The 57,458-nt window shown below is 66.7% G+C and carries 51 protein-coding genes (1 of these 51 running past the window's edge); 32 read left to right on the plus strand and 19 right to left on the minus strand.

The features are described 5' to 3' along the window. From VHB27_RS08525 to VHB27_RS08535, 3 genes are all read right to left on the minus strand, one after another. Positions 1-530 (minus strand): hypothetical protein (locus tag VHB27_RS08525; protein WP_325599242.1); only part of this gene is annotated, 530 nt, incomplete at its 3' end. A 19-nt stretch (positions 531-549) separates the two neighbouring features. Continuing rightward, positions 550-1,836 carry a hydantoinase/carbamoylase family amidase gene (locus VHB27_RS08530; protein ID WP_325599244.1) on the minus strand — a complete coding sequence of 429 codons (1,287 nt, stop codon included), beginning with the start codon at positions 1,834-1,836 and terminating at the stop codon, positions 550-552. Positions 1,837-2,122: 286 nt separating this feature from the next. Further along, entirely contained in the window at positions 2,123-2,875 is a 753-nt protein-coding gene (locus VHB27_RS08535) for a cyclic nucleotide-binding domain-containing protein (RefSeq protein WP_325599246.1), read from the minus strand. Positions 2,876-3,018: 143 nt separating this feature from the next. Here VHB27_RS08535 and VHB27_RS08540 point away from each other — a divergent pair, with 143 nt between their 5' ends. Next, a complete protein-coding gene (locus VHB27_RS08540; protein ID WP_325599248.1) occupies positions 3,019-3,993 on the plus strand; it encodes an NADPH:quinone oxidoreductase family protein in 975 nt (324 codons plus the stop codon). A 4-nt stretch (positions 3,994-3,997) separates the two neighbouring features. Here VHB27_RS08540 and VHB27_RS08545 read toward each other — a convergent pair whose 3' ends face one another. Then, entirely contained in the window at positions 3,998-4,747 is a 750-nt protein-coding gene (locus VHB27_RS08545) for an SDR family NAD(P)-dependent oxidoreductase (RefSeq protein WP_325599250.1), read from the minus strand. Between the two features lie 173 nt (positions 4,748-4,920). Here VHB27_RS08545 and VHB27_RS08550 point away from each other — a divergent pair, with 173 nt between their 5' ends. The 8 genes from VHB27_RS08550 to VHB27_RS08585 all read left to right on the plus strand — a co-directional run bounded on the left by VHB27_RS08550 (position 4,921) and on the right by VHB27_RS08585 (position 11,702). After that, positions 4,921-6,354 carry an aspartate ammonia-lyase gene (locus VHB27_RS08550; protein ID WP_325599252.1) on the plus strand — a complete coding sequence of 478 codons (1,434 nt, stop codon included), beginning with the start codon at positions 4,921-4,923 and terminating at the stop codon, positions 6,352-6,354. 231 nt (positions 6,355-6,585) lie between these two features. Further along, on the plus strand, positions 6,586-6,894 hold the full coding sequence (locus VHB27_RS08555; RefSeq protein WP_325599254.1) for a hypothetical protein: 309 nt from the start codon (positions 6,586-6,588) through the stop codon (positions 6,892-6,894). Positions 6,895-7,128: 234 nt separating this feature from the next. Continuing rightward, entirely contained in the window at positions 7,129-7,806 is a 678-nt protein-coding gene (locus VHB27_RS08560) for an outer membrane protein (protein ID WP_325599258.1), read from the plus strand. 83 nt (positions 7,807-7,889) lie between these two features. Continuing rightward, positions 7,890-8,336, plus strand: a complete 447-nt coding sequence (locus VHB27_RS08565) for a Zn-ribbon domain-containing OB-fold protein (protein WP_325599260.1) — start codon at positions 7,890-7,892, stop codon at positions 8,334-8,336. Between the two features lie 5 nt (positions 8,337-8,341). Then, positions 8,342-9,484 (plus strand): thiolase C-terminal domain-containing protein, encoded by a 1,143-nt coding sequence (locus tag VHB27_RS08570; RefSeq protein WP_325599262.1) that lies wholly within the window; start codon positions 8,342-8,344, stop codon positions 9,482-9,484. 166 nt (positions 9,485-9,650) lie between these two features. Next, positions 9,651-10,841, plus strand: coding sequence for a CaiB/BaiF CoA transferase family protein (locus tag VHB27_RS08575; protein ID WP_325599264.1), 1,191 nt, complete (start codon positions 9,651-9,653; stop codon positions 10,839-10,841). Between the two features lie 34 nt (positions 10,842-10,875). Continuing rightward, positions 10,876-11,241 (plus strand): hypothetical protein, encoded by a 366-nt coding sequence (locus VHB27_RS08580; protein ID WP_325599266.1) that lies wholly within the window; start codon positions 10,876-10,878, stop codon positions 11,239-11,241. A 185-nt stretch (positions 11,242-11,426) separates the two neighbouring features. Next, positions 11,427-11,702: a BrnA antitoxin family protein gene (locus tag VHB27_RS08585; RefSeq protein ID WP_325599268.1), complete on the plus strand. Its 276-nt coding sequence runs from the start codon at positions 11,427-11,429 to the stop codon at positions 11,700-11,702. Between the two features lie 65 nt (positions 11,703-11,767). Here the strand turns inward: VHB27_RS08585 and VHB27_RS08590 are convergent, their stop codons facing one another. Further along, the gene (locus VHB27_RS08590) at positions 11,768-12,817 is read right to left on the minus strand and encodes a WD40/YVTN/BNR-like repeat-containing protein (protein ID WP_325599270.1); all 1,050 of its coding nucleotides are present in this window, start codon (positions 12,815-12,817) and stop codon (positions 11,768-11,770) included. 130 nt (positions 12,818-12,947) lie between these two features. Between VHB27_RS08590 and VHB27_RS08595 the strand changes: the two genes are divergently transcribed. The 4 genes from VHB27_RS08595 to VHB27_RS08610 all read left to right on the plus strand — a co-directional run bounded on the left by VHB27_RS08595 (position 12,948) and on the right by VHB27_RS08610 (position 20,215). After that, complete coding sequence (locus VHB27_RS08595) at positions 12,948-13,997, plus strand: Ldh family oxidoreductase (protein ID WP_325599272.1); 1,050 nt, start codon at positions 12,948-12,950, stop codon at positions 13,995-13,997. A 1-nt stretch (position 13,998) separates the two neighbouring features. Beyond that, positions 13,999-16,254, plus strand: coding sequence for a xanthine dehydrogenase family protein molybdopterin-binding subunit (locus VHB27_RS08600; RefSeq protein ID WP_325599274.1), 2,256 nt, complete (start codon positions 13,999-14,001; stop codon positions 16,252-16,254). Then, a complete protein-coding gene (locus tag VHB27_RS08605; protein ID WP_325599276.1) occupies positions 16,251-17,930 on the plus strand; it encodes a thiamine pyrophosphate-requiring protein in 1,680 nt (559 codons plus the stop codon). Before VHB27_RS08600 ends, VHB27_RS08605 begins: the two co-directional genes overlap by 4 nt. Before the next feature lie 98 nt (positions 17,931-18,028). After that, positions 18,029-20,215, plus strand: coding sequence for a molybdopterin-containing oxidoreductase family protein (locus VHB27_RS08610; RefSeq protein ID WP_325599278.1), 2,187 nt, complete (start codon positions 18,029-18,031; stop codon positions 20,213-20,215). On the opposite strand, the gene VHB27_RS08615 is transcribed toward VHB27_RS08610, so the two are convergent. Continuing rightward, positions 20,191-20,727: a hypothetical protein gene (locus tag VHB27_RS08615; RefSeq protein WP_325599280.1), complete on the minus strand. Its 537-nt coding sequence runs from the start codon at positions 20,725-20,727 to the stop codon at positions 20,191-20,193. The genes VHB27_RS08610 and VHB27_RS08615 overlap by 25 nt on opposite strands. A gap of 141 nt (positions 20,728-20,868) precedes the next feature. On the opposite strand from VHB27_RS08615, the gene VHB27_RS08620 reads away from it, so the two are divergent. Then, a complete protein-coding gene (locus tag VHB27_RS08620; RefSeq protein WP_325599282.1) occupies positions 20,869-21,726 on the plus strand; it encodes a D-amino-acid transaminase in 858 nt (285 codons plus the stop codon). A 26-nt stretch (positions 21,727-21,752) separates the two neighbouring features. Here VHB27_RS08620 and VHB27_RS08625 read toward each other — a convergent pair whose 3' ends face one another. Next, positions 21,753-22,427, minus strand: a complete 675-nt coding sequence (locus VHB27_RS08625; RefSeq protein ID WP_325599284.1) for a GntR family transcriptional regulator — start codon at positions 22,425-22,427, stop codon at positions 21,753-21,755. A gap of 97 nt (positions 22,428-22,524) precedes the next feature. Between VHB27_RS08625 and leuC the strand changes: the two genes are divergently transcribed. Further along, positions 22,525-23,961, plus strand: coding sequence for a 3-isopropylmalate dehydratase large subunit (leuC, locus tag VHB27_RS08630; RefSeq protein ID WP_325599286.1), 1,437 nt, complete (start codon positions 22,525-22,527; stop codon positions 23,959-23,961). Positions 23,962-23,987: 26 nt separating this feature from the next. Beyond that, complete coding sequence (locus VHB27_RS08635) at positions 23,988-24,578, plus strand: 3-isopropylmalate dehydratase small subunit (RefSeq protein WP_325599288.1); 591 nt, start codon at positions 23,988-23,990, stop codon at positions 24,576-24,578. 49 nt (positions 24,579-24,627) lie between these two features. Here VHB27_RS08635 and VHB27_RS08640 read toward each other — a convergent pair whose 3' ends face one another. Further along, positions 24,628-25,152, minus strand: a complete 525-nt coding sequence (locus VHB27_RS08640) for a c-type cytochrome (protein WP_325599290.1) — start codon at positions 25,150-25,152, stop codon at positions 24,628-24,630. Between the two features lie 236 nt (positions 25,153-25,388). Here VHB27_RS08640 and VHB27_RS08645 point away from each other — a divergent pair, with 236 nt between their 5' ends. From VHB27_RS08645 to VHB27_RS08660, 4 genes are all read left to right on the plus strand, one after another. Beyond that, positions 25,389-26,462 carry an LLM class flavin-dependent oxidoreductase gene (locus tag VHB27_RS08645; RefSeq protein ID WP_325599292.1) on the plus strand — a complete coding sequence of 358 codons (1,074 nt, stop codon included), beginning with the start codon at positions 25,389-25,391 and terminating at the stop codon, positions 26,460-26,462. 202 nt (positions 26,463-26,664) lie between these two features. Further along, complete coding sequence (locus VHB27_RS08650) at positions 26,665-27,894, plus strand: YcaO-like family protein (RefSeq protein WP_325599294.1); 1,230 nt, start codon at positions 26,665-26,667, stop codon at positions 27,892-27,894. Between the two features lie 126 nt (positions 27,895-28,020). Continuing rightward, positions 28,021-29,769 (plus strand): hypothetical protein, encoded by a 1,749-nt coding sequence (locus VHB27_RS08655; protein WP_325599296.1) that lies wholly within the window; start codon positions 28,021-28,023, stop codon positions 29,767-29,769. 43 nt (positions 29,770-29,812) lie between these two features. Then, the gene (locus tag VHB27_RS08660; protein ID WP_325599298.1) at positions 29,813-30,262 is read left to right on the plus strand and encodes a hypothetical protein; all 450 of its coding nucleotides are present in this window, start codon (positions 29,813-29,815) and stop codon (positions 30,260-30,262) included. Between the two features lie 220 nt (positions 30,263-30,482). On the opposite strand, the gene VHB27_RS08665 is transcribed toward VHB27_RS08660, so the two are convergent. Beyond that, positions 30,483-32,489: a BTAD domain-containing putative transcriptional regulator gene (locus VHB27_RS08665; RefSeq protein WP_325599300.1), complete on the minus strand. Its 2,007-nt coding sequence runs from the start codon at positions 32,487-32,489 to the stop codon at positions 30,483-30,485. Between the two features lie 90 nt (positions 32,490-32,579). Here VHB27_RS08665 and VHB27_RS08670 point away from each other — a divergent pair, with 90 nt between their 5' ends. Next, on the plus strand, positions 32,580-33,287 hold the full coding sequence (locus VHB27_RS08670) for a hypothetical protein (RefSeq protein WP_325599302.1): 708 nt from the start codon (positions 32,580-32,582) through the stop codon (positions 33,285-33,287). Positions 33,288-33,299: 12 nt separating this feature from the next. Here the strand turns inward: VHB27_RS08670 and VHB27_RS08675 are convergent, their stop codons facing one another. From VHB27_RS08675 to VHB27_RS08685, 3 genes are read right to left on the minus strand one after another with little or no spacing between them, the layout of a single operon-like run. Then, positions 33,300-34,424 carry an enolase C-terminal domain-like protein gene (locus VHB27_RS08675; protein WP_325599304.1) on the minus strand — a complete coding sequence of 375 codons (1,125 nt, stop codon included), beginning with the start codon at positions 34,422-34,424 and terminating at the stop codon, positions 33,300-33,302. Continuing rightward, entirely contained in the window at positions 34,421-35,641 is a 1,221-nt protein-coding gene (locus tag VHB27_RS08680) for a multidrug efflux MFS transporter (protein WP_325599306.1), read from the minus strand. Before VHB27_RS08680 ends, VHB27_RS08675 begins: the two co-directional genes overlap by 4 nt. Then, positions 35,638-36,705 carry an LLM class flavin-dependent oxidoreductase gene (locus VHB27_RS08685; RefSeq protein WP_325599308.1) on the minus strand — a complete coding sequence of 356 codons (1,068 nt, stop codon included), beginning with the start codon at positions 36,703-36,705 and terminating at the stop codon, positions 35,638-35,640. Before VHB27_RS08685 ends, VHB27_RS08680 begins: the two co-directional genes overlap by 4 nt. A gap of 152 nt (positions 36,706-36,857) precedes the next feature. On the opposite strand from VHB27_RS08685, the gene VHB27_RS08690 reads away from it, so the two are divergent. The 3 genes from VHB27_RS08690 to VHB27_RS08700 all read left to right on the plus strand — a co-directional run bounded on the left by VHB27_RS08690 (position 36,858) and on the right by VHB27_RS08700 (position 41,266). Further along, positions 36,858-37,925: a threonine aldolase family protein gene (locus tag VHB27_RS08690; protein ID WP_325599310.1), complete on the plus strand. Its 1,068-nt coding sequence runs from the start codon at positions 36,858-36,860 to the stop codon at positions 37,923-37,925. Between the two features lie 86 nt (positions 37,926-38,011). After that, complete coding sequence (locus VHB27_RS08695) at positions 38,012-39,961, plus strand: hypothetical protein (RefSeq protein WP_325599312.1); 1,950 nt, start codon at positions 38,012-38,014, stop codon at positions 39,959-39,961. 114 nt (positions 39,962-40,075) lie between these two features. Beyond that, on the plus strand, positions 40,076-41,266 hold the full coding sequence (locus VHB27_RS08700; RefSeq protein ID WP_325599314.1) for a CaiB/BaiF CoA transferase family protein: 1,191 nt from the start codon (positions 40,076-40,078) through the stop codon (positions 41,264-41,266). Here VHB27_RS08700 and VHB27_RS08705 read toward each other — a convergent pair. Continuing rightward, on the minus strand, positions 41,261-44,728 hold the full coding sequence (locus VHB27_RS08705; protein ID WP_325599316.1) for an AAA family ATPase: 3,468 nt from the start codon (positions 44,726-44,728) through the stop codon (positions 41,261-41,263). The genes VHB27_RS08700 and VHB27_RS08705 overlap by 6 nt on opposite strands. Then, positions 44,725-45,972 (minus strand): metallophosphoesterase family protein, encoded by a 1,248-nt coding sequence (locus VHB27_RS08710; RefSeq protein WP_325599318.1) that lies wholly within the window; start codon positions 45,970-45,972, stop codon positions 44,725-44,727. Before VHB27_RS08710 ends, VHB27_RS08705 begins: the two co-directional genes overlap by 4 nt. Before the next feature lie 254 nt (positions 45,973-46,226). Here VHB27_RS08710 and VHB27_RS08715 point away from each other — a divergent pair, with 254 nt between their 5' ends. The 6 genes from VHB27_RS08715 to zwf all read left to right on the plus strand — a co-directional run bounded on the left by VHB27_RS08715 (position 46,227) and on the right by zwf (position 51,877). Beyond that, positions 46,227-47,276, plus strand: a complete 1,050-nt coding sequence (locus VHB27_RS08715; protein ID WP_325599320.1) for a D-cysteine desulfhydrase family protein — start codon at positions 46,227-46,229, stop codon at positions 47,274-47,276. A 417-nt stretch (positions 47,277-47,693) separates the two neighbouring features. Then, on the plus strand, positions 47,694-47,933 hold the full coding sequence (locus tag VHB27_RS08720; protein WP_325599322.1) for a FitA-like ribbon-helix-helix domain-containing protein: 240 nt from the start codon (positions 47,694-47,696) through the stop codon (positions 47,931-47,933). Next, positions 47,930-48,364 (plus strand): type II toxin-antitoxin system VapC family toxin, encoded by a 435-nt coding sequence (locus tag VHB27_RS08725; protein WP_325599324.1) that lies wholly within the window; start codon positions 47,930-47,932, stop codon positions 48,362-48,364. The genes VHB27_RS08720 and VHB27_RS08725 overlap by 4 nt, the downstream gene beginning before the upstream one ends. Before the next feature lie 49 nt (positions 48,365-48,413). After that, positions 48,414-49,259: a tRNA glutamyl-Q(34) synthetase GluQRS gene (gene gluQRS, locus VHB27_RS08730; RefSeq protein ID WP_325599326.1), complete on the plus strand. Its 846-nt coding sequence runs from the start codon at positions 48,414-48,416 to the stop codon at positions 49,257-49,259. A gap of 97 nt (positions 49,260-49,356) precedes the next feature. Beyond that, positions 49,357-50,151, plus strand: coding sequence for an enoyl-CoA hydratase-related protein (locus tag VHB27_RS08735; RefSeq protein ID WP_325599328.1), 795 nt, complete (start codon positions 49,357-49,359; stop codon positions 50,149-50,151). A 181-nt stretch (positions 50,152-50,332) separates the two neighbouring features. Beyond that, positions 50,333-51,877, plus strand: coding sequence for a glucose-6-phosphate dehydrogenase (gene zwf, locus VHB27_RS08740; protein WP_325599330.1), 1,545 nt, complete (start codon positions 50,333-50,335; stop codon positions 51,875-51,877). 46 nt (positions 51,878-51,923) lie between these two features. Here zwf and VHB27_RS08745 read toward each other — a convergent pair whose 3' ends face one another. From VHB27_RS08745 to VHB27_RS08760, 4 genes are all read right to left on the minus strand, one after another. After that, the gene (locus VHB27_RS08745; protein WP_325599332.1) at positions 51,924-52,418 is read right to left on the minus strand and encodes a hypothetical protein; all 495 of its coding nucleotides are present in this window, start codon (positions 52,416-52,418) and stop codon (positions 51,924-51,926) included. A gap of 13 nt (positions 52,419-52,431) precedes the next feature. Then, positions 52,432-52,866 carry a DUF6197 family protein gene (locus VHB27_RS08750; protein ID WP_325599334.1) on the minus strand — a complete coding sequence of 145 codons (435 nt, stop codon included), beginning with the start codon at positions 52,864-52,866 and terminating at the stop codon, positions 52,432-52,434. Between the two features lie 162 nt (positions 52,867-53,028). Then, the gene (locus VHB27_RS08755) at positions 53,029-54,699 is read right to left on the minus strand and encodes a stimulus-sensing domain-containing protein (protein WP_325599337.1); all 1,671 of its coding nucleotides are present in this window, start codon (positions 54,697-54,699) and stop codon (positions 53,029-53,031) included. After that, positions 54,700-55,401: a response regulator transcription factor gene (locus VHB27_RS08760; RefSeq protein WP_325599339.1), complete on the minus strand. Its 702-nt coding sequence runs from the start codon at positions 55,399-55,401 to the stop codon at positions 54,700-54,702. A gap of 113 nt (positions 55,402-55,514) precedes the next feature. Here VHB27_RS08760 and VHB27_RS08765 point away from each other — a divergent pair, with 113 nt between their 5' ends. Together VHB27_RS08765 and VHB27_RS08770 are read left to right on the plus strand one after the other, a co-directional pair. Then, positions 55,515-56,225, plus strand: a complete 711-nt coding sequence (locus VHB27_RS08765; RefSeq protein ID WP_325599341.1) for a HugZ family protein — start codon at positions 55,515-55,517, stop codon at positions 56,223-56,225. Between the two features lie 129 nt (positions 56,226-56,354). After that, on the plus strand, positions 56,355-57,089 hold the full coding sequence (locus VHB27_RS08770) for a DUF2272 domain-containing protein (protein ID WP_325599343.1): 735 nt from the start codon (positions 56,355-56,357) through the stop codon (positions 57,087-57,089). A 28-nt stretch (positions 57,090-57,117) separates the two neighbouring features. Here VHB27_RS08770 and VHB27_RS08775 read toward each other — a convergent pair whose 3' ends face one another. After that, positions 57,118-57,458, minus strand: the 3' portion of a protein-coding gene (locus tag VHB27_RS08775; protein WP_325599345.1) for a glutathione S-transferase family protein. Its footprint extends 238 nt past the window's final position; the window shows 341 of its 579 coding nt (coding positions 239-579); its start codon lies beyond the right edge, outside the window — the gene reads right to left on this strand; the stop codon is at positions 57,118-57,120.

The raw sequence follows: 57,458 nt of genomic DNA on the forward strand, positions 1-57,458 counted from the left end.
TGCTCCAGCGCTGCGAGTTGGTCGGTCCGGGCGGTGGCCTTCAAAAGGTTCATGAGGCCGAGAAGGCCTTGCAGAGGCGTGCGGATCTCCTCGCTGATATTGTCCAGCACTTCGCTCTTGATCCGTTCGGCTTCTTCGGCCCGGCTTGTCTCCGCCGCGAGGCGGTCCTGGATCAGCCGTGCGTAATCGATGAACAGCGCGGTGGCGATGATGGCGCCGATCGAGAGCACCCGGTTGCCGACCATGTCCGGCAGGTCGGGGCTGATGAAGGGAAGGAACGCGCCCAGGACGACGGCCAATATGGCGGTGCCGGCCAGGATCCAGGTGGCCCGGCGGGATCGGTAGAACACCGCCGTCCCGACCAGCGGCGTATAGAAGATGCCGAACGCGATCAGGTTGTCGCGCATGATGTCGAAGACGAACGCCAGCGCGCAGCCGACATAGATCAACGGGACCAGCCAGCGGGATGCGCGCGCCACGCCCGGCGGCAACATGGCACGCGCGGTGCGTGTGTCGAACTCGTTCACCATGGGTCGGCCATGATCGCGTTCAGGTCCATTCCTCTGCGACCCACTGCGCCATGACGACCGTCCCGTCCAGGAAATCATCGATCGTCATCGCCTCCCGAGGGTTATGGCTGCCATTGGCGTTGCGTACGAAGATCATGCCCATGGGAATCCCGGCCGCGGCGAAGGCCGCCGCATCGTGAGAGGCCGGACTGCCGATATGCAGAAACCGGATGCCTTGCGCCGCGGCCGCCGTCTCCAGCGCCGCCTTGACCCCGGGATCCACCGGTCCCACCGCCGCTCGCGCCGTCGGTCCCAGGTGGAACTGCACGCCCCGCTCCTGTTCGATCCGCTTGACGATGGCACCGACCTTGGCTTCGAGTTCCGCCAGCACGCCAGGATCATAGGCTCGAACGTCGAGGCTGAAATGGAACGCGCCCGGCACGATGGTCAGCCCGTGCGCAGCCGGATCGGTGTGGAAGCGGCCCAGCGTACAGGCCATCGGGATCCCGCGCGCGTCGTAGTCTGCCCAAAGCCCGTCCAACGCCATGGCGAAGGCCGCCCCGGCCATCGCGGCGTCGCGGCGGAACCGCCGGGGCAGGCCGACATGCTCGTGATCGCCCTCGATCCACGCATCGGTATAGCGGAAGTTGCCGGGGATACCGGTGCAGATCGCGACCGGCCGACCGGCCTCGACCAGGCTGGGCGCCTGTTCGATGTGGAGTTCCAGATAGGCGGCGATCCGTGCGGGGTCGAAATGCCGCTTGCGGTCGCGCAGCGCCGCGGGGTCGCCGCCGCACTCGGCGATATGCTCTGCCAGGGTCCGCCCGGTGTCGACGCGCCGCGCCTCCAGCGCGCCGTCCGGCAGCGTGCCCAGGCTGGACCGGCTGCCGACATAGGAAACCTGGAACCAGACGCTCTCCTCCGCGCGGATGCCCATCACCACGATGTCGCAGCGCGGCGCCAGGTCCAGCGATTGCAGCGCCCCCACGACCGCAAGGCCGGCGAGCACGCCCGCCGCGCCGTCATAGTTCCCGCCATGGGGCACGGAATCCAAATGCGAGCCGATCACCAGCACGGGCGCGGAACGGTCCCGGCCCGGCAAGGTCATATACAGGTTGGCGGCGGCGTCGTGGCCGATCTCCAGCCCCATGGCGGCGGCGAAGCGGGTGACGGTCGCATGGCCCCGCTGCTCACCGGGCCCGTAAGGATCGCGGGAGACGCCGGGATCGTCGCGGCCATCGGCGCGGAGTTGCTCGAACAGGGCATCCATCGCGTCGCGTTGGGCCCGAACGGCCTTGGCGATGGCTCCGTTGTCTCGTGCAACCATGCAAACCCCTTTTTCGATCCGGCGCGTGGGACGCACCGCCGCTGCGGCCGGAAATGCCGTGTTACGCCTTGAGAACTATACTGAAACCATGGCGACGGAAAGGCCAACGTAACATGTCGTGAATGGCCGAACAGCGCCCTGGCGATCATCCTGTGGCGCTGATGCGCGACTACGAGCGGTGGCAGCCTGCGCCACCCGCCGCGCCGTGTTCCGAACAATCTGCTCCGGGGCTAATGCGCGCATGCGCCGCCGTCACGGCGCGATGCCAAGCAGCGTGGCTTTGTCGCTAGGCCGGCACTTCCTCGATCGGCTCGTCCGGCTCCGAATACGCTCGCAGCTTGGCAATGTCGTGGAGGATCACCCTCGCGCCGTGGGTTTCGACGCCGAAGCTGCGCAGGGCGGCAAAGGCGCGGGACAGGTTCTCTTGCCGGCAGCCCAGGCGTGCGGCCAGCAGACGCTTGTCGAACGGCAGGCGCAGCGCGGTCGTGTTGCCCTGGGTCTGCTGCGACAGCTCCAGCAGGTAGCAACCCAGCCGCTGCGCCGTCGTCCTCAGCTTCAGATCGCACACCTGACGCACCAGCGCCCGGAACTCGGTCGCCTGCGCGCGCAGCAGGGCGGTGACCAGCGACGTTTCCTGCGCGACGAGCGCCATCAGCCCCGCCGTGTCGATGGCCAGCAACTCGCACGGCGTGATCGCCTGGGCGCTGAGTTGGCGCGGCAGCCCGGCCAGGACATTGGCGAGGCCCAGCGGGTCGCCGGTCCGGATGACCTCAACCACCGCCGTAGTGCCGTTCGGGGCCGTGCTGAAGCCCGACAACTGGCCTTCGATAATGATATAGAACGGATTGGACGGCTCACCTTGCCGGCAGACGATCGTGCCTTCCGGCACGTAGTGCAGCACGCTGATCTGCGCCAGCTTGTCCAGCACCGCCTGGCCGAGGTCGCGCAGCAACGGCACCGCACGCAGCGCAGTCAGCCGCTTCGCGAGGTCCGACGACTCGTCCTGTGCCGGCTTCCGGATACCCGTTGACGTGGACATGATCGTTGCCGCCTTTACCTTGCCGTGGTCTGCATCGATGTTTTATCCGGTTGAATTGACCTGAATCAAGTGCGTCGGGCCGGCCATGCGGCGCCCGATTCAAATTTGCAATAAGCTCACGGAAAGCCTTGGAGTCTCCGCTGATGAAAGCCATGGTTTGCGAACGGTTCGGAGGGACGGAGACCCTGGCCCTGCGCGACGTGCCGGACCCGTCTCCGCCCGGAGCCGACGAGATCCAGGTGCGACTCGGCGCGCGCGGCGTGCAATACGTCGACGTCCTGATGCTGGCGGGGAAATACCAGTTCCGACCGGAACCGCCGTTCATTCCGGGCAACGAGGCCGCGGGCCATGTCGTCGCACTGGGTGCGGACGTCACCGGCTTCGCCGTCGGCGACGCGGTGATGGTCCGACTGACGCTGGGCGCCTGCGCGGAGCTGGCGAACGCCAAGGCGGCGCTCTGCGATCGCGTGCCGTCGACCTTGTCGCTGGCACAGGCCGGCGTGTTCCGCGGCGCCTATGCCACGGCCTATCACGCCCTGCTGCAGCGCGGGCGGCTGGCGGCCGGAGAGACGGTGCTGGTCCACGGCGCGGCCGGCGGCATCGGCATCGCGGCGATCCAGGTGGCGAAGACGTTTGGCGCCACGGTGATCGCGACCGCCGGCAGTGCGGAAAAGCGCGCTGCCTGCCTGGAGGAAGGCGCGGACCACGCGATCGACTATCGCGCCGGCTTCACCGACCAGGTCAAGGCGCTCACCGGCGGCCGGGGCGTCGACATCGTCTACGATCCGATCGGCGACAAGGTGGCCGAGGAATCGCTGCGCTGCCTCGCCTGGGGCGGGCGGCTGCTGATCCTGGGCTTCCTGGGCGGCGGCCCGACGAACATCCGCAGCAACTACCTGCTGATCAAGGGGATCGACGCGGTCGGCGTGCGGATCGGCGGCCTGAACGAAGCCAACCCGGCGTTGGCGATCGCCAACACCAAGGCCCTCCTGGCACTGGCGGAACAGGGCAAGCTGCGCCCCCGGATATCCCACACCTTCCGGCTGGACCAGGCGGCCGAGGCGCTCCAGGCCGTGATCGACCGAACGGTGATCGGCAAGGCGGTGCTGGTGGGGTGAAGGGTCAGCCCATGTAGCTCCCGCCATTGATGTGGTACACCTGCCCCGTGATCCAGGCGGCAGCGTCCGAAGCGAGAAAGACCCCCAGCCCCGCGATATCTTCCGGCGTCCCCATCCGGCCCAGCGGCGTCGCGCGCGCCATGTCCTGGATTTCCTCTTCGGTGTTCCCGTAGCGCGGCTGCGCGGTATCGGTCAGTCCGGGCGCGATCGCGTTGACGCGGATGCGGTATTGCGCCAGCGCCAGCGCCATCGACCGGGTCAGCCCGACCACCCCGGCCTTGGTCGCGGAGTAATGCACCCCCAGCGGCGCCCCCGCCATCGAGCGGGAGGACAGGTTGATGATCGCGCCCTGGATGTTGCGCTCGATCATGGCCCAGGCGGCGGCCTGGGCACAGAAATTGGTGCCCTTGAGGTTGACCCCGATCACGAAGTCCCACTCGGCTTCCGACATTTCCAGGAACGGGACGCGCGGAAAGACGCCGGCGTTGTTCACCAGCACGTCCAGCCGGTCCTTCCAGGCCACGACCTGGTCGACCATGCCGCGCGCCTGATCGACCTTGCTGACATCGGCCGGAACCAGCAGTGCCTCGGCGCCCTGCGCGCGCACGGCGTCGGCGACCTGCTGCGCGGCAGCCTCATCGTCCAGCCAGTTGATCGCCACGTCGGCACCCGCCGCCGCGAACGCCACCGCCATCGCCGCGCCGATCCCCTGCTGTGCCCCCGTCACCAGCACAACGCGCCTGCTATCCGCCATCCGCCTCGCCTCCGTTGAGAACGGGGGACGCTAGGCGCGCCGGCTTCGCGCCCGCAAGAGGCCGACGGTTGCATGTGCCGCGAATGTCAGGACGCTGGCAAATAAGCGGGTGCCGCTGCACGATGCGCGACCAGGGTCCGGGGCAACGGACCGCAAGGCGGTGGAGGCTTCTGATGACGACGCAGCCGGGAACGCGGCGGGAGCATGACCTGCTGGGCGAGGACGATGTTCCAGCCTCGGTCTATTGGGGAATCCACACCCAGCGGGCGGTACGGAACTTCCCGATCACCGGCGTCCCGGTCGGGCACTTCCCGCAACTGGTCCGGGCGCTGGCGCTGGTGAAGCTGGCCGCGGCGCGGGCGAACCGGCGGCTGGGCGACCTCGATCCCGTCAAGGCCGACGCGATCGAGCGGGCCTGCCTGCTGATCGCCGAGGACGGGCGGTTCCGCGACCAGTTCGTGGTCGACGCGGTCCAGGGCGGCGCCGGCACCTCGACCAACATGAACGCCAACGAGGTGATCGCGAACGTCGCGCTGGAACTGATGGGCGAGCCGCGCGGGACTTACACGAAGCTGCACCCGAACGACGACGTGAACATGGCGCAATCGACCAACGACGCCTATCCGACGGCGCTGCGCCTGGCGGTGATCTTCGCCAGCGAACCGTTGGGCCAGGCGCTGGACGACCTGGCGTTCGCGTTCAAGGCCAAGGGCGTCGAGTTCGCCGACGTGCTGAAGATGGGCCGCACGCAGTTGCAGGACGCGGTGCCGATGACCGTCGGCCAGGAATTCGACGCCTTCCACGTCACGCTGAAAGAGGATGTCGCCCGGCTGCGCGAGATCGTCGGCCTGTTCCGCGAGATCAGCCTGGGCGCCACCGCGATCGGCACCGGCATCAATGCCGATCCCCGCTACTCCAGCCTGGTGGTGGAAGAACTTGCGCGCGCGTCCCGCATCTCCCTGGTCCCCGCGACGAACCTGATCGAGGCGACGTCGGACATGGGGGCGTTCGTCCTGTTCATGGGACTGCTGAAACGGACGGCGATGAAGCTGTCGAAGATCAGCAACGACCTGCGGCTGCTGTCGTCCGGTCCGCGGACCGGCATCGGGGAGCTGAAGCTGCCGCCGGTGCAGGCCGGGTCGTCGATCATGCCGGGCAAGGTGAATCCGGTGATCCCCGAGGTGGTCAACCAGGTCGCCTTCCTGGTGATGGGCCACGACATCACGGTGACGCTGTGCGCCGAAGGCGGACAGTTGCAGTTGAACGCGTTCGAGCCGACGATCGGCTATTGCGTCCTGAACGCGCTGCGCATGTTGACGGCGGCGGTGGAGACGCTGCGGGTACGCTGCATCGAGGGGATCGAAGTCGACCGCGAACGCTGCGAGAGCCTGGTGCGCGGCAGCATCGGCCTCGTCACCGCCCTGGTCCCCGCGCTCGGCTACGAGAACGCCTCCCGCGTCGCGCGGCGAGCCCTGGCCGAGAAGCGGACCGTGGCGGAAGTGGTGCTGGATGAGGGACTGCTGACGCCGGTGCAGTTGGACGAATTGCTGCAGTTGGAGGCGATGACACGGCCTCACCGCGCGAAGGTGGTCATGGCGCGGCCCTGATTCGGCGATCACGGCGGGGGCAGCCGCCGCCGCAATTCGATAAATGACAAAATACGACGCTGCATCGTGTCGAATTCGAGTCATCCTCCCGGATTTAACTAAAAAATGAGTATTGTGAGATATGATATCTAATTTTTCGTTCACAATTTATGTGATGTGTACATTCCAATCGCCCAATTCTGTCGGTTGTGTTACTAAACAAATCGTCACGTGTTTCGAGGTTACGGTTCGATGTGGGCTTTGGTCGTATTCCCGATCATCATCGCTACGATGATCGTTGTGCCTCTTTCGTCGGACGGGGGGCACGGCGGCCGGTACGACCCCGGTACTTACGGCTCCAGCCCCTATAGCTCCGGCCCCGGGTCACCGCAGACGTTCACCCCGCCCCCACAAATCGCCTACAACGCACCTCCGCCGTCGCAGACGAATTCCGGCCATCCGGCGCCGGCGCCGCTGCTGGCGGCCGGGATACCGGCCTTCGGACTCCTGGGCGGAGGCACGGCCCTCCACTGGCTGCGCAAGGTCCGGCGCAAGGCCTGACGCCGCGGGCAGCCCGTTGCCTGGGGGTGCCTTCGATCCTTCCTGTCATGGCCTGCCGAAATCGCCCGGACGGCTTGCAAAAAATTAATGATCGGTCATCGGCGAGGCCTTCGCGGCCTCGCCCCTCCGGTATCCTCGCAAAAACCGCAGGAGCCACGCGAAAGCATTCGATTGCTACGCTTGACGACAAATGTAACCGCTTCGATAAGGGTACCATAACGATCAGGTATCATCATGCGTTTTACTTTGGCGGCAATGACCGCCGCGACAGGCATTGTCGCGGCGGCAGGACAGGCTCATGCCCAATCGGGGTGGTATATCAGCGGCAGCGCGGGTGCGTTGTTCACCACGGACACGACCGCACCCGGTACGATCTACAGCAGCTCGGGCCTTCACGCGTCCGACACGACGACATCCAGCTATAATCCCGGCTTCACCCTCGGGGCCGCGATCGGCCACCGCCTTCCGCTGGGTTTCCGTGCGGAGCTGGAATTGGGCTATCTGCACAATTCGCTCGACACCCGGACCCTGCACACCGCGGGAACCGTCTTCTCCGCCCTGAACGGAACGAAACTGACGTCGCCCGACGGGGGTGATCGCAATCGTTTCACGGTAACGGCAAACCTGTTCTATGATCTTCCGGTCAGTTTTGCCGGCGTCACGCCGTATGTCGGGGCTGGTGTCGGATATTACCATCTCGACGTCGGCGACGCGCATTTCGCCACGCCGATCCTGTTCACGGCCAAGGGCTACGACACCTCCAACGCCGTGATCCTGGCCGAAGTCGGCGTGACGGCCGCCATCGCGCCCGGGCTTTCGGTCGTGCCCGCCTATCGCTACGAGCACTATTTCGGATCGGAGGCCGACGAGGACTCCCACCAGATCAAGATCGGACTTCGCTACGACTTCTGACCCGAATTCGTGCCGCCTGCATCGCTTGCCGCCTCCCCGGTCCCGGCATAACGTGACCCGGAGGTTCATGGAGGAAGCAACCGATGGCAACGCCCCCCGCGCCCGCCGTTCCGTCCGCCGGGCGCGCCCTGCCGCAGCCGACGCCGGAGACGCAGCATTTCTGGGACGGCGCCAAGGCTGAAAAGCTGCTGCTGCAGCGCTGCGACGATTGCGGCAAGGTCTACTTTCCGCCACGGCCGTTCTGTCCCGCCTGCGCCTCCCGCAGCGTCGCCGTGATCGAGGCCTCGGGCAAGGCCAAGCTTTATAGTTACGTCATCCACCATCGTCCGGTGCCGGGCTTCACCCCGCCCTATGCGATCGCCGTCGTGGAGCTGGCGGAAGGGCCGCGCATGATGACCAACATCGTCGGCTGCCCGCAGACGCCCGAGGCGCTGGTGCTGGACATGGAGCTGGAGGTGGTGTTCGAGCCGCAGACCGACGCCATCACCCTGCCCTTCTTCCGTCCCGCTTCTTCCCTGGCGAAAGGCTGACCGCGATGCCGCACAACACCGTGGCCGTCGTCGGAGCGGCTGAAACGACCGACCTGGGCGTGATCACCAACCTGTCGCAGATCGGCCTGCACGCCGACGCGGCGGTGAACGCGATGAAGGATTGCGGGCTGAAGCCAAAGGACATCGACGGCATCGCCTGCGCCAACGAAACGCCGGTGCAGTTGGCGCAATATTTGGGCATCACGCCGACCTGGATCGACGGGACCGCGGTCGGCGGCTGCAGCTTCATGATCCATGTCCGCCATGCCGCGGCGGCGATCGAGGCCGGGCTCGCCAAGACCATCCTGATCACCCATGGCGAGAGCGGGAAATCCCGCATCGGCAATCCGCCGCGCCCGGTGCATCCCCAATCGCTGAACGGCCAGTTCGAACAGCCTTTCGGCCCGATGGGCCCGCCGTCGCTGTTCACCATCCCGGTGCTGCGCTACATGAAGACCTACGGCGTGACGGTCGAGCAGATCGCCCAGGTCTGCGTCGTGCAGCGCGAATGGGCGGGGAAGAACCCGCGCGCGACGTTCCGCAATCCGATCACCACCGACGACGTGCTGAACAGCCGGATGATCGCCTATCCGTTCCGGCTGCTGATGTGCTGCCTGGTGACCGACGGCGGCGGCGCGCTGATCCTGACCTCGGCGGAACGGGCCAAGGATTTCCCGACCAAGCCGGTCTATATCCTGGGCACGGGCGAGAGTGCGGAGACCCCTCTGGTGTCGCAGATGGAGGACTTCACGACCAGCCGCGCATTCAGGGTCGCCGGGCCGACGGCATTCAAGGAGGCGGGGATCACCCACAAGGACGTCGATCACCTGATGATCTACGACGCCTTCGCGCATCTGCCGATCTATGGGCTGGAGGATCTGGGCTTCCTGCCGCGCGGCGAAGCTGCCGCGTTCATCGCCGCGCGCAACACGGCGCCGGGCGGATCGCTGCCGCTGAACACCAATGGCGGCGGGCTGTCGTATATGCATTCGGGCATGTACGGGATGTACGCCTTGCAGGAAAGCGTGAGGCAGATGCGGGGGATCGCGCCGGCGCAGGTGAAGGGCGCGAAGATCTCGGTCTGCCACGGCGTCGGCGGCATGTTCGCCGCGTCGGGCACGATCATCTTCAGCAACCAGGCGCCTTGATGGGCGCCGAATCTACCCTCGTCCCAAGGCGAGGGAGCGGGCCGAGCGCCTCCACCCTGTCATGGCCGGCCTTGTGCCGGCCAGCCACGCCTTGCGATGCCGGTAAAGCTGGGAATGGCTGGCCCCTGCCAGGCGTGGATGCACAGTCTCCGGTCAGGCCAGCCCCATGACCCTCTTCGCCGGCCTGAAAGTCATCGACTGCGCCAGTTGGATCGCCGGCCCCTGCGCCGCCACGATCCTGTCCGACTTCGGCGCCGACGTCATCAAGATCGAGCCGCCCGGCGCGGGCGATCCCTGGCGGGCCGTCCAGGCCATCCCCGGCCTGAGCGGCGACTATTACTGGCAGCTCACGTCCCGCAACAAGCGCAGCCTGGCGCTGGACCTGAAGCAGCGCGAAGGCCAGGCCGTGCTGCACCGGCTCTGCACCCAGGCGGATGTTTTCATCACCAACTTCCCGATCCCGGTCCGCGACCGCCTGCGCATGGCGCCCGCCGACCTGCTGCCGCTGAATCCGCGGCTGATCTATGCCTCGTTCACCGCCTATGGCGAAGCGGGTGAGGAAGCCGCCAAGACCGGTTTCGACTCCACCGCCTATTGGGCCCGTACCGGCCTGATGGACATGGTCCGCGCGGATGCGGAGACGACGCCGCAGCGTTCGATGCCCGGCATGGGCGACCATCCCAGCGGCACCGCGCTCTATGCCGCCATCGTCTCGGCCCTGTATCGCCGCGAGAAAACCGGCCAGGGCGGCGTCGTGAAGACGTCGCTGCTGCAGAACGGCCTGTGGGCCAACGCCTGCGCCGTGCAGGTGCGGCTGTTCGGGACGCCCGTGCCGCTGCGTCCCCGGCGCGAGGACGCGCCGAACGCGCTGGCGAACCATTACCGCTCCCGCGACGGCCGTTGGTTCATCATGGCGCTGTTCAACGAGCAGCGGCAGTTGAAGTCGTTTCTTGACGCGATCGGCCGCCACGACCTGTCCGACGATCCCCGCTTCGCGACCCCCGCCGCCCGGAAGGAGAATGCCCGAGCGCTGGTCCGCGTCCTGGACGAGGTGTTCGCTACTCGCGACCTGGCCGAATGGCGCACCATCCTGGATGGGGTGGGCGTGACCTTCGGCATCGTCGGCACGGTGGAGGAAGCCGCCACCGACCGGCAGATGCGCGACTGCGGCGCCCTGGTCCCCTTTGCCGATGGCGCGCAGGAGACGGTCAGCAGCCCCTTCCACATCGACGGCGTCGACAAGGTCGCGCCCCAGCGCGCCCCGGCGCTCGGACAGCATAGCGCGGCGCTGCTGGCCGAGGCTGGCTACACGCCGGCAGACATCGAGCATCTGCGCGGCCTGGGCGTGGTGGCCTGATGGGCGTGGTGGCCTGATGGGCGTGGTGGCCTGATTGGCCTCGGCCGCGACCTGGGTCATCACGCTGGCGGTCATCGCCGGCACGCTGCTGGCCTTCTGGCACCTGCGCGCGGCAGAGGGCATCCGGCGACCGCCCGCGTGGGCCGGCATGGCGCACGGCCTGGCCGGCGCCGTCGGCCTGGGACTGCTGCTGCTGGCGCTGCGGGGGCCGGCGCGCGGCGCGGCAGAGGGAACCGGCTCCTTCGGCCGGATCGCCGCCTGGTTGTTCGGAGGCGCACTGGCCGTCGGCCTGGCAGTCTGGGCGCGGCGGCGTCGGGGGCCGATGCTGACGGTCCTGCTGCACACGGCGCTGGCGGTGACCGGGTGGGTGGTGCTGCTGGCGTGGGCGGTGCTGGGCTAAGGCCCTTCCCCGTCTCCAAAATCTGTATCTACATATTTGTCCATATATCGTGTGACGGTGGCATGCCTTCGGCATGGCGGGTGGTATCGGGCTGATCCTGGTGATGCATACCTATCCCACGGAAGAGCGCATCCGCATCGTCAGTGCGCGGAAGGCGACCGGAACGGAACGCAGGGCATACGAAGATGGCGCCCCTTGAGACCCAGCGGCAACGGCTGCGAAAGCCGGCCGAAATGCCCGACGAGGCAATCGACACAACAGACGTTCCGGAAGTGTCCGGCTGGTCCGGCGCCGTTCGCCGCGGCCTGTATCGTCCCCGGAAGGAGGCGATCACGATCCGGCTGGATGCGGATGTGCTTGCCTGGTTTCGCAGTCACACGCAGGACGGCAAGGGCTACCAGAGCGAAATCAACCGCGTCCTGCGAAAGCACGTCGCCGAAACGGAAAAACAACGGGCGTAAAGAGGACCAGGCAGGACCCGGCCCCCATGTGCTTCCGGCCCCGTCTGCTTCGGGCCCGCCCGCTTCTACCCGACCGCCAACGAATAGATATCCTTCACCCCCGCCGGCAGCGGCAGCGATTGCCAGGTGTCGCCGCCATCCTCGGTGCCGAACACCTCCCCGTCGTAGCGGGCGCCCAGATAGACCTGCTTGGGATCTTTCGGATGCAGCGTGACGGACATGATGGTCCCGTGCACCTGCACCTTGTCGAAGCGCCTCCAGCTCTGTCCCTTGTCGGTGCTGCGGTACAGCCCGCCATCCTTGCTCGCCGCCGCGACGCTCAGCGCCGCGTAGAGCGTGTCGCCGTCCTGCGGCGATACCTTGATGTCGCGGCCATATGTCGTCGGGGCGAACCGGCCGACTTCCATGTCCTGCCACGTCGCGCCGGCGTCGGACGTCTCGAACAGGCCCATCCGGACCGCGACGATGACCTTGTCGGGATCGGAGGGGCTGATGGCGATGGCGTGGCCGTCGAGCATGCCCTCGTTATAGGTGTTGCTGACGATCTTGCTCTTCAGATGCGGCATCTCCGCCAGGCGCAGCAGGTCGGTGCTGCAATCCGTCCAGTGTTCGCCGCCGTCATCGGTGCGCATCACGCCGTTGACCTCCAGCGCCGCGAAGATCGTGCCCGGCTTCTTGGGGTGCTGCGCCATCCGCATGACGCGGCAGGCGAACGGCATCACCGCGCGGTCGGGCATGCCCGGATCGGGCAGGCGCCGCCACGTTTCGCCCATGTCCTCGCTGCGGTAGACCGCGATCGGCGACCCGCCGGCATAGATCAGCCTGGGATCCTGCGCATCGACCAGGAACGACCAGACCTGCATCCCCTTGTCGGGGAAATCGGTGCGATGGAACGACTTGCCGCGATCGGTGCTGCGATACACCCCGTCCGAGGTACCCGCGAGCACGACGTTCGGATCGGTCGGATGCACGTTGACGGCGAAGCTCTCGACGTCCTGCACCACATGGTCCCACCGGTCCGACCCCGCCTGCCGCGCGAACACGCCCACCGTCCCTTTCTGGTCCGCTCGGCCCACATAGCCGGCGACACCGGCGTAGAGATTCGACGTTGCCATGACTTTCCTCCTGCCCTGTCTCCGGACGCTACGCCGAATCCGGCGTTCTGGCCAACTGCCGGGGGCTGGGTTAGCCTCGGCCCGAGGGAACCCCAAAGTAGACCCCCGAAGGCAGACTAAGGAGAAGCCGATGCCCGTCGTGTCAGCCGAAAAACTCATGGAGATCGCCGAAAGCCTGCTGGTCGCGGCCGGCGCATCAGCCGAGGAGGCGAAAGTCATCGCCAAATACAATATCGGCGCGAACCTGGTGGGCCATGACAGCCACGGGATCATCCTGATCCCCACCTATATCGACCGCATCAAGGTCGGCCATATCGTGCCCCAGGCGCCCTGGACCGTCACGCAGGAGACCGACACCACCACCGTCGTCGACGGCAACTGGGGCTTCGGCTACTACGTCAGCGACCGCGCGATGCGCTACACGATCGAGAAGGCGAAGAAGCAGAACGTCGCCGCCTGCACCGTGTTCCGCCAGAGCCATATCGGGCGCCTCGCCAGCTACCCGCTGCTGGCCGCGGCCGAAGGCATGATCGCCATGATCACCGCGGACTCCGGCCGCAGCCCCAAGCACGTCGCACCGTTCGGCGGCGCCAAGGCGCGGCTGGGCACCAACCCGATCTGCTTCGCCGTGCCGTCCAACCTGGAAGGCCCGTTGGTGTTCGACATGGCGACCTCGGCCGCCGCCGCCGGCAAGATCAACGTCGCCACCGCCCGCGGCGAGCAGGTGCCGTCCGGCTGGTTGATCGATTCCGAGGGTCGGCCGTCGACCGACCCGAAAGTGCTGAAATCCGGCGGCGCGCTGCTGCCGCTGGGCGGGTCGGAAGGCTACAAGGGCACCGGCCTCGCTGCGATCGTGGAGATCTTCTCCGGCCTGCTGACCGGCCTCGGTTTCGGCATCGAACCGACCGGGCGGCATAATGACGGCTGCTTCATGGCGGTGTTCAAGGTCTCGGCCTTCCGCGACCTGCACACGTTCAAGCAGGAGGTGACGGATTTCGCCAACTACCTGAAAGCGACGCCGCCGGCGCAAGGCTTCAAGGAAGTATTCTATCCGGGCGAGGTCGAGTTCCGGAAGGAAAAGGACCGCCGCGCCAACGGCATCCCGGTGGAAGACGCGACATGGGCCAAGCTGAAGGACCTCGCCGACGGCTTCGGCCTGACCGCCAAGCTCGGTTTCTGACTTGGGGCTGATCGGGCAGCCCCTGCGGCGGCTGGAGGACGCCCGGTTCCTCACCGGACACGGGACGTATGTCGAGGACGTGAACCTCCCAGGCCAGGCCTGGGGGGTCTTCATCCGGTCGCCGCACGCGCACGCCACGATCGATGCGATCGATACGACCGGGGCGACCGCGATTCCGGGCGTGGTCGGTATCTACACCTATCCCGACATCGCCGGCCTGGGCCACCTGCCCTGCGCGACTTCGGTCGCGACCGATGCGCCGATGCATGTGCCGCCGCGGCCGGCGCTGGCAAACGGACGGGTGCGCCACGTCGGCGACCCGGTCGCCTTCATCATCGCCGAAACCCCGCAAGCCGCTCGGAATGCTTCCGAAATGATCTTGGTCAGCTACACGGCGCTTCCCTGCGTCGTGGATGCTGTCTCGGCCCTGGCGGCGGACGCGCCTGCGATCTGGGACTTCGGCAACGAATCCTACCGCTTCCGCAAGGGCGATGCGGAGGCGGTGCGGGACGCCTTCGCCGCCGCGGCACATGTCGTCGCGGTCGACATCGTCAACAACCGCCTGGTCATCGCGCCGCTGGAAAACCGCGCGGCGATCGGGTCATGGAATGACGGACGGTATGAGCTGGCGGTGTCGGCCGCCAGCGTCCATGCCATCCGCGACCAGCTCGCCGATTCGATCTTCGGTTGCCCGCGCGACGACGTGCGGGTCTGGGCGCCCGATGTCGGCGGCGGCTTCGGGATCAAAAACTGCCTCTATCCCGAGTACGTCATGCTGCTCTGGGCCGCCCGCGCGCTGGGTCGCCCGGTCAAATGGATCGAGGACCGCACCGAAGACTTCCTCGCCGCCGCCCAAGGCCGCGACAACATCACCCATGCACGGCTGGCGCTCGATGCGAACGGGACGTTCCTGGGGTTGGATGTGGAGACCAAGGCCGGCCTCGGCGCCTATATGTCCGGCGGCGGCCCCGGCAGTTCCACCAACGCGCCGGCCGCGGCAATGGGGGGCGGCTACGTCATCCCGGCCATCCACATGGACGTGCGCGCAGCGTTCACCAACCAGGCGCCGATCGACGCCTATCGCGGCGCCGGCAAGCCCGAGGCGAATTACATCATCGAACGCCTGATCGACGCCGCTGCCGCACAATGTGGTTTCGACCGGATCGAGCTGCGCCGGCGCAACCTGATCGGGACCTTCCCGTATCGCAAGGCGCTGGGCACGCTGGTCGATTGCGGCCGCTTCGCGCTGAACATCGACGACGTGCTGGCGCAGGCCGATGCCGCCGGCTTCGCCGCCCGTCGCGCGGCATCGGAAGCGCGCGGCCTGCTTCGTGGGCTGGGGCTGGCCTGCTTCCTGGAAACCGCCCGCGGCGCGCCGAACGAAGGCGCGGAGATCAAGTTCCATCCCGGCGGCACGATCTCGCTCCATCTCGGCACGCAGAGCAACGGGATGGGACACGAAACCAGCTACAAGCAGATCGCCGCCGACCTGTTTGGCCTGCCGCTGGAAACGTTCACCTATGTCCAGGCGGACACGGCGACGGTCCGCGAAGGCAACGGCCATGGCGGCGCGCGCTCCATGCACCAAGGCGGATCGGCCCTGCACAAAGCCGCAACGACGGTGCTGGAGAAGGCCCGTCCCATCGCCGCCACTTTGTTGCAGGCGCAACCGGATGAGCTGGCCTATGCCGACGGCGTCTTCTCCTGCGACGGTCGTTCGGTCGACCTGCTGGCGGTGGCGAAGGAAGCCTCGCTGGATACCTATGTCTGGAACCTGCTCGACATCATCACCATCCCCAATGGCTGCCACATCGCGGAGGTGGAGGTCGACCCCGAGACCGGCCTGGTGATGCTCGTCCGCTATTCCGCCGTGGACGATTACGGCACGCTGATCAACCCGCTGCTGACCCAGGGGCAGGTGCAAGGGGGCCTGGCCCAGGGCATCGGGCAGGCGCTGACGGAACAGACGGTCTATGACCCGGTGTCGGGGCAGATGCTGACGGCATCGTTCATGGATTACCAGGTTCCCCGGGCCATCGACCTGCCGGACCTGGACGTGACGCTGACCGGGGTGCCGACCGCCGGCAATCCGCTGGGGGTCAAAGGCGCCGGGCAGGCCGGTGCCATCGGCGCGCCCCCCACCATCGTCAGCGCGGTGCTGGACGCGCTGCGCCCGCTGGGCGTCACCCATATCGACATGCCCGCGACCCCCGAACGCGTGTGGCGGGCGATCGAAAGCGCGAGGAGCCGACCATGAGCCGCATCGCCGCCGAATATTACCTGGAAGCCCTGGCCGAACACGGGATCGAATACCTGTTCGCCAATCCAGGCACCGACTTCGCCCCCATCGTGGAGGCCTATGCCCGGATCAACCGCACCAACACCCGGCTGCCGCGGCCACTGGTGGTACCGCATGAAAACGCCGCCGTCGCCATGGCGCATGGCTATACGGTGTCGACCGGCCGGCCGCAGGCGGTGATGCTGCACACCAATGTCGGGACGGCGAATGCGATCAACATGCTGATCAACGCCTCACGCGACCGGGTGCCCATGCTGCTGACCAGCGGCCGCACGCCGTTCACCGAGACCGGCGCCGAAGGCTCGCGCAGCGTGCATATCCACTGGTCGCAGGAAATGTTCGACCAGGCCGGCATGCTGCGCGAGGTCGTCAAATGGGACTATGAGATGAAGCGCGGCGACCAGGCCGCCACCACGGTGGATCGCGCGATGGAGATCGCGATGATGTCCCCGCAGGGTCCCGTCTACTTGAGCCTGCCACGCGAGGTACTGGGCGAAAGGCTGAGCACGCCGGCGGAATCCGCCCTCGGCCACAGGGCGAGGCCGAAGCCGCCGGTGGCGCCGGCGGAGGATGTCGAGACGCTGGCCAACTGGATCGCGGCGGCGAAGCAGCCCTTGATCATCACGGGACATCTCGGGCGCGATCCGCGCGACGCCGTCGTGCTGGCGCGTCTGGCGGAGCGGTACGCGCTGCCGGTGGTTCCCTATCAGACGCGCTACTTTGCCATTGGCGGCGATCATCCGATGTTCTTCGGTGGCGCGCCCGGCCCGCTGCTGCAGCATGCCGACCTGGTGATCGTGTTCGACACCGACGTGCCGTGGTTGCCGTCGAAACAATCTCCGCCTGCGGGCGCCCGCGTCGTCCAGATCGGCGAAGACCCCCTCTTCGCCAGGTTGCCGATGCGCAGCTTCCCCTCCGACCTGACGATCCGAGCGACGTGCCTCTCGGTGCTGGAGGGGCTGGAGAAGGCGTTGGAGGGACGCGCGATGCCGCACCTGGCAGGGCGCCGGGCCGCGCTGGCCGAAGAGTCCCGGGCGCTGCACGCCAAGTGGGCGACGGAGGCGGAGGCCGCCGGCAAGACCGAGACGATCACCCTGCCCTGGCTGAACCGCTGCCTGCGCGACGTGATCGACTCCGATACGAAGATGGTCAGCGAATACTCGTTCCTGCAGGAATACTGCCCGCTGCCTGGCCCGGGCAGCCTGTACGCGGTGTCGTTGGCGGGGGGTCTGGGCTGGGGATTGGGGGCGTCGCTGGGGATCAAGCTGGCGCACCCGGACAGCCTGGTGGTCTCGGTGCTGGGGGACGGGGCGTACATGTTCGCCAACCCGACGGCCTGCCATGCGACAGCCCAGGCGCAGAACCTGCCGACGCTGACCGTGATCTACAACAACGCACTGTACAACGCGGTGCGACGGGCGACGCTGGACATGTATGCGCACGGCGCGGCGGCCGAAGCGGATGGGCGGTTCATGGCGGAGTTGCCGACGCCGGCATTCGAGAAACTGATGGCGGCGCATGACGGGTACGGGGAACGGGTCGACCGGCCCGCCGACCTGCCCGCGGCGCTGGAACGGGCAACGGTGGCCGTCCGGGCCGGACGGCAAGCGGTGGTGAACGTCATATGTCGGTAGTCACCGAACGTCGTATGTCGGCCGGCACCGAAGTATCGAGGGCTTGCCCCGCCGCACCGACCCGGTCCATGCTTTCGGCAACCAGTCTGGGCGGATCCATGAGCGCAACGATCTACGAAGCTCCGCGCATCGCCGCGAAGCCGGGGGAGACTGTCGTTACCTCCACCTGCGGCCATAATTGCGGGGGCCGCTGCGTCGTCAACGCGCATGTCCGCGACGGGAAGATCGTCCATATCTCCACCGACCAGCGGCGCTGGAACCCGGATCTGCCGCCGCTGACCGCCTGCGCGCGCGGCGTCGGGCAGATCGAGCGCACTTACCACCCCGACCGGCTGCAATATCCGATGCGCCGCACCGGACCTCGGGGGTCCGGGCAGTTCGAGCGGATCTCCTGGGACGAGGCGCTCGACACCGTCGCTCGCGAGATGCTGCGGGTCCGGGAGAGATACGGCAACGGCGCGATATTGGACGCGTCGCGGACCGGCAGCACGTCGATGCTGCACGGCCGCCCCGCGGCGCAGCGGTTCCTGTACATGTTCGGCGGCTGCACCGACCTGTGGTCCAACATGTCGGCCGAGGCGGAGGTGTTCTCGGTCCGCATCACCTATGGTACCAACGACTACAAGTCGGCCGGGCGGGAGCCGACGGATTTCGCCAACTCGAAACTGATCCTGATGTGGGGCTGGAGCCCCGGCGACGGCACGTTCGGCACCGGCACGATGGCGTATCTGCGGCACGCCAAGAAGCAGGGGGCGCGCATCATCTGCATCGACCCGCGCCAGACGGCGACCAGCAAGGCGTTGGCAGACGAGCACGTTTTCATCCGCCCCTCGACCGACGCGGCGGCGCTGATCGCGATGACCCATGTCATCGTGTCGGAGAACCTGCACGACCAGGCCTATTGCGATCGCTTCGTGCACGGCTTCGACGAGGGCGCGGTGCCGGCGGGCGCGTCCTACCGGTCGTATCTGATGGGACTTTCGGACGGTCAACCGAAGACGCCGGAATGGGCCGCGTCGATCACCGGCATTCCGGCCGAGACGATCCGGCGGCTGGCGATCGAGTTCGCCCGCGCCAAGCCCGCGGCGCTGCAATGCGGCTACGCCCCGGGCCGCACCGCGTATGGCGAGCAGTTCCACCGCGCGGCCTATGCGATGGCCGCGATCACCGGCAATGTCGGCATCGTCGGCGGCAGTTCGGGCGTGAGCAACGGCGCGACCGGGCGCGGTCAGATGAAGAGCCTGCCGACGGGCGGCAATCCGATCACGTCGAAGGTGGCCTCGCCGCTGCTGGCGGACCTGCTGGCGCGCGGCAAGGCTGGCGGATATCCGGCGGACATCAAGATGATCTATTCGGCCGGCGGCGACCTGTTCAACCAGTGTCCCAACGCGGCGAAGATGGCGGCGTCGCTGGATGGGGTGGAGTTCATCGTCGGCCAGGACCATTTCCTGACGCCCACCGTGCGGCACGCCGATATCGTGCTGCCGGCGACGACCTTCTGGGAACGGAACGACGTCCATGTTCCCTGGGCCGGGGCCGGCCATTATGCGATCTACATGAAGCAGGCCATTGCGCCGATGTACGAATGCCGCAACGACATCGACATCTTCGACGAATTGTCGCGCCGCATCGGCATCAACGGCTACAACACGAAGACCGAGGCGCAGTGGCTGCGCGACCTGTCCACGCCAGCGATCGACGATTTCGAGTCGTTCTCGGAACAGGGCGTCGCGCGTTTCCCCGCGCCGGCCGACGCGGTGGCGTTCGCCAATCAGATCCGCGACGGCGTCCCGTTCAAGACGCCCAGCGGAAAGATCGAAGTGTATTCCGAGGTTCTGGCGTCGAACCCGAACCCGTACGGGCTGGGCGTCATCCCGCCCATCCCGACCTGGTTCGCGCCGACGGACGATGCGCAGCGCTTTCCGCTGAGCCTTTGCACGCCCAAGTCACGGGCCCGCACGCATAGTATCCACGGCAACCAGCCGCATCTGTCCCGCGTCGATCCGGATACGGTCTGGATGCATCCGATGGATGCCGCGGCGCGCGGGCTGGCGGACGGACAGCCGGTCAAGGTGTTCAACGATATCGGCGCGACGGTGCTGCCGGTGCAGGTCACCGATCGTATCCTGCCCGGCGTCGTTTCGATCAAGGAAGGGGCGTGGTTCGCGCCGGGGGCGGACGGGGCCGATCGGTCCGGCTGCGCGAACGCGCTGACGACGGACCGGGCCGCCCCGTGCGGGGCGACGACCTACAACACCAATCAGGTCGAGGTCGTCGCGGCCTGACCTGGCCGCCCCTTGCGTCCGGCAACGCGCTGGTCGCGCTGGCGCTGCTTGAAGGCTTCGGGCCAGGCCAGGCCGTGAGCCTGCGCATAGGCCGCGACCCTCCTGCTTTCCTCGATAAGGGCCGAGATGGCCGCAATGCCGCGGGGTTCCGGTTCCAGCCGCGGCTCCGGACGGCCAGCCGCTCGGGCCGCGCGCAGTTGCTCCAAGCGGCTTTCCGCCTTGTCGGCTTCCTGGCAGAGCATGATGGCGCCGCTGCGCAGGCGCAGCACGCGCGGTATCGGCATCTCACGGTTCGCCGCCTGGGCAAGCGCCTCGCCGGACTGGAGATTGTAGATGACGACCCGAGCGGCGAGACGCAGTTCGGCTTCGGTCCGCGGATTATAGCTTTTGAGCATGGCGACGGCGTCCTGCCGGGCGGCGTCGACGTCCCCTTCTGCCCCGCCGCGCAGGAGCATGGCGAGTTGGTGCAGGATGCCCATCAGCACGGCTTGGGGGAGATGGTCGAAGGTCATAGATCGCTCGTTCGGTTGCTGTCGTTTCTCTTATAGGCTTTTATACCTTCGTGTCAAGAATTTTTCCTAGCACAACGGCCATGGCCATCACGGCGGCAATTCCGCTAGAAAGGCCCGGTTGTCGCGGAGAGCCAGAGCCTCATGAGCCGTATCGTCTATGTCAATGGTGCTTACTTACCGGAAGAGCAGGCGACCGTCTCCATCTTCGATCGCGGCTTCATATTCGGCGACGGGGTGTATGAAGCGACGTCCGTCATCGACGGTGTCCTGGTCGATGTGGAGGCCCATCTGGCGCGGCTGGAGCGGTCGTGCCGCGAGATCAAGCTGTCCCTGCCCTGGTCGCGCCCCGAACTGGTCGCGATCCATCGCGAACTGATCAAGCGGAACGGGTTGAACGAAGGCAGCGTGTATCTACAGGTGACACGCGGCGCGGCGGACCGGGAGTTCCCGTTCCCGAAACAGGCGGCCTCGACCCTGGTGATGTTCACCCAGGCTCGGCGGCTGCTGGATGCGCCGGCGGCGAAGACCGGCATCAAGGTGGTCAGTGCGCCGGACCTGCGCTGGGCGCGGCGGGACATCAAGAGCGTGAACCTGCTGGCGTCGGTACTGGCCAAGCAGTTCGCGTCCGAGAACGGCGCGCAGGAAGCGTGGATGCTGGAAGATGGCGTGGTGACCGAGGGCGGATCCTCGACAGCGTGGATCGTCAAGGACCGGACGCTGATTTCCCGGCCGCTGTCGGAAAAGGTCCTGCCGGGCATCACGCGGCAGGCGGTGCTGGCGTTCGTGGCCGAAAGCGGGTTCACCTTCGAACAGCGGGCGTTCACGCTGCAAGAGGCATTGGCGGCGGACGAGGCGTTCATCACCTCGGCCACGAATTTCGTCATGCCGGTCGTGGAGATCGACGGACAGCCGATCGGCAAGGGCGTGCCGGGGGAGACCGTGGGACGGCTGCGGGCGTTGTATATCCAGTTCGCGCGGAAGGGCGGCGCGCTGGGGTAGCCGTTCCCCAGCCCCTACCCAGCCCCCTACCCCCTGCGCCCCTCGATCACGGCCAGCCCCCGCGCGCGCAAGCCGCGGCGGTCGTCGCTGAGCGAACGTAACAGGCGGTCCCGTGTGTCGCGGATGTGCTCCGCAGCCTCCCGCGCCGCGTCGTCGGCCTGGTGGCGGCGAATGTAGCCCAGGATGCGCCGGTGTTCGGCCCAGGCTTGTTCGCGCGATGGCTCCGTCCAGACCTCCAGCCAGCGGGCGCGTGACAAGCGGGTCATCACGCCTTCGATGCCCTTGACGATGAACGGGTTGCCCGACAACCGCGCGATCTCGACGTGGAAATCGGTGCCGACGCGGTGCCATTCCTCGCGCGGGGCGCCGGACTGACAGGCGTCCAGCATTTCCTCGATCGCGGCCAGGTCAGCCTCCCCGGCGCGCGAGCAGGCCAGGCGGACCGCCGTCGCCTCCAAGGGTTCCCGGAACTCGGCCAGCGCTTCCAACTCGCCCAGGTCGATGGGCGCCACCATCCAGTTGCGGTTGTCGCGGCGGACAAGATCCTCGCTTTCCAGCCGCGCCAGGGCGGCGCGGATGGGGGTCCGCGAGCCTTCGAACTGGCTTTCCAGCCAGCGTTCGGTGAGGCGTTCGCCGGGAATGAGGTCGAGCGAGAGGATCATTTCCCGCAAGCGATCGTGGATCTGCAGCATCTGGGACATGGCGTTGAAGGTGATGGAACCCGATTTTGGCCCTGGACTCAATATCCCAATATGGTATCCCATTACAGGATAAATTGGGATACCAAGAGAGGATGCCATGGGGCAGACGTTGTACGAAAAGGTCTTCGACCGGCACATCGTGCGGGAGGTAACGGCCGGGCAGTACCAGCTCGCGGCCGATCTCCATTTCCTCAACGAAGTCTCCAGTCCCCAAGCGTTCGAGGCGCTGCGCGAACGGGGGCTGCGCGTGCGTCACCCGGGCCGGACTTTCGGCAGTGCCGACCATTCGATCTCGACCGGCGGGGACCCGCTGGATTTCGTCGATCCGATGGCGGCCGAACAGGTCGAGGCGATGGGCCGCAACATGGCCGCGTTCGGCCTGACCTATTTCGATCCATCCCGGGGCGAGCATGGGATCGTGCACGTGGTCGCACCCGAGCGGGGGCTGACCCAGCCGGGGATGGTGATCGTATGCGGGGATAGCCATACCTCCACGCACGGCGCGTTCGGGGCGATCGCCTTCGGCATCGGCACCTCGCAAGTGCGCGACGTGCTGGCGAGCCAGACGCTGCTGATGGAAAAGCTGAAGGTGCGGCGGGTCGAGATCACCGGCCGGCTGGCCCCCGGCGTCTACGCCAAGGACGTCGCGCTTCACGTCATCCATGTCCTGGGCGCCAAAGGCGGCGTCGGCTTCGCCTATGAGTTCGGCGGCGCGGTGGTGGACGGGTTTTCGATGGAAGAGCGCATGACGCTCTGCAACCTCGCCATCGAAGGCGGCGCGCGCTGCGGCTATGTCAATCCGGACCAGACGACCTATGACTATCTGCGCGGCCGCGACCATGCGCCGCAGGGTGCGGCATGGGACGAGGCGATGACCGCCTGGGAGCAGGTTCGGTCCGATCGTGATGCGGCCTATGACGACGTCGTCGTGCTACGCGGCGAGGACATCCAGCCGATGGTCACCTGGGGTGTGTCCCCGGATCAATCCGTTCCGGTGGGCGGGGCCGTTCCCGATCCCACTGCCATATCCGGACAGGAACAGGGTCCGACGCGGGACGTCCTCGACTTCATGGGCCTGCGCCCGGCCGCGCCGATCGCGGGCACGCGGATCGACGTCGCGTTCATCGGATCCTGCACCAACGGGCGGGTTTCGGATTTCGAGGCCGTCGCGGACCAGTTGCGCGGGCGGGGATTGCGCGTGGCGCCGCATGTCCGGGCATTGGCGGTCCCGGGGTCTCGGCGCGTGCGGGAGGCGCTGATCGCCAAGGGGATCGACAAGGTGCTGATCGAGGCAGGGTTCGATTTCCGCGACACCGGCTGTTCGCTGTGCTGCGGGATGAACGCCGACAGCCTGAAGGGCCAGGAGACCTGCGCGTCGTCCTCCAACCGGAATTTCCGCGGGCGGCAAGGTTCGCCGACGGGCCGCACGATGCTGATGTCGCCGGTCATGGTCGCGGCCGCCGCGATCGCGGGCGAGGTAACGGACGCGCGGCGGTTCTTCGCACAGCCGACCGAACCGGGAGCGAAATCATGAACACTGTCTCCGACGATCCGCGCATCGTGTCGGTCTCCGGCCGCGCCATGACGCTGCGCGGCGACGACATCGATACGGACCAGATCCTGCCGTCCCGCTATCTGAAGGCGATCACGTTCCGGGGCATGGAAGCGCATGTCTTCGCCGACAACCGGGAAGCGGCGCGGTTGCGGCAGCGCCGGCACGCGGTCGACGATCCGCGGTTCGCCGGCGCGTCCATTCTGCTGGTGAACCGGAATTTCGGTTGCGGCTCGTCGCGGGAGCATGCGCCGCAGGGGCTGCGGCGGTTTGGATTTCAGGCCATCGTGGGAGTATCGTTCGGCGAGATTTTCGCCGGCAACTGTGTGTCTGTGGGAATGCCCTGTGTCCAGGCGTCCGACAGTGTTGTTTCGATCATGCAGCGAATAAACGAGGCAGCGCCGTCGACACGATTCACGATCGATCTGGCAATGCTGACAGTGTCGGCAGGGAATGAAAGCTTCCCGGTCACGCTAGCGGAGGGCCGTCGGCGGCAATTCCTCGACGGTACATGGGACCCGACGTCAGTGCTGCTCGGCGCCGGGGACGCTATCGAGCAGACGCTGACAACGCTGTCATTGGCGGCCTCTGCCACCTGATGCCGAGGCCGCGCGCTGCGGGCGCCCTAACGGCTGGCAACGGCCGCGATCAGTTCTTCACCTGTTTCCAGGCCTGCTCCGGCGCCGCTGGCAGCTTGTCCATGTGCTTCAGGAAAAGTGCCAGCGTCCACATCTGCTTGTCGGTCAGTACGCCCTTCCAGGCCGGCATGCCCGTCCAGCGGATTCCGTTCTCGATCTTCCAATAGGTCCATCCTTCGGGATCGTCCTCCACGCCATCGGTTGCCATCTGCGGCGGGCGCGGAAACTCGCCGCGCGCGACCGGCGATGCGGCGGACTCGCCCTGGGCCGAGCCATGGCAGATCGCACAGTTCTGCCCATACAGCGTAATGCCGGCCATCAGATTTTCCTCATTGAGCGGCATCGGGTTCGGCCCCTTGGGCGCCTCGGCTGCCAGGGTCGCCCGCAGCGAGGTGCGCGCCGCCCAATGTTCCAGCGGAAGAGGCTTGCCGTCCAGCGAAGCCGCGGGAACCATGCCGTTGGAAATCACCAGGTAACCGCAGACTGCGCCCGCAATCAGGACGACGGCGATTCCGAGAACGAAGCCTCTGAACATGATCCCCCCTTTAGCGGCCGATCTGTACCGACCACTGTGTCAGCGGTCAGTGAGCACACCGTCACGACCTGTTGTATGTGGCATACGCGACCCAGCCACGGCGGTGAATTATCTGTCATTCGAGACACGATCTGCACCTCGAGCGATCCTGATTGACCGGATTGGGATCAACCGAATCAGGATTGACCGGTTTGGGCGGCGCGATACGCTGGCCGGAACTGCGGGAGGCAACAATCATGGAATTCGGCATCGGCATTCCGACGTCCGGCGATAGCTGGAAAGTGGCTCAGCGGGCGGAGGAACTGGGATTCACCCACGCCTGGTTCTACGACACGCAGATGCTGGTAGGCGACCCGTTCGTCGCGATGGGGGCTGCTGCGCTGAAGACGTCCCGGATCCGGCTGGGCACCGGCGTGCTGGTGCCGACGAACCGGATCCCCGCCGTGACGGCGTCGGGGTTCGCGACGCTGAACGCGATGGCGCCGGGGCGGATCGATTTCGGCGTTGGCACCGGGTTTTCCGCGCGGCGGGCGATGGGTCTCGGGGCGATGAAGCTGGCGGACATGGAAGAGTATATCCGTGTCGTCTACGCCCTGTTGAACGGCGAAACGACCGAGGCCGAGGTCGATCCCGGCGTCCGCAAGAAGCTTCGGTTCCTGAACCCGGAACTGGGCCTGATCAACATCAAGGACCCGGTGCGGCTGCATATCTCCGCGCTCGGCCCGAAAGGGCGTCAGATGGTGGCGCGGCATGGCGCGGGCTGGAAGATGGTGATGTCGGGGGTCGACGACGGGCTCGCCGGCCTGCGGGGGATGCAGAAAACGTGGACGGAGAGCGGCCGTGCCACGGCGGACCTGTATTCCTCGGGCTGGGTCTGGGGGTGCGTGCTGCGCGACGGTGAGACGCTGGACAGCCCACGGGTGCGTGCCGAGGCAGGGCCGCGCGCGGCGGTGCTGCTGCACCGAGCGGCGGACCTGGATATGGAGGGGTGGATGAACACCTCCCCGGTGGCGGATAGCGTGAAGGAGACGCTGCAGGGCTATATCGAGGCGGCGCGGCGGTTCGAACCGGCGGATGCGCGGTACCTGCTGAACCACACCGGCCATTGCCTGGCAGTGAAGCCGGAGGAGGAGCGGTTCGTCACCGCGGAGCTGATCCGCCAGACGACGTTCACCGGCACGGAGCAGGACTTGAAGCAGCGGATGGAGGCAATGCGCGATGGCGGGCTGTCGCAACTGGTGATCCCGGTGGTGCCGGGACACGAAGGGGCGATCGAAGATTGGGGGCGACTGGTGCGGGCGTTTCAATAAGGGTCTTTGTCGGAGGGAACGGTCACCCGGTCGCTCGTCAAAAGGGATAGGCGGCGGCATCAAATACGCGCCGCCCAAAGTCAAGCTCCCGGCAAGACGCGGCAGCCCGCGACCGCCGCCGACGCAATGTGCAACGGTGAAGGCGTGGGCGGGCGTCGCTTTCAGGTTGTTTGTGGATGGAAGGCTGGTTTTGGGGGCGGGCATGCAAGAGCAAATACTGGAAGAGTGTGCTCGCGTACTGATTGAAGGTCAGGCGTTTGCTCGGCAATCGGAGACGATTCAATCGTTGTTGCGAGCCTTGGAGTTCGACGAGGCGGACGTCGCCGATAAGCACAACCGCGCGAAGCTGTTGCAGGCAGCTTCGGGGTTTGCGCGCCTGTTTCAGCTCAGGTCCCCGGATGCGCCGGGACTGACCTTCTTCGGTGCCCAAGCGGATCCTGGCGACATTGCTCCCGGCGGAACGGGGCAGCCTCGATTCTCGTCGTCAGGCGTGGGATTGACATTTCGTGCCGCCTTCGAAGGCTGCGTCGGAGAAGCGGTCGAATTGTTGTCGCAAGTGGAGTGCGGCGAGGATGGTGGGCAGGAAGAGATCGGTGCGCAGAACTTGCTCGACGGCGCTCGGACTTCCTTTCCGGCAAGTCTTTGTTTGCGGCGCGGCGCGGGGCAACCGGCGCCCCCCTGGCCACTGAGCATCGGCTGTTCCGCCGGCACGTCGCATGAGGCCGCGACGCTGCGCGCGCTGCTGGAATTGATTGAGCGTGACGCAGCGGCCCTTTGGTGGCGTGGTGGCGTACGGGCCCATGCCGTTCCGATGGACAGTGAAGCAGCACGGCGCGTTACCAGCCTGCTTGGTTCAGCGCGAGGTGCCGGCCAGCGACGGCAATGCTGGGTGCTGGATATTTCGAGCGACCTTGGAGTGCCGTGCGTCGTTGCCGTTTCCGTCGGACAGCAAGGGGGCGACTTTGCGTGCGGAGTGGCGGCGCGGCTGAGCCTGGCTCGTGCTGCGGACGCCGCGGTGCTCGAAATGTGCCAAGCGGAACTCGCCCATCACGTCGTGGCGGCGAAACGGCTTGAAAGCGGCGACGGGGCGCTCAACGCGCACGACCTGGCCCACCTTCGGCGCCGGCATGAACTGCCCGTTGAAGACTGTCTTCTGCTTCACCCGCTTCCCCCGCGCGTGGACAACCTTTTCAATACCGATGCGAGCGACGTTGCGACGGCGCTTCGGGTGCTGCTTGAGCACCTCAAAAGCCATGGCATTGATGCCTTCGCCATTGACCTGACGCGAAAGCGGTTTGGTATCCCGGTGGTCCGCGTGCTGTGCCCCACACTGGAAAAGGAGCCGTCGCAGCTGGTCGGCGATCGGTTGCGGACCGCGATCGAACGGACCGGCGGGGGCGACGTTTTTACGCACGGCATTCCGCTGATGTGACCTTGCTGTCTCGATTGCTTTTCACTCACGATACGCTCACGCTCGCGCGACTAAGGGGGATCGCGTTAGCGGGGAACTGACATGGGGCACCATGGGGGCGGACCGGTGCGGCCGCGCGGTGGGCAAATGCTGCACCGTGATGCCGTGATCCAGGTGAAGGCAGCAGACGAGCCAATCGGCTTCAGACACTACGTGCTGGACGACAAGAGCGAGCCTCCTCCCCTCGCTGACCGCCAGGCGCAAACCGAACATGCCGCTCGGCTGGAGCTGCGCATGACAGCGTCTCTTCCTTGGGGAGCGGCGCCCACGAACCTGCCGCGGGCCGGCGACTTCATTACGAAGCCGCGGCCGGACGATGCCGACAATCCATATATACCATCTGGCTATACCTATTTCTCGCAGTTCGTCGCGCATGACATGGTCTCGACACGGAACCAGTTCTGGGCAGTGGAGAAGCTCGAGACCGAGACGCAGAACGATCGCTCGACGCGCCTGCGGCTGGATGCGTTGTATGGCGCCGGACCCAACCAGATCCCGATCATCTATGCTCCGGCTGACGACAACGATCTAAGCCGGGGCAAGCTGCAGATTGGACGGTCGGGACCGATCCCGCTGCCGGACGGTTCGAAGATCTGTCCGTTCCGCGACATAGCCCGGGTGAAAGTGTCGAATGCCCTGCACGACCTCCCCGGCTTGACCGAGGCGTTGGTGGCGGATCAGCGCAATGACGATCACGCGTTGATCTCGCAACTGACGATGGTGTTCTGCCATCTGCACAACATCTTCATCGATCGTCAGGTTCCGGTGAACGCCGACGACCCGATGTTCAGCTTCACGCATGACACGACGGCGCTTTTCAACAAGGCGCGTGCGGCGACAACGCTGATTTACCGGCGTCTGGTACGGGACGACCTTTTGAGGCGGCTGCTGCATCCGGCCGTGTACGAGTTTTACATGGGAACGACCGGACCTGTGCTCGATAGCCTCGCCGGTTCGCGGAAAGCGGGCATACCGCTGGAATTCTCGCACGGAGCCTTCCGCTTCGGTCACGCCATGGTCCGGGAGGCCTATCAGATCAATGAGAGTACGCCATCCATAGGATTGTTTCTACGCGACGCCCTGGAGCGGTTCTCGTCAGCCCGCAATGTCCACATGCAACCGATGGATCGCAGTTGGTTGGTCCAGTGGTCGAATTTCATCAACATTCCCGGCTCGACGGACCCCGCACGTATCAATCTGAGCCGGCGCATCGGGCCTAGGTGCCCATTGTCGCTGTTCGGGCCGGAGTTCGGGGCGATCGATCCATCCTCGGGCCGTGGCATGTTCTATCGGGACTTGATCAGCGCTGAACTGGCAAATCTTTGGCGGGTCAATGATTTGCTGGAGGCAATGCGGCGTCATCCCGACTTGCGGGGGATCGTGGACGAATCACCGTTGCTGCAGGGAAAAGCTTGGGTTGAGGCGATCGCCGCCTGGTTGCCGCAGGGGGATTTTCCAGGCGGCAGCGCCGGACCGTGGGACGGTCTCTCGGACCAGGATAAGAAGCAGGAGATCGCGGCGATCGCGGCGGATCCGCCACTGCCGTTCTTCGTGCTGTTCGATGCATGGCAAGACCCGGAGAGCGTGGGCTGCCGACTGGGACGGTTCGGCTCGATTTTGGTCGCCGAGACGCTGTTCGGGGAACTGCGCAACCAACTGGACGTCGAGAAACGACCTGGCTCGCTTTCAGACCAGCTGGAATCCCTGCACGCAGGGTTCGCCGCTGATACGGCGTTCGACAAGGAACCCCTTACGCTGGGTACAGTCATCAGCTTCATCAATAGATGCCTTGCAAAAACGGAGACTCAAGAGATGAGCCTTCTGTCGCTGCTGTAGGCGTCGGACAAAGCAAGCACACAACGGAAAAGGAGAAGCACGGATGCCAATCGCAGCAGTACAGACCCCATTCGTCCCGGTTCAGGTCACCGGCAGCTACGAGGATTGGGGTAGCCTTGTTCTGTCCTGGGCGGCCGGGGCCGCGACCCCGCCGGGCGCGGCGTACAGCGATGACAGTACGTGGCGCTATGTATTTCCGGCTCAGGCCGACGGGCACAAGCAGATCGGCACGGATGGTGCCGGCGTAATCTTTCCTGACACGGTTCAGGAGGTGGTTTTCGTGCGCGACACAAGCACGCGCCGCTATGTCCGGCTGCCCGATCCGGAGATGGCGAAAGCGGCGCAGGATGAGATGGCGGCCGGCAGCAACTACAGCCTGCCTCGGTTCTATTCGGATGCCCCGCTCAATTGCGAGATGCCGGAGAACTTGGCGCAGAAGTTGAAGTTGCAGAAGGAACGAGTCGGAGACTACAGCATCGGAAGCTGCATGTGACGCCAACAGCCCCACGCAACGACCTCTTCTGTCCGCTTCCGCGAAACGGCAGGGCGAGTTTGCGTGGGGATCATGGTGTATGCCTTGGCATGCAGCCGCTAAACGTGGCACGGGCTCGCCCGAGCACACGGCGTGTCCGAGCGGATGTTTAATCGTTTCGGTGATCGTAGCGCGCGGCAATCCGGGTGGCTGTGTGACGGGTGTCTGCCCGGCGTTGCAACTACCAACCGTGATGCCGTGCCCCGCCGTCAGGGATGCCTGCGGCAACGAGACCGGTGCGCAGCCGCTCCCAGATCCCGTGGTCGGAGATCGGAAACATGTGCAGAAGCCAGCGGCCGATTGCCGGGTCGGTGGGTGGCTCGTCACCGACCCAGGATGACCTTGCAAGGTTGAGGAACCGGATCCCGGATTTCCGTGCCTCGGACGTGTCACCCAGATGCGCGAGCGCGGCGGCGCGCCACGCGATCATGCCGAGCATGACGTCCTGGGCGTGGTCTATGGCCTCAATCGTTTCGGCGTAGTCAGACTGAAGAAACGCGATCTGCGCCTTATACGCCCAGTGGAGTCGAGTTGGCGCCAAGGTCGAGTCAAGGGATCGCGCGGCGAGGCGCGCCGCTTGCTCCACATTGCCGCAATAACCAAGGCACAGCGCGCTGGAGATCAGCGCCCAGGAATCGCTCGGGTTCAACTGATGGGCAAGCTCCATGTGCACGGCGGCTTGCCTGTAATTCTTCGCCATGGCCAGCGACCAGCCCAGTGCCAACTGCGATCGGGAATCCATCGGATCGAGAGCGACCGCCTTCTGCGCCAGGCCGAGGGTTCGTTGCTCGTTGCGCGCCGATCGATGTACGCCTGGATGAATGAAATGAGCGATGTTGTTCATTTGGGCCAGGCTGCTGTACCCGGGCGCGAAATTCGGTTCGCGCTGAATGGCGGCGGTGAACATTTGCGCGGCCGTCGTCCAGTTCTCTGCGCTGAAACGATTCAAGGCGGCCTGGCCGCGCAGCCATAGATCGTACACTGCCAACGAAACGACCGGCTCACCGGAAATCCGGCTCAGGCGGCCCATTGAAACCTGCACGTTGAGCGATATCGCGATCCGACGGACGATCTCTTGCTGCGACTCGAACCAGTTCGAAAGGGTCAGAAAGAAACGGTCGCTCCAGATGTGGATGCCGCTCGCCAATTCGCGCAGAGTGAGCACCAGGCTAATGGCTTCGCCGGCGCGGTATGCCGTCGCGGCGACACAATAGGCAGCGGAGACGCGGCCTTCCACGACCCCGTCTGTCGAGAGGGTGGAGCCAGCGACGACGAACCATTCACGGAACCGGACCAGGCAGGCCATCAGGTCGTGACGGAACCCTTCGACCAGATGGAGGCTGTCGGGCTCGATGCCCATCATCCCGAAAGGTTCGATCAACAGCGCCAGGCGTGCATCCGCGTCGAAGGGCAAAGCCGGCAATTCGACGCGGACCTGCGGCGGTTCGGGAAAAATGTCCGGCACCTTCGCCGAGGGCGGAGGCTGCGGCTCCGGTTCGATATGGCCCTGCTTGATCTCGGCGATCAGCGCTATGGTTTCAGGCGATGGTTCCGCATCGTATTCGGTGTCGAGAACGTCCCACAGCGTCTTATAGGCCCGTTGCGCCGCGACGACGTCGCCGATCTCCGCACTCAGGCGCATATAAGCACGACATGCCCCTTCATGGGTCGGATCGAGGTTCAGGATCGCCTGGGCGCATTCGCGGCGAAGGTCCCGATGCTCCGGTCCCAGGCGGAGAATCGTTTCGAGGCATCGTATCAAATGGTCATGGAATCCCTGACGCCGAGCCCTGGCCCAAACCGAAAAGGCGGGGTCAACGTGGTCAAGGTCGCGTAGATAAGAATCGGAAATGAATGGCTCGTCGATCAGCTTGGGATGCAGACGGTTCGCCTGTGCCACCTCCAACAATACCTGGGCGTCCACCTCCAGGCCTTCCTCGCCAAGCGCGATGCGCTGGCGGCCGCGTTCCAATCCCCCGAAGCCGGCGGCCTCGAGGTCCTCGCTCAGTTCATGCAGGACCTGCCGAAGCGAGGAGCGTGCTTTCGCCTCTTCCGACTCGCTCCAGAGCAGGCCGACCAAACGCTCCCTGGTTTCCTGCCGCCCTTCGGTCAGCGCAAGATAGGCGAGCAAGGCGCGTGCCTTGCGGCTCCGCAAACGGACATCACGTCCCTTCGCGATGGCGCGCATGGGGCCCAGTACCGATATCGCAAGCCGCGGCGCCGTGTTTCGGGAGGCCGCAACGGCTTGCGTTGGCAGCGTTAGGTTCATGTTGCTCGCATGATCCTGTCTTGCTCGACGTCAGTGTCAGAAAGCTGCGGTGCCAAATCGATCTTCCTGCAAATCACGCTACAATCACACCCTTTGCTCCCCAATGTGCGGGTCGGAGTTGTTCCGGCTGTAAGATACACAAGGACGGTTGTGGTTCACGCCAGCTTCATCGCAGCATTGGCAACCGATCTCGCATTTGGCGACTATAATAGTCTCCTGACAATCGAGGCGAGTCAATCTCAGTGGGTTATCGTTTCGAGTTGGGGTGAAAATGGTGATTTTCTCTCCCTGTCGTTAACGAATATCAAAATAGATACACCCGACCTGGCCCCGGTCGGATTGCAGCCGGTTCGGACATACCTTGCCGTGCTCGCGGCCCGAACAGCCACCGAAGAGCAAGAGGAAAGCGAATATCTTCTGGTGCGGCACCGCCCGCCCGGGACTGCGGTCGGTGGGATATTCCACCCGTCGGACGGCTTTGTTCGGGTCGTGCATCGGAATGGTGGGTTGACGGTCGTGGCGCACGGGCGATACGCGCATTGCCACGGGCAACACGAAGGACAACTCGTTGTCCAGGATATCCCCTATCCGCCTCTCGGCTACGACAAGGCCCGCGCCTGGCATCTGAGCGGGACAAGGCGGCCGTGGGTCGGCGAGTTCGATGTTTCCGCCTCGTCAAGCCCACCTCGCCCCGCCGGGTCGTCCGGTGACGCGTGAGCAGACGCGCCGCTACCCCCACGCCTCCACCGTCCACCGGCCCAACCGTTCCGGATCCGGTTCCCCACCCAGCCCCGGTCCGGTCGGCACCGCCACCATCCCATTCCGCACCGGGAACGCCTCCGCCAGCACGTCCTCCTGCAGGTAATAGGTGGACATATAGAACTCGCACCCCAGCGTCAGGTCCGGCACCGCCGCCATCAGGTGCGTCCCGGCCAGGTGCGCCACCCCGGTCTCGAACATGCACCCGCCGTACACGCCGATCCCCGCCGCTCGGGCCACCGCCGCGACCTCCAGCGCCCGTCGCAATCCGCCGCTCTTCATGATCTTCAGGCTGAACAGGTCGGCGATCCGCATCTGCGCCCCGATCAGCGCCTCCCTGGCGTTGAACACGGACTCATCGGCCAGCAAGGGCGTGTCCAGCACGCGGGCGATCTCCGCCATCGCGGCCAGGTCGGCCCGAGGCACCGGCTGTTCGATGAAGGTCGGCCGGAAGACCTCCAGGTCGCGGACCCGTCGCACCGCCTCATACGGCTTCATGCCCTGGTTGTAGTCGATCCGCAGGTCGATCGCGTCGCCATAGAGGCCGCGCAGCGTCTCCAGCCGCATCAAGTCGAACCGATGCTCCGCGAAGCCGGTCTTCATCTTGAACAGCCGCACCCCGTCGGCCCACAGTGCGGCGATCGTTTCCAGGTCGGCGTCGAAATCCGGATTGGCGACCGAGAAGCTCAGCGGGATCACATCCCGGCACCGCCCGCCCAGAAGCTCGGCGACGGGCAGTCCGGCCATCTTCCCGGCGATATCCAGCAGCGCCGTCTCCACCGCCGCCTTCGCTTCCGGGCAGCCCACCACGGTCGCGTCGGCGCGCGCCATGATCTGCTCGATCCGCATCGGATCGGCGCCGATCAGCACCGGGCGCAGATGCCCATGCAGCGCCCCTACCGTGGCCTCCGCGGTGCCGGAGAACGCGGGCCACGGCGACGCCTCGCCCCACCCGGTCAGGCCGCCGGCGGTCGTCAGTTCCAGCAGCACCGTCCGCACCACCGAGACGTCGCCGATCCCGTGCGAATGGGTCGCCCTGGCGGGGATCTGCACGACATGCACGCGCAGCCCGCTGATGGTTTCGGTCCCGATCATTCCGCCAACACCTCCGTTGTCGCCCGCCGGGGCTTGGCGATCCAGCCATACAGCGCCCCGCAGGCCATCAGCACCGACGTCCCCAGGAACACGGCCCGCATCCCGATATGCCCGCCGATGAACCCGCCCAGCAACGGCCCGGTCACCTGCCCCACGTATTGGGACGACGTCGACAGCCCCAGGATCGAGCCGGTACTGCGCTCCGGCACGTTGTGCCGGATCACGGACGCCACGCAGGGCAGCAACCCGCCCAGCGACAGCCCCATCAGGAACCGCAGCCCGATCAACTGCCAGCCGGCGGTAACGAAAGCCTGCGGGATCAGCAGCCCGGCGGCGACCAGCAGGCAGCCGATGATGACCGACCAGTGCCCGATCCGGTCGGCAAGCCGGCCCAGGCGCGACGCCGAGATGATACTGCCCAGCGCCGCCGCCGACATCACGACGCCGGCGACGATGGTGACCTGCGCCGGGTCGGGCACGATGGTCTGGACATAGACCGTGATGATCGGCTCGATCGACATGTTCGCCATCATCAGCATCATGCCCGTGACCAGCATCGCCACCACCGGCCGCTTGTCGGGCACCGACGCCCAGCCGCCGACCTGTTTCTGACCGGCTTTGCGCGATGGCCGCTTCTCTTCCTTGATCAGGAAGGTCGTCGCCAGGAACGTCACGAAGATGATCGCCCCCGCCGCGAAGAACGTCATGCGGATACCGATCAACTGCGGCAGCGCACCGCCGATCAGCGGTCCGGCGAGGTTACCGGCCATGATCCCCATCGACAGCACCCCCAGCGCCCAGGCCGTCCGCACTTTCGGCGTCATGCTGGCGACCAGCGTCATGGAGCCGGAGGAATAGCCGCCCAGCAGTCCCGCCAGCAGCCGGATCGCCACCAGTTGGTACACGTTCTGCGACAATCCGATCAGCGACATCGCCACCGCCATGCCCGCGCTCGCCCGGATCAGCATGAGCTTGCGGCCATAGGCGTCCGCAAGCCGGCCCCACAACGGCGCCGTCAGCGCCGCGGTCAGGAAGGTGGAGCCGTAGGCGATGCCCGACCACTCGGCGATCTCGGCATGGTCGGTGACGCCAAGCTGCTCGACATAGATCGGCAGGAAGGGCAGCAGCAGGGTCATGGCGACGATCGTGGTGAAGGACCCGAACGCGCAGACCCACAGGTTCCGCCGCCAATAGGGCGATCCGGCCTCGTCGCTCATGCCGCGACGGTCTCCTGGGTCGCCAAGGCAGGGATGACCTTGTCGCGGAACAGCGTCAGGCTTCGCGCCGCCTGCTCATACGGCATCGTCCCCAGGCGGAACTGGATGATGACGCCGCCGATGCCGGCCTTGGCCAGCGGGGCGAGTTTCTCGGCGACCGTGGCGGGCGAGCCGTGGACCAGCCCGTTCTCGATCGAGGCGTGCGGGGGCGGCGGCGCGTCGCGGGCCGGCATCGGCAGAATGGAGACCCCCTGCTCTTCGTAGATGCGCTGGCGCATGGCAACGCGGTGTTCGTGCATCTTGATGAAGGCCGGCACGGCGACGCGTTCCGCCTCGGCATCGGTGTCCGCGACGTAGACGTTGCGCCAGACCCAGCATTCGGCGGTACGGGCGGCAACGGTCGCCTCATCCAGGCCGAGGCCGCGCAGCGTCTGCTTGTAGAGCGCCATGCGCGCCAGCGTGGTGGCGTTGTTCTGGACGTTCATCATGAACGGCTTGCCGTGGCCGGCGATCTCCAGCATGCCGTGCTCGCTGGCGGCGGCGCGGATCACGTAAGGGTGGGGCTTGGTGTAGGTGCCCGGCCGCAGTTCAGGCAGGCGGACGCTGAAATGCGGGCCCTTGTGCTGCATGGGCCGGCCTTTCCAGGCCTCGAACATCACCGCCTCGGCTTCCTCGAAGATTTCCTGCGCCTTGGTGTGATCGATGCCATAGCCCTGGTAGTCGTAGATGTTATAGGCGGTGCCGCGGCCCAGCCCGACGATCAGCCGGCCCTTGGACAGATGGTCGATCAGCGCGATCTGCTCCGCGAACCGCACCGGATGGTGCAGCGCCATCTGCGCCACCGCGAAACCGATCTTCGCCTGCTTCGTCGCCACGGCCAGCGCCGCCGCGAAGGCAATCGGATCGACATAGGCGACGATGCCGTCGAAATGATGCTCCGCGAGCCAGATCGCGTCGTAGCCGAGTTCGTCGGTCAGCCTCGCTTCCTGCATCGTCTCGTCGATCACGCGGCCGTCGTCGGCGGCTGTCAGGCTGTCGGGGAACAGGAAGTTGGAGAATTTCATGCCGGTGTCTCTCGCGCTGGTATACCGCCAGCATCCGACGCCGCCGCTTTGCAGGCAACACCCGATCCGGTAGGAACAGGGTTGCCCGGGGGCAGCAGGAACACGCCGCAGGAACGGGCAGCAGGGCCAAGCAGCGGGGACAGGTGCCGACCATGAGCTTTGAACCCAAGCGGGACGATTTCTCGGTCCCCGTCCGGATCGACCTTTATTCCGACACCCACACCAGGCCATCGCGCGCGATGAAGGAAGCGATGCTGGCGGCCGATGTCGGTGACGAGCAGGGCGGGTCCGATCCGACGGTGTGGGCGCTGTGCGACCAGGTGGCGGCGCTGCTGGGGAAAGAGGCGGCGGTGTTCATGCCGTCGGGCACCATGTGCAACCAGGTGGCGCTGGCGACGCATTGCCGCCCCGGCGATGAGGTGCTGGCGCACGAGGACGCGCATATCCAGAACAGCGAGGCCGGCGGCCCCGGCGCCATCGCCGGGGTGATGATCAAGGGACTGCCGGGCGAGCGCGGGATCTTCTCGGCCGAGACGCTGGAGGCGGCCATCACTCCGGTATCGCGGTACGCGCCGCCGCAGACGCTGGTGGAAGTCGAGCAGACCGCCAACAAGGGCGGCGGCGCCTGCTGGACGATCGGGGGGCTGCGCGCCGTCGGCGAAACCGCCCACGCCCACGGGCTGAAGGTCCACATGGACGGCGCACGGGTGCTGAACGCGGCGGTGGCGCTGGGAGTGGCAGCACGCGACGTCACGGCGGATGTCGATACGGTGTGGCTGGACTTCACCAAAGGCCTGGGCGCGCCGCTCGGGGCGGTGCTGGCGGGACCGAAGGACTTCATCGGCCAGGCCTGGCGATGGAAGCAGCGCCTCGGCGGGTCGATGCGCCAAGGGGGCATGAACGCGGCGGCCTGCATCTACGCGCTTCAGCACAATATCGAGCGGCTGGCCGACGATCACGCCAACGCGGCGGCGCTGGCGCGGGGGATGGCACAGATTCCCGGGATCACCGTGGAGACGCCGGAAACCAATCTGGTGTTCTTCGATACCACCGGCACCGGCCTGACGGCGGCGGCGTTCGCGCAGCGATTGCGGCCGCACGGGGTGACGGTGTCGATCTCCGGTCCGTATCGCGGCCGAGCCTGCACGCATCTGGACGTTTCGGCTGCGATGATCGAGGAGGCGCTGGGGATCATGCGGCAGGTGGTGGCGGCGACGTAACGTTCCCTATCATGCACGGAAACGATTTCGATCTCGTGCGTGGGAACAGCCGGCCGCCCCCGCGTGGTGCGTGACGGTGCCGTCCATTGGCTGAGCAACGCTTCTCTCCGGGTCAGTTGATGACGCCGAGCGAAGCGCTCAGGTGCGTGGAAAGCCTGGGCGACTCTCAGGAGTTTGCCCTTGTCCAACAATCCGTCGGCGGCCGAATACCGGCCGGTCTGTTCCACCGTGCAACGGTCCCCGATCCGGAGTCGATGATACGGGGCATCGAGGCCGGCTTCGACGGCATGTTCAGGTCCGGGTTCTATCGCATCCTCCGGACCGAGGGCAGCACGACATATGTCGTCGAATGCCGCGTCTATGGTTTCCGCTTTCACGCGGACATCGCCGAGGCCCCCGACGGCCGCGGAGGATCGGACCGGCTGATCGACCGGCTTCAGGACCTGAAGACGCGCTTCCTTGGCTGGTTGCGGGACGATCGCGCTTTCTTCGTCTATCACAGCACGCTGCCGACCGACCATGAACCCGAGACGGCGTTCCGGCTGCTCTCCGCGATCCGCCGGCATGGCCGGGGGCGTCTGCTGTTTGTCTCGTCCCGATTGCCCCTCCTCAGCCGCGGTGTCGTCGTGGCGGCTGATGGGCTTTTCCTAGCCAGGCCCGCGAGTGAGGGGGCGGATCCGGCTGCCGCAGCGGCCAACTGGGGCACGCTGGTGCGGGCGGCGGTCGAGCTTTCGGCCTCGCCCGGCGTACTCCCCCTGCTCCTGAATCGGCAGCTTGTGGTCGAGCATGTGGTTCTCGACGCCTACGCTCCAATTCCCTTCCCTTTATCGACGAACCGGCCGGGCAGGGAAAACGTCTTCTCGGCGCGAACCTTCAAGGGGCCTTTCGTCAGAGTCGCAACGGCCGGCTGCGGGCCGGCGGACAAGGCGGTCATCGAAACGAAAGACCCGGGCCGGGCGGAAGGCGCGGTCACCCGTGCGGACCGTTTCGAGGAGGCACCTGCCGGTCCCGCGGTTCCTGCCGGACCTGAATTGGCTGCGCCCGCCGTCGCGACCCTGGCCCTGGGCCACGAAGCGCTGGGCTATCTCTACAACAACGGCGGCCTGAACAATCAAAAACTCACCTTGCTCGGTCTGTTCATGGCGGCCAAGGAGCAGGGAAGGCCCATCCGCCTGCCTGATCTCTTCCTGCACTCGCAGGAGACGTATAAAGCGGATGTCGCATCCCGGGCGCGGGGCATGACGCCACCACTCCGGGCGCACGTCGCCCTTGGTCAATTCTACGATCTGGGTGCCATGAGGGCTTTCGCGAAATCGGAAGGCATCGGCCTGGTCGACAGTCCGGCGGACGGGGAGGTGGGCGGGTGGACCTATTTCCACAAGGGTGCCGACGATCTCTACAAGATCGGACCGGCGGGCAGTCCTTTCACACGGGGATTCTTCAATGCCCTCAAGGCCCGTATCGCCCATTCCGATGCTCATCGGGCGATTGCCCGCGGCATGGCCCATCGCGGGATTTCCGTGGTGCTGCAATGCAGGGTCGAACAAGACTGGATGACGCATATCGGCAAAGCCCTTCCGACGTCGCCGCGAACCCCCGATCAAGTGCCCGGCCTGGTGGATATCCTCGGTAAGGTGCGCCGCACCCTGGCGGCTGAGACCCGGCCAGGGGTCTATCTCGTCAACGACGAAGCGGGCCTTCCCATTCCGAAGACCCAGCTTCGACAGGAGATCGCCTCCCGCTTCGGGTTCCAGGTCTATTGGAAGTCCGATTTCGTTCCGGACATCCTAACCCGGTACATCTCTCTGCAATTGTCGATGCTGGACTTTGAAATCGCCGTTGATGCCCCGATCTTTGTCGGCACGACGACGTCGACGTTTTCGAACATGGCGGCGTATGAGCGTTTCGCCCGCACTGGCCGACCGGCCCAACATCGTTACATTTATAACGGTACGGGCGAAAACCTTGAAATACGCATAGATAACGGGGTTTCATCAGGCCCCGTCGGAGCGACTCGGGGAAGCTGGGCATCGTGACGCGCGCCGGTCATCTCCGGCCCCCCTGACCATGCTCCCGATCCGCGGATCATCCGTATTGCCATCTTCCCCGCACACGGCAATCTTCCGCCAATGTACCAGGAGGAAGCCGCCGTGTCTCAATCCACCCCCACCGGCCCGCTCACCGGCGTTCGGGTCATCGACATCACGACGGTCGTCCTCGGCCCGTTCTGCACCCAGACCCTCGGCGACATGGGCGCCGACGTCATCAAGGTCGAAACGCTGCAGGGAGATTCCACCCGCGACATCGGCCCCGGCCGCACCCCGCGCATGGGTGCCTATTTCGCCAATCTCAACCGCAACAAACGCAGCCTCGTCCTCGACCTGAAGAAGCCTGCCGCCCATCAGGCCCTGCTGCGCCTTGTCGAGACCGCCGACGTCTTCGTCCACAACATGCGCCTCGGCGCCGCCGACCGGCTTGGCCTCGGTTACAAGACGCTCGCCGCCCGCAATCCGAAATTGATTTACGCCGCCGCCAGCGGTTTCCGCAAAGGCAGCTCGCTTCAGGAAGCGCCCGCCTATGACGACCTGATCCAGGGCGTCTCCGGCGTCGCGGCGCTGAACGCCGGCCCGGACGGGACACCCCGCTACTTCCCGTCCGTCCTGGTCGACAAGCTGACCGGCGCGCAACTCGCCTCCATGATCGGCATGGCGCTGTTCGCGCGCGAGCGCACCGGACAGGGCCAGGAAATCCATTTGCCGATGATGGAGACCATCCTCTCCTTCATGCTGGTCGAGCACCTCTGGGCAGGCACCCTCGGCGAACCGGAAAAGGGCCTGGGCTACCCCCGCATGCTGACCCCGAACCGCCGCCCCTATGCCACCAAGGACGGTTATATCAGCGTCATCGCCCATAGCGACCAGCAATGGCGCAAGCTGTTCGAGGCGATGGGCAAGCCCGACCTCATCGACGATCCCCGCTTCGCCACCCTCGCCGCCCGGTCGGTTCACATCGACGCCGTCTATGCCACGCTGACCGAGGGCATGACGCTTCGCACCACCGCCGAATGGCTGCCCATCCTGCGCGAAGCCGACATCCCGTGCGGCCGGGCGAACAGCCTGCAAGACCTGTTCGCCGACGATTACCTGAAGGAAACGAATTATTTCGAGCGGCACCGGCATCCCCAGGAAGGCGACGTCACCATCCCCGCCATCCCGGCCCGCTTCTCGCACACGCCGGCCAACATCCACCGCCCGTGGCCCACGCTCGGTCAGCACACGCGGGAAATCCTGGCCGAAGCCGGCTACGGCGATGCCGAGATCGACGCGATCACCATGTCATGATGACACCGGAACAGGCGTGCCCATGCGATGCACCGATGCCAGGCCTGGCTCCGCCATCGCCGCGATATGGTCGTGGTGGGTGAACAAAATCACCTGCGTCACCCGCGAAAAATCGCCCAAGACCCGCAACGCGGCCCGCGCTCTGTTATCGTCGAAATTGACCAGCAGGTCGTCGCCGATGAAAGGCAGCGGCTCCGTCGCCTGCGCTTCGGTCTCGATCGCCGCCAGGCGCAGCGCAAGGTAGAGCTGGTCCAGCGTACCCTCGCTCAACGCATGCGCCTGGCAACCGATCCCGTCCGGCCGGCGCGCGACGACGAAGGGCTTGCCGTCCTCGCCCTCGTCAACCTCCAGCCGATCGTACCGTCCCTCGGTCAGCCGCGCGAACATCTGACCGGCACGCGCCAGCAAAGGTCCCTGCTGCTCGCGGCGGAACCGTTCGATCCCGGCACGCAACAACACCTGCGCCATGCGCAGCCGGGGATAGCGGACCACCACGTCGTCGATATCCGCCAGCGCCGTTTCCATCGCCTGCGCCGAGGCAGCGGCATCATGCCCCTGCTCCATCGCCGCGATGTTGCCGCGGATGCGCAGCAACGCCTCCAGGTCCGCCTTGCCGGTCGCGTCCAAGGCCGCAATCTCGGTTTCGATACCGACGATACGAGCCTGGATGGAGTCGAAATCGACACCTTCGGCCTCGCCCGCCAGCTCGGCCAGCGTCTTGCCGTCGTCCTGCTTGCGCAGGTCCGCTTCGGCCTGCCGGATCGAATCGCGCACGGCCCGCAGCGCGCCGGCACGTTCGATCGCCGCGCACAGCCCGTCCTCATCGTCGACGCCGGCGCGCGCGCACAGCGCCGCCACGACGGCAGCGGCGGCGTCTTGTCCTTGCGCCAGCCGATCGGTCTCGGCCCGCGCCTTCCCGCTTTCCTGCACCAGCCGCGTCCGGGTGTCGTGGACGCGCCGAGCGGCGTCCAACCGGTCCGCCAATGCGCGGACGGCATCCAGCGGCGCTTCGCCTGCCAGGTCCCCGGCAACCCGCGCGATGACGGCCGCGGTGTCCGTGGCATAGCGGTCGATGGCGGCGGCGATCTGCGCAATCCGGTCACGCGCCGCCTGCCGGTCACGCGCCGCGTCGTCGATCCGCTGCCACAGCCGCAGCGCTACGCGCGCCATGGACGCCGGCGTGTCCGGCGGCAAGGCCAGCGCCGTCGCGCCCCAGTCCGCGCGGACGTCCGCCAGCTCCGCCTCCACCCTGGACGCCGTGGCCTGGGCCCTGCGGAGATCGGTTTCCGCACGCTCGACCTCGGCCCGCGCAGCCTCTCGCGCCGCAACCTCCGCCTCCAGCGCCTTGCACCGGGCATCAGCGGCCTTCAAGCGTGCGGCGACCGTGGGGGCATCGGACGCGGCCGCCAGGGCATCCAGGGCAAGGCCATGGCGAACCAGCAGGGCATCGTGGTCGCGTGCGGCAGCCAGGGCGGCATGGTGCAAAGTCAGCACCGCGTCACGACGGGTCAGCCACTCCTTCATGGCTGCCGGCTCCGCGGGCTCGACGGCTGTGTCCCGCCACAGCGCCAGCCAGGCCGCCTCGGCTTCCGCCAAACGGTCCGCGGCCTCCCCCCGCAGCTTCGCCTCGGCCACCCGCAGCGCCTGCAGTTCGGTTTGGCGACGTTGCCGCTGTTCCGCGGCGACCACCCGCTCCTGCTCCTGCGCGCGCCGGTCGGCCAGTGCGTCGGCGGCACGGACCAGCGCCTCGAACCCGGCGGCGCTGTCCGGTCCCAGGATCTCGCGTTCGCCGTCGGTGATCGGCGTCCCGCCCTCCAGATTCACGCGGCGGATCAGCGCCCAGGCTTGGTCGCGCCGCTGCCTGGCAGCCCGGATGGCGGCGACGGTCGGCAGCTCGCCGCTGGCCCGCGCCTCGGCCGCCAGTCGCACCAGTTCCTGGTCGAGCCGCCCCAGTTCCGCATCCCGGTCCCGCAGCGCCGCACGGCAGCGGTCCAGCGCCACCGCCATACGGTCGATCTCGGCGGCCAGCGGCACGCGCATCGCGGCCAGCGTGCCGGCGTCCCCGGTCCATAAGGGCAGGCCCGCCAGGACCCGGTCCCGATCCGCCCGCGCCGCCGCCAGTCGATGCTCCGCCTCGGCCAGCGCCGCGTCGAGGCGGCCTTCCTCCCGCACCCGCTCGATCGCGCCGCGCAGCGCGGTTGGGGCCGCAACGTCGGGCAGAGCCTCGAAGCGGGTCCGGGCGGCCCGGTGCTTGTCCTCGGTCTCCGCCACCCGGTCGGCGGTGGCTTGGCGGCGATCGAGCAGCTTGTCATGCGCGGCGACGGCCTGGACCACCTGTTCGCGCACCAGGGAGGAGGGGCGCATCGCCGCCAGGGCATCGGCATCGCGCGTGAGGCCGAGCTCCGCACCCTCCGCTTCCATCGTGGCGGCATGCTGCGCGGCGGCCAAGGCCAAGGCCTCGCGGTCGTTCATGGCCGCGGCGATCCGTTCCCAGCTCTTGGCCAGCGCATCGATCGCCTCGGCCGCGCCCAGCACCGGATCGGGTGGCGGCAGCGCCGCCAGCGCCTCGTCGCGTTCCGCCGCCTGTCGGCGGAGGCGCTCCAGGTCGCGGGTGGCCTCGTCGCGCGCGGCGATGGCGGCGGCAAAGCGCCGCGCCGCGTCTTCGGGCAAGTCAGGCGCGGGGCCCAGTGCCGCGCACCGAGCCGTCAGTTCGGCCAGGCGCAGGCGGAGGGGCGTGGTGCGGCGCGTCCGGTCCAGCCGGGTGCGTTCGGCATGCAGCGCCGCCAGCCGCACGGCGTTGTCGCGCTGCGCCTGTTCCAGCCGGTCGCGTTCGGCGGCGGCGGCCTTGAACGCCTCCGGGTCGACGCGGCGTTCGTTGGCCTCCTTCCGCGCCTCCTGGAAGTGGCCCAAGGCATCATGAAAGGCGCGGTTGCCCTTGCGGTCGCCGTAGAGGCGGCCCGCCTCGACGTCCAGGCGGTCGGCCAGGCGGCGGAAATCATGCATGCCGGTATAGGCGCCCATGATCGCCGACCCGGCATCGCCCTTCCCTTCCAGGATCGCCAAGCCGCCGGCGCGCAGGGCGGCGCCGTCCAGGCCGAAGACGCCGTCGAACCGTTCCCGGGTCGCGCCGCCCAGAAACGCCGCGATCGCGGCTTCCGCCACCGGGTTGTCGTCAGCGTCCGACAGGTCGTCCTTGCGCCCTTTGCGGCGGAAGAACGTGGCGCGGCGACCGTCGCGCGCCTGAAGCTCGACGCCGATCCGCAACTCGCGCGTCGCATGCAGGAAGTCATACGGCGTCCGGTGCGGGAAGCGGAACAGGGCGTCGCCGATGGCGGACAACGCCGTTGACTTCCCCGCCTCGTTCAAGCCGAGCACGATGTGCAGGCCCGGCGCGTCGGGGAAGGCGATCTCCTGGTCCGCCAGATGGCCGTATCGGGCCAGGACCAGACGGCGCAGCCTCATATCGCCCCCTTGGTCGCGTCCTCGGCCAGGCGCGTCTCGATGACGGCCCAGGCGTCCCCGGCCAGTGCGCGGAGTTGGTCCGCGTCGAGCGGCGGACGGGCGCGGTTGCGGTCGGCGGCGGGGACGAGGCCATCGAGGGCGGCGAACTCCGCGAGCAGCCTGCGGGCGATGTCGGGATCGTCCAGCGCGTCCAGGAAGGTACGGCGCAGCACGGCCAGATCGTCGTCCTGGTATGCGAGGCGTGGCGGCGGTGTGGTGCGCAGGCGCAGCTTCTCCACATGCAGCATGCCGGAGATCCCGGCCGCCGCCGCCCGGGTCTCCGCATCGATGGCGTGCGGATCGGCGGCGAGCGCGCCGTGGCAGGCGGTGGCGCCGGTCAGGGTCACGCGGACGATCAGCGGGCGGCCGTCGGCCTGGCGCGTCGCGGCCTCCAACTCGAAGCGGAGCTTCGCCGCGACCTCGGCCATCGTTTCGGTATCGGTCAAGTCGACGTCGACGGCGGCCCAGCGCAGCACGTCCAGGTCGCGATGCTCCACGCCGACGATCGCGCCGTCGCGGACCGTCACCAGCGTTGCACCCTTGCCGCCCGGTTCGTGGGCGTGGCGGCCCTGGAGGTTGCCGGGGAAGACGATCCACGGCTCGCCCGGATGCAATGTGGCACGCTGGTGGATGTGGCCCAGCGCCCAATAGTCGTAGCCTTTGGCGATCAGCCCCTCGATCCGGCAGGGCGCGTAGGTGTCGTGCTCGCCGGCGGGGTCCTCGGCCGAGGTGTGCAGCAGGCCGATGTTGAGACAGTCGGGGACGCGGTCGGGATAGGCGACGGACAGGTCCTCGGGCACCGTCCGGTCGGGGAAGGACCGGCCATGCAGGGCGACGCGGTGTTCCGGCAGGTGGATCGTCTGCGCGGCGCGGGAGGAAAATTCCCGCACGTTGTCCGGCAGCGTCAGGTTCCGCGTGATCAGCGACCTGGCGTCGTGGTTGCCGCGGATCAGGAAGCACGGACGGGCGAGGCGGTGCATCTCCCGGATGAAGAACAGGCCGGTGCTGTAGTCGCGCCAGTCACCGTCATACAGGTCGCCGGCGATGATGAGGAAGGCGACGTCCTCGGCGATCGCGAGGTCGATCAGGTTGCTGAACGCGCGGCGGGTGCAGTGGCGGGTGATGTCCCCCGGGATGCGGTCGTTGCTGGCCAGCCCTTTCAACGGGCTATCCAGGTGGATGTCGGCCGCGTGGAGGAATTTCATGGCGGAAGGTTAGCGTGGGAGCTGGAGTCTCGGCCAGCGTGGTCGTCGCTGGGCAGGGTCCCAGATTGAATTTGCGGCACGGGTAGTTTTGCGGCCATCTGCGTAAAGCTCGGCGTTGCCTGAAGCGGACATTCGTTCGTGGCTGTCTTAGACCGAGAGTAGCACGCCGGGTTGGAAGGGGGCTTGCCCGAAAGGCAGACTCAGCCATCGCCGGAACGAGTAAGGTGCGGCATCAGTCGCAGGTGGAATGAACCATGACCGAATTGCCATCCGCCATCAGCACGTTTCCTCGTGTGCGATTGGCGCACCTGCCAACGCCAATGGAGCCGATGCCACGGCTGGGAGAGATCCTGGGACTCAGGTCCCTTTGGGTAAAACGTGACGATTGCACAGGGTTGGGCGTCGGGGGCAACAAAGTCCGCAAGCTGGAGTTCGATCTGGCAGCCGCCTTGGCGGAAGACGCGGACTGCGTCGTGTGTGGCGGCGTCGTGCAATCGAATACGGCGCGCCAGGTTGCGGCAGCCTGCGCAAAGCTTGGCATCGAATGCCATCTCGGAATCATGCGCGGCCGCTTGGCGCGGACCGAACCCGGCTACGATGAAACGGGCAACCTGTTGCTGAACCGATTGTTCGGCGCGGTCATCCATGACATCCCGTGGGATGAGGATCGCAATCGGCGGCTGCGCGAGATCGCCGAAGCGTTGAAGGCGGCAGGCCGGCGGCCTTACCTCGTTCCGTACGGCGCTTCGGACGCGCGTGGCGCCATGGGCTACGTGGTCGCGGCGCAAGAGATAGTCCGCGATCTGCCCGATGTTGCGTGGATCGTCCACGCCAGCGGTAGCGCAGGCACACAGGCTGGACTGCTTGCGGGCTTGTTGGCCCTCAAGCATTCCGCCCGCGTTATCGGCGTCGATGTAGACGCACAGCCAGAGCGCGTCAGAGCCGATGTCTGCCGGACCGGTCGTGAGGTGGCAGCGCTGCTAGGGATCGAGCAGCGTTGGCACGACGAACATGTCGAAATCGCCGCGGGGTGGAGTGCGGGAGCCTATGGCGTCGCCGACACCACGACGGAGGAAGCAATCCGGGTCGCAGCACGCACCGAGGCGTTGGCGCTCGATCCCGTCTATGCGGGCAAGGGCATGGCCGGACTGATCGGGCTCGCACGCCGGCACCGCTTCGCCGCGCATGATGTCGTCGTCTGGATCCATACGGGCGGTTTGCCCGGCATGTTTGCCTATCCCGAGACGATGGCACGGTTGTCAACTCCGGGGCTGGACGAATCCGTTGGCCGGCCAAGCCTCTGACTAAACGCGCGCAAGATATTTGCTGCTGAGATTCTCAGCCCTGCGATGGCCGGCAGTCGTCAGCGTGGCTGCGGCGACCGGCCCGGGTCGGGAGCCGATATTCAACCCGAGACACCACCCGTCCCTGATGACGCTGACGTCCAGCCCCTCCAACGCCATGCTCTTGGATCGGCGCCACTGCGATGACCGAAGACCGTGAGCTTGGCGACGCCGACCCTGTCCCGAAGACAATCGTCGGTTTGCCCATGCAAAACGTCTAGACGAGCACACGGGGATCCATCCCGATCGCCTACAATACGAGGTCCTGCCAGTACCTCCCACGTACGGGCTGACGGTCGCGGCAGCAGGACGGCCTCTGATCTTGAAAGCAATGCTATCATTGCTTAATCTGCGATCGATATCGGCAATGGACGCTTTATGGCAAGCATTACGATCCGCAACCTGGACGAAGGGCTGAAACGCCGCCTGCGCGTGCGCGCCGCTGAACACGGCCGATCCATGGAAGAGGAGGTTCGGGACATCCTGCGCCAGGCGGTCGGTGTCACGGCGCCCAGGAATCTCGGCCAGACGATCCATGCCCGCTTCGCCACCGTTGGTGGTGTCGACTTGGAAGTTCCTACACGCGGACCGATGCGCGAACCTCCGTCCTTCTCGTGATCCTGATCGACACGAACGTGATTTCAGAACTGATGCGGCCGGAGCCTGCCCAGGCGGTCCTGGACTGGTTCGCGCGACACGAGCCGGCCGAGCTGTTCTTCAGTGCGATGGGCGAAGCCGAACTGCGAACGGGGGTGGCGATCCTTCCAGCCGGCAGGCGCCGCGACCGGTTGGCCGCAAGCATTGATTTCATGATCGACCAGGACTTCGATGGCCGCGTCCTGCCCTTCGACAGCGCCGCAGCCAAGGCCTATGCGGCGATCGCGGCAAGCCGGCGGGCCGCCGGCCGCCCAATCGCGGAAGTCGATTGCCAGATCGCGGCGATCGCTCGCGTCCGGGGTGCCGCCCTGGCGACCCGGAACGTCAGGGATTTCAACAACTGCGGCATCGAGATCGTCAACCCGTGGAAGGGCGCACGTCCGGCCCGCTGACAAACGGGCACCGATGCCGCATGGTCCGCCCCCCACCTGGTCAACCCCCATGCCGCCCACCACCCGTTTCGCCCCCAGCCCCACCGGCTATCTGCATCTCGGCCATGCCTTCTCCGCCTGGTGCGGCTGGCATCGCGCGCGCTGCGCGGGCGGACGGTTCCTGCTGCGGCTGGAAGACATCGACCCCGGCCGCTGCCACCCCGAATACGCTGCCGCCATCCTGGAGGACCTCGCCTGGCTTGGCCTCGATTGGGACGGCCCGGTCCGCATCCAGTCGCAGCACCTGCCGGACTACCGGGCCGCCCTCGACCGCCTGTCCGGCATGGGGCTGCTCTACCCCTGCTTCTGCACACGGGCCGATATCCAGCGGGAAGTCGCGGCCTCGGCCGCCGCACCGCATGGGCCGGACGGCGCGCCGCTGTATCCCGGCACCTGCCGCCGCCTGTCCGAAGCCGAACGGCAGGACCGCGTCGCGGCCGGAGAGCCGCATGCTCTGCGCCTGGACATGAACGCTGCCCTGAAGGCATCCCCACGATCGGAGCTGACTTACCAGGAGGAAGGCCAAGGCCGCCTGCCCTGCCATCCCGAACGGTTCGGCGACGTCGTGCTGGCACGGAAGGACGCGCCGGCCAGCTATCACCTCTGCGTCACCCATGACGATGCGCTGCAAGGCGTCACGCTGGTCACCCGGGGCGTCGACCTCCAGCCCGCCACGGACCTGCACCGGCTGTTGCAGACGCTGATGGACTGGCCGGAGCCGGCCTATGCGCATCATCACCTGCTGACCGACGACACCGGCCGCCGCCTCGCCAAGCGCGACCGAGCGGCGACGCTGCGCGCGATGCGGGATGCGGGCGCGGCGCCCCGGGACATCCTGGAGCGGTTCGCCGCGTGACTCCCCGCGTTGCCCCCGCGTTGATTCCCCCTTGGCCCCTTGCCATCCCTCGCCAGTGCGGCACTGTGGGGCGGCAATGCCTGACCGGAAGACCGCCATGACCGACTCACCCGTCCTGCTCTCCATCGACGCCCGCGGCGTCGCCACCGTCACGCTGAACCGACCTGACGTCGGGAATGCCTATAACGCCGCGCTGCTGGATGGGGTGATCGACGGCCTGACCCGCCTCGCCCCCGATCCCGCGATCCGCGCGCTGGTGATCCGCGGCGCGGGCAAGCATTTCCAGGCCGGCGCCGACATACGCTGGCTGAACGAGGTCGCGGCCTATCCGCCGGCCGAGAACTACGCTGCCTCGGTGGCCACCACGCGCGCGATGCAGTTGCTGAACGAGTTTCCGAAGCCGACCATCGCGATGGTGCATGGCGCCTGCTTCGGCGGCGGCGTCGGCATCGTTTGCTGCGTCGACGTCGCCTTCGCTACGCCGGACTCGCAGTTCGGCATCACCGAGATCCGCGTCGGCGTCGCGCCCACGCCGATCTCCACCCACATGGTCAATGCGATCGGCCTGCGCCACACCCGTCGCTACGCCCTGACCGGCGAACGCTTCGACGCCGCGGAAGCCCAACGCATCGGGCTGGTCCACGAAGTCGTCCTGGCCGAGGCGATGGAAGCGAAGCTGGAATCGGTCCTGGACGCGGTCTTCCTGGGCGGCCCCACGGCCATCGCGATGACCAAGCGCAGCTTCCTCGGCGCCAACGGGCTGCTGCTGGACGAGCGCCAGGTATCGATGCTGTCGCACGAGGGCTGGACCCAGCGGCACTCGCCCGAAGGACGGGAGGGCACCAGCGCATTCAAGGACAAACGCAAGCCGTCCTGGTACAAGCCGGCTTGAGACGCGTCACCGCATCGTGAAGCGTTGGTCCCGCGATGCTCGGGGTTAATGAGGAGAGCCGTTCACGCGTCGCGGGTTCGCTTTTGGGCGGGTTCGCTCTTGGGACGCACGTCGTTCGGGCGTGCGTCGTTCGGGCCTGCGTCGTTCGGGACAGGCCGGCGCCGAAGCATAGGAAGATCAGATGACAGACGCCCAACCGACCGGAGAAGTGCTGAGTGCCCCACCCCGCCGGTCGGCCAAGCCGCCCGGCCCTTGCGCCATGGTCATCTTCGGCGCCGGTGGCGACCTGACCAAGCGGCTGCTGGTCCCCGCGCTGTACAACCTGGCGAACACCGGCTTATTGCCTCAGGCATTCGCGCTGATCGGCGTGGACATCGCCGACCTCGACGCCGATCGCTGGCGCGACAGCCTGCATGAGATGTTGGAGAGCTTCGTCGGCAGGACCTCCAGCGAAAGCCGCATCGACCATGTCGATGAGGATACCTGGCGTCGGCTGACCGGGCAGATCGCGTATATCAAGGGCGACTTCGAAGACAAGGCGACGTTCCAGACGATCAAGTCGCAGATCGAGCAGGCGCACGGAACCGGCGGCAATTGCCTGTTCTATCTCGCGGTCGCCGACCGGTTCTTCGGCCCCATCGCCACCGCCCTGGGCGAGGCCGGGTTGATGGAGGAAAACTGGGACCCGGACGGCACCCGACCCGAACACTGGCGGCGGATCGTGATCGAAAAGCCGTTCGGCCACGACCAGGCATCGGCCCGAACGCTGAACGCGACGATCCTGCGTGCGGCGGAAGAGCACCAGATCTACCGCATCGATCATTTCCTTGGGAAGGAAACGGTACAGAACATCATGGCGCTGCGCTTCGCCAACGGAATGTTCGAGCCGATCTGGAACCGCGACCGGATAGACCATGTGCAGATCACCGTGGCGGAAACGGTCGGCGTGGAGACCAGGGGCCGGTTCTACGAAAAGACCGGCGCGCTGCGCGACATGGTGCCGAACCACGTCTTCCAGCTTCTGGCCATGGTGGCGATGGAGCCGCCGGGCGGGTTCGACGCCAAGGCCGTTCGCACCCGCAAGTCCGACGTGTTCGCCGCGCTGCGCACCGTTTCGCCCAAGGATGCGGTGCGTGGCCAATACGACAGCTATCGGCAGGAAAAGGACGTCGCGCCGGATTCCAACGTCGAGACCTATGTCGCGATGCGCCTGTCCATCGACAACTGGCGCTGGGCCGGCGTGCCGTTCTACCTGCGCACCGGCAAGCACATGTCGCGCCGGATCACGGAAATCGCCATCCGTTTCAAGCCCGCCCCCTATGCGCCTTTCGAGGATACCAATGTCGCCGCGCTGCCGCCCAACTGGCTGCTGCTGCAGATCCAGCCGGACGAAGGCATCGCCTTGCAGTTCGAGGTCAAGCGCCCCGGCCCCGTCGTCGACCTGGCCGCCGTTCAGATGGCCTTCAAATATGCCGACTGGTTCCCCAAGGAGCCGAACATTGGATACGAAACCTTGATCTACGATGTCATGATCGGCGACCAGACCCTGTTCAACAGGGCGGACATGGTCGAGGAGACATGGCGCGCCGTGGCCGAGGTGCTGGACGATTGGAGCAAGACGAAGCCGGCGTCGTTTCCGAACTATGCCTCCGGTTCGGACGGCCCCACGGACGCCGACGAGTTGCTGGCCCGCGACGGGCGAAGCTGGCGTCCGATCAAGGGATGATGCCCGAGGACCATGGCCCGTGCCTGCAGGCCATGGTCCCCTCGTCTTATTTCGTGCCGCCGCTGGCGGTGCCCTGCGTCTGCGTATGACGTGTGTTGCCGGCCGTGTTGGCTATCGTGCTGCCGCTGCCCGGCACGACGGTCCTGCCCGTCGCCCCCGGCACTGTCGGGTTCCGCGCGGCATGGCTGCTGCGCGCCGTCGTCGAGCCGGCATCACCGGTGTACATCCCCGATGCCGCCTTGCTGTCGGCCGTTCCCGGCGACGCGGTGGCCGACCGGTTGCTGCCGGCGTTGCCTGTCAGGTTCTGCCCCTGCGCGAACGCACCGGCGACAGGGGCCGCCAGGATCGTTGCTGCCAGGAAAAGAGTAGATGAAAACCGCATGGCTTGCTCGTTTCCTTTCATCAGATCCGAAAATTCGCGATCCGTGAAAGTCAAACGTGCAGTCTCCGCGCCGGGTTGTCGCGGCGAACTTATTGTGAAGGGCAACATGACATGGCAGGCTGGCTCGACCACACCCCCGGCGCGGTCGATACCCACCACGGCGAGAGGGCCGCTACAGGCGCGCGCGCGCGATCGCCTCATCGAAGGCGGACAAGACCTGCCGGTGGCTGGAATTGTCGTTCATGCTTTCGATATCGTTGAACCCGCGGCTCATCGCCACCGCCAACAGCATCGCGTTCGCACCCGTCTGAGGCCCCTGGAGGTTCATCAGCCGAGCGGCGCCGCGCAGAGCGCCGACGGCGCAGCGACGGCCATCGCGCGTTTCATAGCGCCGCTGCACCCAATCCTTCCGATCCTCGATCAGCGCTCGGCCGATCATCAGGACCTGCAGCGTCACGTTGTCGGCCTGACCCGGCGGCAGCGGCGTGAACGCGGTCGGCGGCAGCAATTTGCCGGGGTTCGGCTCACCCCACAGGAATCGGCCCAGCCGATCCCAAAGTGAAACCTTCGATTGCGGGGCAATGTATCCAAGTCCATCGAACGGCATGGGAGCCTCCTAAACTTCCTAGGATGCCGCTCATTTAACCACGATCTGAGGCGGTTGTTCAAACCGCACGATAAATTGCGTCCGCGATTTCCGCGGCTTCGGCATCGCGTACCGGTGACACCGTCGGAACGTTCCTACGGAACCGGCTGAAATCCCGATGATTTATGCCTTGCGCAGCCGCACGATGAATCGCGCGCCCAGCACCTTCCCTTTCGCGTCCCGCCGGTTCTCGGCCGAGATCTGACCCTGCAGCGCCTCCACGATCTGCCGGCTGATCGACAGACCCAGCCCCGAGTGGTGGCCGAAGCTCTCGTTTTTCGGCCGTTCGGAGTAGAACCGGTCGAAGATGTGTTCCAGCTTCGCATCGGGAATGCCGGGGCCTTCGTCCTCCACCGACAGCTCCGCCATCAGGCCCAGGTCGCGCACCCGCGCGACGATCCGGCCCCGCGGCGGGCTGAAGGATTGCGCATTGCCGATCAGATTGCGCAGCACCTGCACCAGCCGGTCCTCCACCGCCCAGACGGTCACCCCGCCGGGCGGTGCCACCACTTCCAGCCTGGGATCGTCATCGTCGCGGGTCGCCTCGTCCAACTCCTGCAGCGTCCGGAGGATCGGCACCACGTCGACCGGCCCGGCCGACACGCGCGACATCTCCGCGTCCAGCCGCGACGCGTCGGATACGTCGCTGATCAGCCGGTCCAGCCGCACGACGTCCTGCCCGATGATGGTCAGCAACTGACGCTGGCGGTCGATATCCTCGATCCGCAGCAGGGTTTCGATGGCGCTGCGGATCGACGACAGCGGGTTCTTGATCTCGTGCGCCACATCGGCGGCGAAGCGTTCCGTGGCGTCCATCCGCTCCCACAGCGCCGCCGCGCTATCGGACAGCGCCGAGGCAAGCGCCCCGATCTCATCCCGCCGCCGCAGCAGGAACGCGGGAACGCTGCCGGAGCGGCCATGGCCCTCCCGCATATCGGCCGCCGCTTCGGCCAGGCGCAGGATAGGACGGGCGATGGTCAGCGACAGGTACCATGACAACAGCACCGTCAGCGCCAGCGCCAGCCCGAACAGCGCCAGGATCGACATGCGGACGGTGTAAAGGCTTTGGTCGACCTCCCGCGCCTCTCGCGTCAGGGAGACGATGCCGACCGTGTGCTTGTCGCGCTCGACCGGAACGGCGACGGTGACCAGCAGGCGGTTGTCGCGGGTGCGACGAATATAGGGTGCGGTCTCGCGGCTGTTGCCGGCGCTGTTGAGGCGCAGCTCCTCCTTGACGTCCGGCTGCCAGTCCGCGCCGCCGGCGCCGGGCGTCAGGTCCACGAGCGTGTTCGAAGCCTGGTGCGGCAGCAGCGCGAGGACCCAGTCGTAGATGGACCCGACAGCGCGGAAGAACGGCCCATGATCGACCGGTGGCGGCAGCGGTTCGGTGGTGATGGTGCCGGACGGCCCCTCCCGCTGCCGGGAGTCCGCCAGGACCGTGCCGTCGGGGGCATACAGCTTGGCCTCGGCATCCGGCGTGGGTTCGGTCAGGCGCCGCAGCAGCGACGCGGCGACGGGCGCGATCAGCCGGGGCACGTCCGGATCGGTGGTGCGGACGGCGCTCTCGCCAAGCGCGCCGGCAAAGACGCGGGCCTGCTCGCGCAGCGCGGTGACCTGCGCTTCCAATAGCCCATTCTGGTACTGGTCCAGATACAGCAGCGCCACGACCAGCAGCGCCAGCGGCAGGGCATTCACCAGCAGGATGCGGCGCAGCAGGGGCGAGACCCAACGCTGGCGCAGATGCCTCAGGTCCCGCCGCGCGGTCAGCCCACTGAAGAAGAAGCCATCAGGCAATCACTGCTCCTTGTAGCGGTAACCGATACCATACAGCGTTTCGATATGGGTGAACTCTTCGTCGCCGGTACGGAATTTCTTGCGGATACGCTTGATGTGACTGTCGATCGTGCGGTCGTCGACATAGATGTTCTCGCCATAGGCGGCGTCGATGAGCTGGTCGCGGCTTTTCACGATTCCGGGACGCGTCGCCAGCGCCTTGACCAGCAGGAACTCGGTGACCGTCAACTGGATGTCGCGGCCGCGCCAGGTGCATTGGTGCTTGGTTTCATCCAGCACCAGATCGCCGCGCGTCAGGATGCCGCCGGGCGCCGCGCCCGACCCTTCCGCCTTCCCCGCCTCATTGCGCCGCAGCAGCGCCCGGATGCGCTCGATCAGCAGGCGCTGGCTGAAGGGCTTGCGGATATAATCGTCGGCGCCGAGGCGCAGGCCCATCAGCTCGTCGACCTCCTCGTCCTTCGACGTCAGGAAGATCACCGGCATCGAGTTGCGCTGGCGCAGCCGCTGCAGAAGCTCCATGCCATCCATGCGCGGCATCTTGATGTCCAGCACCGCCAGGTCGGCCGGACGGGCCGTCAGTCCTTGCAGGGCGCTTTCGCCGTCGGTGTAGGTGCGGACGGTGAAACCTTCCTGCTCCAACGTCATCGACACGCTGGTGAGGATGTTGCGGTCGTCGTCGACCAGGGCGATCGTCTGCTTCATGGCGAAAATCCTGTTCCCCTGTTGTGTCGTGCCGGTTGTCTCGTGCGGGCGGTTGCCGGATGAGTCATATAGGCGCGAATTGTGGCGCATTGCGGACGGGAAGTGAACGAATCATGGCGCGACCGGCTGACGATGATGGCTTCGATCCGGCCTGGAGCGCGCGCTGCCTGTTGCGCGCCGTCCGGGTCGGCACGCTGGCGACCAGCGCCGGCGGGCATCCCTTCGCCTCCCTGGTCACGCCGGCCTGCGCACCCGACCTGTCTGTCCTGATGCTGCTGTCGCGCCTGTCGCCGCATACGCGGCACCTGATGGCCGACGGGCGGTGCTCGATCCTGGTGACGGGCACGCCGGAGACCGAAAACCCGCAGACGGCGCCCAGGGTGACGCTGGTCGGTTCGGCCGCCCCTATCGCGGATGAGGCGCTTCTGCACCGTTACCTGGCGATCCACCCTTATGCGTCGCAGTACGCAGGCTTCGGCGACTTCGGCCTCTGGCGCCTCACGCCCGCCGAGGCCCAGGTCGTAGGCGGGTTCGCTCGGGCGCGACGGCTGGGCGCGAGCGACCTTGTGCCGGCAGCGGACGCCGTGGCGGCCATCGCGACGGCGGCCGAAGGGATCATGGCCCATTGCAACCAGGACCATCCCGACGCGCTGGCCGCCATCGCCGGCCCGCCGGGGAATTGGCGGATGGTCACGGTCGATACCGACGGCTTCGACCTGGCCCGAGCGGAAACGGTGCGCCGCTTCGCCTGGGCGGCCCCCGTCGGGACCGCGGCGGAGATCCGCGGCGAACTGGTGCGGATGACCCGCGCAGCCAGGGCCTGAGGGCGCATGCGGCACTCCATCTGGCGTTCCCTCCGGCGTTCCCTGGCGACTCGGGCCCGGCGGCTCTACCGTCTGTCGGCGCCGGCGTTCCTGGCGCCGCTGCTTCTGACCGCCTGTGTGGGACATATGATGCCTGACGCGCACGTGCCGCCTTTCGCCAAGAAACCCTATGAGGCGTTCAGCCGGGCGGCGGTGGTGGCGATCGCGCTGCGCGAATGGCGGCTGTTCGGCCAGCCGATGGACGACCCCGAGGGCGAGGCGGCGCGGGTGGTCAAGCCCGAACGGGAGGAAGGCCTGTGGCAGCGCATCGGCGAATACTGGTGGCTGGGCCTGAACGCCGGCTCCTACGAGAGCGCCTGGACAGGCAAGCATGACGGTCAGGGCCGCGTCTTCCCGCCGGACCAGGATGGCGAGTACGCGTGGTCGGCCGCGTTCGTGTCCTATGTCTTCCGCATCGCCGGCGCCGGTCCGCGCTTCCCGTATTCGGCCGATCACGCGGTCTATATCAACGCGGCGCGGGAAGTCTCGCTGGGACGCACGAACCGGTGGCTGCTGTCAGCCGAACGGGTGCAGGACTATGCGCCGCGGCCGGGCGACCTGGTGTGCTTCGGCCGCGCCTCGGCAAGGGGGCTGCGTTACCAGGACCTGCCGACGCCGGGCCTGTTCCCGTCCCATTGCGACATCGTCGTCGACACCGGCGAGCCGGGGTCGATCAAGGTCATCGGCGGGAACGTTCAAGACGCGGTGACGATGAACATCGTGCCCGTGACGCCGGACGGCCGCCTGGCGACCCCGGACGGTACGGTGCTGGACACGCGGTTTCCGTGGATGACGGTGCTGCGCGTGCTGGATGGGACGCCATGAGCGCGGCGCCCCCTTTGGCGCATCTCCTTCAGGGCAGCGCGTAGCCCTCCGCCGCCTCGATCTCCAGCGTCTTTTTCACCGCTGGCCGCTGCATCATCTGTTCGTAATGCCGCATCAGGTTCGGAAATCCCGCCGTGCCTTCCGCCAGGCCGCGGCCGAAGCGCCAGAACAGGCGGAACAGATGGATGTCGGCGATCGAATAGCGCCCCACCGCCCAGGTCTGATGACCCAGCCGGCGGTCGGCGATCCCATAGATCATGCGTGCATGGTCCTCCCCCTGGCGCCGCGCCGGATGGACCGTGGAGGCGACGAACGACATCCACGAAATCACCTGCGCGCTGGCCTCGACATCGCCGAAGGGGAACAGCT

The sequence above is a fragment of the Rhodopila sp. genome, assembly GCF_035548235.1.
In the GTDB taxonomy this organism is placed as follows: Bacteria; Pseudomonadota; Alphaproteobacteria; order Acetobacterales; family Acetobacteraceae; genus Rhodopila.

Excerpts from the sequence above, each read along its gene's own strand:
- VHB27_RS08530 (WP_325599244.1), bottom strand. The coding sequence starts at position 1,836 with ATGGTTGCACGAGACAACGGAGCCATCGCCAAGGCCGTTCGGGCCCAA.
- VHB27_RS08535 (WP_325599246.1), bottom strand. The coding sequence starts at position 2,875 with ATGTCCACGTCAACGGGTATCCGGAAGCCGGCACAGGACGAGTCGTCG.
- VHB27_RS08540 (WP_325599248.1), top strand. The coding sequence starts at position 3,019 with ATGAAAGCCATGGTTTGCGAACGGTTCGGAGGGACGGAGACCCTGGCC.
- VHB27_RS08545 (WP_325599250.1), bottom strand. The coding sequence starts at position 4,747 with ATGGCGGATAGCAGGCGCGTTGTGCTGGTGACGGGGGCACAGCAGGGG.
- VHB27_RS08550 (WP_325599252.1), top strand. The coding sequence starts at position 4,921 with ATGACGACGCAGCCGGGAACGCGGCGGGAGCATGACCTGCTGGGCGAG.
- VHB27_RS08555 (WP_325599254.1), top strand. The coding sequence starts at position 6,586 with ATGTGGGCTTTGGTCGTATTCCCGATCATCATCGCTACGATGATCGTT.
- VHB27_RS08560 (WP_325599258.1), top strand. The coding sequence starts at position 7,129 with ATGCGTTTTACTTTGGCGGCAATGACCGCCGCGACAGGCATTGTCGCG.
- VHB27_RS08565 (WP_325599260.1), top strand. The coding sequence starts at position 7,890 with ATGGCAACGCCCCCCGCGCCCGCCGTTCCGTCCGCCGGGCGCGCCCTG.
- VHB27_RS08570 (WP_325599262.1), top strand. The coding sequence starts at position 8,342 with ATGCCGCACAACACCGTGGCCGTCGTCGGAGCGGCTGAAACGACCGAC.
- VHB27_RS08575 (WP_325599264.1), top strand. The coding sequence starts at position 9,651 with ATGACCCTCTTCGCCGGCCTGAAAGTCATCGACTGCGCCAGTTGGATC.
- VHB27_RS08585 (WP_325599268.1), top strand. The coding sequence starts at position 11,427 with ATGGCGCCCCTTGAGACCCAGCGGCAACGGCTGCGAAAGCCGGCCGAA.
- VHB27_RS08590 (WP_325599270.1), bottom strand. The coding sequence starts at position 12,817 with ATGGCAACGTCGAATCTCTACGCCGGTGTCGCCGGCTATGTGGGCCGA.
- VHB27_RS08595 (WP_325599272.1), top strand. The coding sequence starts at position 12,948 with ATGCCCGTCGTGTCAGCCGAAAAACTCATGGAGATCGCCGAAAGCCTG.
- VHB27_RS08605 (WP_325599276.1), top strand. The coding sequence starts at position 16,251 with ATGAGCCGCATCGCCGCCGAATATTACCTGGAAGCCCTGGCCGAACAC.
- VHB27_RS08610 (WP_325599278.1), top strand. The coding sequence starts at position 18,029 with ATGAGCGCAACGATCTACGAAGCTCCGCGCATCGCCGCGAAGCCGGGG.
- VHB27_RS08615 (WP_325599280.1), bottom strand. The coding sequence starts at position 20,727 with ATGACCTTCGACCATCTCCCCCAAGCCGTGCTGATGGGCATCCTGCAC.
- VHB27_RS08620 (WP_325599282.1), top strand. The coding sequence starts at position 20,869 with ATGAGCCGTATCGTCTATGTCAATGGTGCTTACTTACCGGAAGAGCAG.
- VHB27_RS08625 (WP_325599284.1), bottom strand. The coding sequence starts at position 22,427 with ATGTCCCAGATGCTGCAGATCCACGATCGCTTGCGGGAAATGATCCTC.
- leuC (WP_325599286.1), top strand. The coding sequence starts at position 22,525 with ATGGGGCAGACGTTGTACGAAAAGGTCTTCGACCGGCACATCGTGCGG.
- VHB27_RS08640 (WP_325599290.1), bottom strand. The coding sequence starts at position 25,152 with ATGTTCAGAGGCTTCGTTCTCGGAATCGCCGTCGTCCTGATTGCGGGC.
- VHB27_RS08645 (WP_325599292.1), top strand. The coding sequence starts at position 25,389 with ATGGAATTCGGCATCGGCATTCCGACGTCCGGCGATAGCTGGAAAGTG.
- VHB27_RS08650 (WP_325599294.1), top strand. The coding sequence starts at position 26,665 with ATGCAAGAGCAAATACTGGAAGAGTGTGCTCGCGTACTGATTGAAGGT.
- VHB27_RS08655 (WP_325599296.1), top strand. The coding sequence starts at position 28,021 with ATGCTGCACCGTGATGCCGTGATCCAGGTGAAGGCAGCAGACGAGCCA.
- VHB27_RS08660 (WP_325599298.1), top strand. The coding sequence starts at position 29,813 with ATGCCAATCGCAGCAGTACAGACCCCATTCGTCCCGGTTCAGGTCACC.
- VHB27_RS08665 (WP_325599300.1), bottom strand. The coding sequence starts at position 32,489 with ATGCGCGCCATCGCGAAGGGACGTGATGTCCGTTTGCGGAGCCGCAAG.
- VHB27_RS08670 (WP_325599302.1), top strand. The coding sequence starts at position 32,580 with ATGATCCTGTCTTGCTCGACGTCAGTGTCAGAAAGCTGCGGTGCCAAA.
- VHB27_RS08675 (WP_325599304.1), bottom strand. The coding sequence starts at position 34,424 with ATGATCGGGACCGAAACCATCAGCGGGCTGCGCGTGCATGTCGTGCAG.
- VHB27_RS08680 (WP_325599306.1), bottom strand. The coding sequence starts at position 35,641 with ATGAGCGACGAGGCCGGATCGCCCTATTGGCGGCGGAACCTGTGGGTC.
- VHB27_RS08685 (WP_325599308.1), bottom strand. The coding sequence starts at position 36,705 with ATGAAATTCTCCAACTTCCTGTTCCCCGACAGCCTGACAGCCGCCGAC.
- VHB27_RS08690 (WP_325599310.1), top strand. The coding sequence starts at position 36,858 with ATGAGCTTTGAACCCAAGCGGGACGATTTCTCGGTCCCCGTCCGGATC.
- VHB27_RS08705 (WP_325599316.1), bottom strand. The coding sequence starts at position 44,728 with ATGAGGCTGCGCCGTCTGGTCCTGGCCCGATACGGCCATCTGGCGGAC.
- VHB27_RS08710 (WP_325599318.1), bottom strand. The coding sequence starts at position 45,972 with ATGAAATTCCTCCACGCGGCCGACATCCACCTGGATAGCCCGTTGAAA.
- VHB27_RS08715 (WP_325599320.1), top strand. The coding sequence starts at position 46,227 with ATGACCGAATTGCCATCCGCCATCAGCACGTTTCCTCGTGTGCGATTG.
- VHB27_RS08720 (WP_325599322.1), top strand. The coding sequence starts at position 47,694 with ATGGCAAGCATTACGATCCGCAACCTGGACGAAGGGCTGAAACGCCGC.
- gluQRS (WP_325599326.1), top strand. The coding sequence starts at position 48,414 with ATGCCGCCCACCACCCGTTTCGCCCCCAGCCCCACCGGCTATCTGCAT.
- VHB27_RS08735 (WP_325599328.1), top strand. The coding sequence starts at position 49,357 with ATGACCGACTCACCCGTCCTGCTCTCCATCGACGCCCGCGGCGTCGCC.
- zwf (WP_325599330.1), top strand. The coding sequence starts at position 50,333 with ATGACAGACGCCCAACCGACCGGAGAAGTGCTGAGTGCCCCACCCCGC.
- VHB27_RS08750 (WP_325599334.1), bottom strand. The coding sequence starts at position 52,866 with ATGCCGTTCGATGGACTTGGATACATTGCCCCGCAATCGAAGGTTTCA.
- VHB27_RS08760 (WP_325599339.1), bottom strand. The coding sequence starts at position 55,401 with ATGAAGCAGACGATCGCCCTGGTCGACGACGACCGCAACATCCTCACC.
- VHB27_RS08765 (WP_325599341.1), top strand. The coding sequence starts at position 55,515 with ATGGCGCGACCGGCTGACGATGATGGCTTCGATCCGGCCTGGAGCGCG.
- VHB27_RS08770 (WP_325599343.1), top strand. The coding sequence starts at position 56,355 with ATGCCTGACGCGCACGTGCCGCCTTTCGCCAAGAAACCCTATGAGGCG.